The sequence below is a fragment of the Tepidibacter mesophilus genome, assembly GCF_002724055.1.
GTDB classification, from domain to species: domain Bacteria; phylum Bacillota; class Clostridia; order Peptostreptococcales; family Peptostreptococcaceae; genus Tepidibacter_A; species Tepidibacter_A mesophilus.
Window position 1 is genome coordinate 1 of record NZ_BDQY01000017.1, and the last position, 57,671, is coordinate 57,671.

Genomic DNA, 57,671 nt, shown 5'->3' on the forward strand with positions numbered 1-57,671 from the left:
TAAGATCCCAGGAAGACTACCTGGTTGATAGGTTCAAGGTGTAAGCTCAGTAATGAGTTCAGCTGATGGATACTAATAGATCGAGGACTTAACCTAATTTAAATCTGATCAATTTTGAGAGTATTAAAAATCAATACTCGATTTACAACAAAATAAAGATTATGTGGTTATTATAGCAAGGAGGATACACCTGTTCCCATTCCGAACACAGAAGTTAAGCTCCTTAGCGCCGATGGTACTTGGAGGGCAGCCTCCTGGGAGAGTAGGACGTAGCCACGTAATCTTTTTTTATTATATTTTTTGTGTTATAATAGTTCTTAAGTAGTATATCCATATAGGGGGTATAAAATATGATTTTAAAGAACTTGTTTTTTAAAGGAATAAGCTTTCAAGAATTTTTAGAATCTGCAGAAGATATATATAAGGAAAAAATAGAAAAAATAAAAGATGCTATAAATATGGATAAATCATTAATAAATAAGATAAAGAGTATCCAACAAAAGATATATATATTAGTATTTGCAGAAGATTGGTGTCCGGATTGTCAAATAAATTTACCAGGAGTAAGCTTTATCTGTGATTTGAATGCAAACATTAATTTAAGAATTGTATCAAGAGAAGGCAATGAAGAAGCTTTAAATAAGTATAAGTTCAATGGAAAACCTAAAATACCAACATTTATAATAATGGATGACGATTTTGAAGAACTTGGAGTTTTTATAGAACTTCCAACAATATTAAAAGAAATTATAAATAGAGGAAACGAAGCTGAGATATTAGTCTCAAAAAGAAAATATAAAAAAGGTGAATACACAAAAAATACAATAGATGATGTTTTAAAAATAATAGGTTTCTAAAAAGACCTATTATTTTTTTATAAAAATTTAATATGAGTCAGAGCATAACAGCTATACAAATTTTTTAAATACAAGAAAATTATATGATTTTTCAAACTAAGCATAACACTGCTGAAAGTAATACAGTATCAAGTATTTTGAGCAACGGAGCTCGTTAGAACTCGTTGCCGACATGAGCGATGCGGTAGCATGAAGTGAATTTTTTTATATATCATACATAATAAAAACTTTAAAACATAATATTTTATATATAACAAAATTATATTATTTATATAAAGCAAAATCTATTTAAATGATATAACTTAAAGATACTATGCATTATTTTGGAGTGATGGTGAAAAACTAAAAAAGGTAAAATTCGAAATATATAGAATATTAAAAAAGAAAAGGGGGATTTTTTTCTATGAAAATTTATGAAAGTGATAAAATAAGGAATATTGCTGTTTTAGGACATTCTGGATGTGGGAAGAGTAATTTAATAGAAGCTGTTTTATATACTAATAAACTAGTAAATAGGATAAGCAAGCCAAATGAAGAGGTAAATATGACATCTACGCTTAGTCTAGCTCCTGTTGAATGGAACGAGCACAAATATAACTTTTTAGACACTCCTGGATATTTTGATTTTTATGGAGAATCGTTATCCGCTATTAAAGCAGCAGCAGGATCTATTATAGTAGTAGATGGAACTTGCGATATTCAAGTTGGAACAGATAAAGCATTAGAGATAACAGATGAAAACAATACCCCAAAATTTATATTTATAAATAAAATTGATAGCCCAAAGGCTAACTATAATAGAGTATTAGAGCAATTAAGAGAAAGATATGGAAAGAAAATAGCTCCATTCCATTTACCTATGGGAAATAATGAGGAGTTTAAAGGATTTGTAAATGTAGTAGATATGTTTGCACGAGAATACAATGGAAAAGACTGTGTTACAGTTGATGTACCTGAAGATATGAAAGAAGAGATAAGTTCTATTAGAGAAATGCTTCTAGAATCAGTTGCTGAGACTGATGATGAGCTTCTTGACAAATATTTTTCACAAGAAGAATTCACACAAGCAGAAATTCATAAAGGATTAAGAGATGGGGTATTAAAAGGAGATATTATCCCTGTTTTGTGTGGTTCAACAAATAGGAATATAGGAATACATACTTTATTGGATATGATTTGGGATTATATGCCATCCCCTGTGGATATAGGGCTAAGTAGTGATAATAAAGAATTTTCAGGTATAGTTTTTAAAACATTAGTTGATCCATTTATAGGTAAAATATCATTACTAAAAGTATGTGAAGGCGAATTAACTCCAGATACTGAAGTTTATAATATAAATAAAGAAAATAAAGAAAAAATATATCATATATATTCATTTAAAAATAAAGATCAGATTGAACTTAAAAAAGCTGTTGCTGGAGATATTGTAGTATTAACTAAGCTTTCAAATGTTCAAACTGGAGACACTCTTTCTACAAGTTCTACCACAGATGCTTTTGAAAATATAGAGTTTCCAAAACCGCAAATATATTATGCAATAGATAGCTTAAATAAGGGAGACGAAGAAAAAATAAGTAATGGACTTCATAGACTATCAGAAGAAGATCTTTCGTTTAAATGGTTTAGAAATCATGAAACAAAGCAAACTTTAATAGGAGGGCAAGGAGAACTTCATATAAATTCTATAAAAGATAAATTGAAAGAGAAATTTGGAGTGGATGTTAAACTAGCCGACTTAAAAGTTGCATATAGGGAAACAATAAAAGGAAAATCAGATGTTCAAGGAAAGCATAAAAAGCAAAGTGGGGGTCATGGACAATATGGAGATGTTAAAATAAAATTTGAGCCATCTAAAGAAGATTTTGTATTTGAGGAAGCTATATTTGGGGGATCAGTTCCAAAACAATATATACCAGCAGTAGAAAAAGGACTCAAAGAGTGCCTTAATGAAGGTGCATTAGCAGGATTTCCTGTAATGAATATAAAAGCAACATTATATGATGGATCGTATCATGATGTTGATTCATCTGAGATGGCATTTAAAATAGCATCTTCGATTGCGTTCAAAAAAGGGATACAAGAGGCTCAACCTGTATTATTAGAACCTATAATGAATTTAAAAATAGTAGTCCCAGAAGAGTATATGGGAGATATAATGGGAGATATAAACAAAAGAAGAGGTAGAATACTTGGAATGGAGCCTTCTTCAAGAGGTAAACAAGTAATATATGCGCAGGCGCCACAAGCTGAGACTTTTAAATATGCTATAGATTTAAGATCTATGACTCAAGGAAGAGGTTATTTTGAAATGGAATTTGATAAGTATGATGAAGTCCCATCACAATTTGTAGATAAAATAATAGAACAAGCAAAAAATTATAGATAGTTTCAAACTTAGAGATTTAAGCAATGTTGTAAATAAATTAAATATCATATAAATGCTTAGTATATAAAAAAGATGACTTTCCAAGTCATCTTTTTTATATACTAAACTTTTCTGAATTAAGAATTCAGATTTTGGAAATAATAGATGTGAGGATTGATGTAGGAGGGGTTTTATGTTTGATAAATTTACTCAAAGAGCTAGGAAGTCATTAGATATAGCAGCAGTAGAAGCAAGTAATATGGGACACAATCTAGTTGGAAGTGAGCATATATTACTAGGTATTTTAAAAGATAGTGCGAGTATATCTGGACAAGTCCTTAACAAGTTTGGAGTTACTGAAGAATTAATAAAACAACGTATACCTTTATACATACAAATAGGAAATTTAAAAGTTAAAGTAATTGGATTTAGTCCAAGAACTAAGAAGATATTTGAACTCGCATTTATGAAGGCAAAGCTACTAGGACATAACTATGTTGGAACTGAGCATATTCTTTTGGGAATTATAAAAGAAGGGGATGGAATAGCCTGGAGAATATTATATGATTTAGGTATAAATATGAATGAGTTAAGTAAAGAAATATTAAAATCTTTAAAGGATATAAACATGACACATCAGAAAAATGAAAGATTCGAAAATAAAAACATACCAACACTAAATAAGTATGGAAAAGATCTCAATAAATCATATGAAGATGGAAAACTAGACCCTGTTATAGGCAGAGATATTGAGATACAAAGAGTTATACAGATACTAAGCAGAAGAACTAAGAACAACCCTGTACTTATAGGAGATCCAGGAGTTGGGAAAACAGCTATAATAGAAGGGCTAGCTGGTAAAATAGTATCAGGTGATGTACCCGAGATATTAAAAGATAAAAGAATAGTATCACTAGATTTGGTTGGAATGATAGCAGGTGCTAAATATAGAGGTGAATTTGAAGAAAGAATAAAGAATGTAATGCTTGAATTAAAAAATCATCAAAATATAATAATATTCATAGATGAATTACATACAATTGTTGGAGCTGGTAGTTCGGAAGGATCTATGGATGCATCTAATATTTTAAAACCTGAGCTTTCTAGAGGAGAAATACAGATAATAGGAGCAACTACTGTTGATGAGTATAGAAAATATATAGAAAAGGATTCTGCTCTTGAAAGAAGATTTCAACCGGTTATGGTTGATGAGCCATCTATTCAAGATTCTATAGATATAATAAAAGGCCTTAGAGATAGATACGAAGCTCACCATAATGTAAAAATAACTGATGAGGCTATAAATGCAGCAGTGAATTTATCTCATAGATATGTAAATGATAGATTTTTGCCGGATAAAGCGATTGACTTAATTGATGAAGCTAGTTCTAAGGTTAGACTTTCTAATTATGTTCCTCCTAAAGATATAAAGGATATGCAGAATAGATTAGAGATTTTAGCAAAAGAAAAAGAAGAATCTATAAGAAATCAAGATTTTGAAAATGCTGCAAATATAAGAGATGAAGAAAAAGAGATAAAAGAGAAGCTAGACAAGACTCAAAAAGCTTGGAAGAAAGATTCATCAAAATCATCTGATGTTGTTGACGAAGAAGATATAGCTGATATAGTATCTTCATGGACTAAAATACCTGTTAATAAGCTTATTCAGGAAGAAAGTAAAAAACTTTTAAACCTAGAAAATATAATAAGCAATAGAGTTATAGGACAAAAAGAAGCTATAAAAGCTATATCAAAAGCTATAAGAAGAGCTAGAGTGGGTCTTAAAGATCCTAAAAGACCAATAGGATCATTTATATTTTTGGGACCGACAGGGGTTGGAAAGACGGAACTTTCTAAAGCATTGGCTCATGTTATGTTCTCCAGTGAGGATAGTATAATAAGGATAGATATGTCTGAGTATATGGAAAAGCACGCTGTGTCAAAGCTTATAGGGTCTCCTCCTGGATATATAGGACATGAAGAAGGCGGTCAACTTACAGAAAAAGTTAGAAGGAATCCTTATAGTGTACTATTATTTGATGAAATAGAAAAGGCACATCCAGATGTGTTTAATATATTTCTTCAAATCTTAGATGATGGAAGATTAAGTGATTCTAAAGGTAGAATAGTTGATTTTAAGAATACTTTAATAATAATGACATCTAATGTAGGTGCTCATAATATATATAATCAAAAAACATTAGGATTTACAAAACATTTAGAGAATGAAGAAATTCAAAAAAGTGAATATGAAAAGATGAAAGAAAATGTTATGAAAGAACTTAGATTAAAGTTTAAACCAGAATTTTTAAATAGAATAGATGAGATAATAGTTTTTCATCCTTTAAATCAAGAACATATAGATGAAATAGTAAAACTAATGATTAAAAACTTACAAGAAAGATTGAAAAGCATGGACATAAATTTAGAACTTGAAGATTGTGCAATCAAGTTAATAGCAAAAGAAGGGTTTGATAAAGAATACGGAGCAAGACCTCTAAAAAGAGCTATACAAAAGCTTCTTGAAGATAATATTTCAGAGGAAATCTTAAAGGGAAATATAGATAAAGGAGATGATATAATAGTTAAAGCGAATAATAAAAAACTATTATTTGAAAAAAGAGCTTGAAATTCAAGCTCTTTTTTATATATAAGAAAATTATATAAATTACAATGTGGTTACAATATTCATTAAGTAAATAAATCAGCAATTAGTAATCTTTAAACATTCATTGGTAATAGATAGTATAAATCGAATTTTTGTTTCCCAAAATATATATTTTTTGGTATTCTATAATTAGAATTAATTCAAATTATTTGAATTTAATTAATTAGAATGTAAAGGTGATATTATGGCTAAAATTAAAAGCAAGTACGTTTGCCAATCATGCGGGTATGAAAGTTTAAAGTGGATTGGAAAATGTCCAGAATGTGATGATTGGAATACATTTGTAGAAGAAATAGAAGATAAAAAAAGCAAACATGATCTTTTTATAATAGAAAAAGAAGTTCAAAAGCCTGTATCTATAAATAAGCTTGAAATAAATGAACAAGAAAGATTTTCAACATGTATAAATGAATTGGATAGAGTATTAGGTGGAGGGGTAGTTAAAGGGTCGTTAATATTAGCTGGTGGAGATCCTGGAATAGGAAAGTCCACTCTTTTAATTCAAGTTGCAGAAAATGTAGCCAAGAGTAGAAAAAAAGTTTTATATATATCAGGAGAAGAATCTATATATCAGATAAAAATGAGAGCAAAAAGGTTAGATATAGGAAGCGAAAATTTATATATATTTGCAGAAAATAATCTGGATATAATAGAAAAACAAATAGATAATATAAAACCTGATATGATGATAGTAGACTCTATACAAACAGTATTTAGCCCTCAAATAACTTCTACGCCAGGAAGTGTAAGTCAAATAAAAGAAGGAACTTCTCGATTTATGAAAATATCTAAAAAAGTAGGTATATCAACTTTTCTAGTTGGACATGTAACAAAAGAAGGATCACTTGCTGGACCTAAAGTACTTGAGCATATGGTTGATACCGTACTTTACTTTGAAGGTGAAAGGTATAATACATATAGAATGATTAGAGCCGTTAAGAATAGATTTGGATCTACGAATGAACTAGGAGTATTTGAAATGAGAGATAAGGGACTTATAGAAGTTGAAAATCCTTCAAAAATACTTATATCTGAAAAACCAAAAGGAGTATCAGGCTCGGTAATAGTTGCAACTATAGAAGGTACAAGGCCTATGTTAGTAGAACTTCAAGCACTTGTTTGTCCAACTAGCTTTGGCATACCTAAAAGAGCTGCAACAGGAGCAGATTATAATAGAGTTTCTCTTCTTATGGCAGTTCTTGAAAAAAGAGCGGGAATGCAAATACAAAATCAAGATATTTATATAAATGTTGTCGGAGGAATAAGGCTTAATGAACCAGCCATTGATCTTGGTATAGTAATATCTATAGCGTCTAGTTTTAGAAATATAGAGATAAATGAAAAAACTGTTGCCATTGGAGAAGTAGGTTTAACAGGAGAAATAAGAGGTGTAAGTTTTATAGAAAAAAGAATATCAGAGTGTAAAAAATTAGGGTTTAATAGAGTGATAATCCCTAAAAGTAATATAAAAGGATTAGAAAGTATCAAAGATATTAAAATTATAGGTGTAGAAAATATAAGAGAGGCTTTAGATTTTGTATTAGGAGGGTAGATAAAAATGAAAGAAAGTTTTACAAAAGATATAGAACAATTAAATTGCTTGAAGATGATAGCACCAGGAACACCTCTTAGAGAAGGTCTTGAGAATGTTTTGAGAGCAAAAACTGGTGCATTGATTGTAATAGGAAATAGCGAAGAAATAATGAAAATAGTTGATGGTGGATTTAATATAAATTCTGATTTTTCACCTGCATATTTGTATGAACTTGCAAAAATGGATGGTGCAATAATAGTAAGTAGTGATGGAAAGAAGATACTTTATGCAAATACCCAATTAATACCAAATCCATTAATACCATCATCGGAGACTGGTATAAGGCATAGAACAGCAGAAAGAGTAGCAAGACAAACTGCTGAGATGGTTATATCAATATCTCAAAGAAGAAATATAATAACTTTGTACAGAGGGTATAGCAAATATGTTATACAAGAAACATCAAAAATATTAACTAAGGCAAATCAAGCTATTCAAACCCTTGAAAAATATAAATCTGTACTAGATCAAGCTATGATTAATTTAAGTGCTTTAGAATTTGAAGATTTGGTGACTCTTTATGATGTTGCAACTGTTGTTCAAAGAACTGAAATGGTTATGAGAATAGTTACAGAGATAGAACATTATATAATAGAGCTTGGAAATGAAGGAATCTTAGCTAGTATGCAGCTAGAAGAATTAATAGGAAATGTAAAAGAAGATGCAGAAATGGTATTTAAAGATTATAATATAATTGAAGACAGAGATTATTCACAGTTTAAAAAAGCTATTAGAAATTTTTCATCAGAGGACTTGCTTGAACTTAATAACATAGTAAGGCTTTTAGGTTATACTGCTAGTAATATAGATAATATAGAGTATACAGTTTATCCTAGAGGATGGAGAATTCTTAGAAAAATATATAGATTGCCTAACAGTGTAGTCGAAAATTTAACATACCATTTCGATAAATTCCAGACTATATTAAAAGCAACTATTGAAGAACTGGATGATGTAGACGGTATTGGAGAGATAAGAGCTAGATATATAAGAGATGGGTTAAGAAGAATACAAGAACAAGTATTACTTGATAGACATATATAAATAAATTTTAATATTTAGTATTTGAATATATATCTAATCATAATGTTTTATCCGAAAGCTAAAAAGTTCTAAAGCTTAAGCATTTAGATAAGAACTTAACAGCTTACATACCAGCTTTATGTTTAGGTTAAAAATTAATGGTTATGAAAATAGTGATGCTATGATAAATATTTTCATAACCATTTTTTGTCTTTAATTAAGAGACTACACTTGTAGCTATTTTTAATCAACAAAGTCACGAGAATTGTTGGTTTTATGATTTCGTGTGAATTTTGAGCAACAAAGCTCTTCCGGTATATGGGCTATGCAATAGCATAAAGCGAATTTTATTTTAAAGCAGATTGTATATTCCTAGAGTTTGAAGTTTATCATTTTCTTTTTTAAAAACATCTTTTAAACTTATATTTAGGCAATTACAAATAGCTTCTATATAGAAAAGATGGTTTCCTAATTCTTCTTCTATTTTTTCTTTACAATTATCGCATAAATCGCCTATTATATGGTTATCCATATAATTAGACAGCTCATTAAATGCTATATCTTTTGGAGGATTCTGTTTTTTACCAGCGATTTCAATACAACCACAGTTTGTTACAGATTTTATTATAGCTCTATTTGTTTTAGAGTTACTCTCCTCAAGTTTAGTTATTATATCTAAAATACTTTTATGCCTTATCAACGAATTACTTACTGAATTTTCAAATTTATTAAAATCAAATTCACTCATTTTAAAATCACCTCATAATAATTATAATAAGAAAACGATTGCAGGTCAATTGTATAAATTTTTTATAATAGGGAATAATAGAACATTTAATTGCAAAATATAATTGACATACCATAATTTAATGTGATAAAATAATTGTTTTGGTTTGACTAATTTAAGCGGTTGGTATATACTATAATAGATTATTATTATTGAAGGGAGAAATTTTATGTTTAATATAGGAGACAAGATAGTTTACCCTAATTATGGAGCAGGGATAATAAATTCGATAGAAGAAAAAGAGGTATTAGGAGAAACGAAGAAGTATTATATTTTAAATATGGTTATATCTGAAGTTGAGATAATGATACCTATTGACAATATTAATAAACTAGGAATAAGACATATTATAGATAATGACCAAGTAAACGAATTAATGGATATAATTAAAGATGAAAAAGGAGATATGGATCAGAAGTGGAATAAAAGATTTAGGGATAATATGGATAAAATAAAAACTGGAGATATATATGAAATAGCTGTTGTTGTTAGAGATTTAATGATACAGGATAAGCAAAAAGGATTGTCTACAGGAGAAAAGAAAATGTTAAATGATGCTAAAGATATGTTGATTAGTGAATTAACATTGGTTCTTGGTGATAAGGCTGAAAATGTAAAGGAATTAATAGAAAGTAGTATAAAATCAGATTAAAAAAATAAATATAGACGATACTTTAAATAGGAGGTGAAATAGTGATAAACAAAATTATAAAAGGGATTATGTCTTTAATAGGCATAACTATTGGGGTTGGAACTTATTTTTCTGTGGTTGAAGCTTTTCCAAATCTATTACCGGTATCTGAGATATATATAATTTTAGGGTCTATGGTATCTGGGATTATAATGGGGTTCATATTTTTCTTGATTTCGCCATGGCTTATAGAAGAGGGAAAGAATATAGCTAATTTTGTGGAAAAAGAATTATCAAAAGTACCACCAATAGAGATATTAATAGGCTCAATAGGTCTTATAATTGGATTATTCATAGCTTATCTGGTAAGTAATTTGTTGCTTCAAATACCTGTTCCTATACTTGGAACTGTTCTTTCCGTACTTGTATATATTCTAATGGGATATATAGGAATAAAAATATCTGTAAGATATAAAGATGATTTATTCAACATAACATCTATTATCAGGATACCTAATACTAAGGATAAATATGGAAATAAAAAAGAAATAAGAGATAAACCTAAAATATTAGATACTAGTGTAATAATAGATGGTAGAATAGCAGATATATCTAAGACTGGATTTATAGAAGGAAAAATAGTTATACCTGAATTTGTATTAAAAGAGCTTCAGCATATAGCTGATTCATCAGATGATTTAAAAAGAGTAAGAGGTAGAAGAGGACTTGATATATTAAATAAGATACAAAAAGAACTTGATATTGAGGTTGAGATAACAGACAAGGATTTTGAAGATGTTCCAGAAGTTGATATTAAACTTTTAAAATTAGCACAATTTATAGGTGGAAAAGTTGTCACTAATGACTTTAATTTAAATAAAGTAGCCCAATTTCAAGGTGTTGAAGTATTGAATATAAATGAACTTGCAAACGCTGTAAAGCCAGTTGTTATACCAGGGGAAGAAATGATAGTTCAAGTTATAAAAGAAGGAAAAGAATCGGGTCAAGGAGTAGCTTACCTAGATGATGGAACTATGATTGTAGTAGATGGAGGCAGAAAGTATATAGGAGACACTATAGATGTTTTAGTAACATCTGTTCTTCAAACTGCAGCAGGTAGAATGATATTTGGAAAACCAAAAACAGCAACAGAAAAATCATCATAAAAATTCGTCTATTCTCTAACGATCCCTAACGGGTTCCGTTCTCAAAATTCACATGCGTTCATGGCGCCAACAAGTCTCACGACTCTGTTGCTTAAGAATAGTTGCAAGTGCAGTTTTTTAATTAATATTATCCAAAAAACAAAAAATGTTATAATTTTTTAGTAATAAAAAAGGACTTTGCCAATAGCAGGGTCTTTTTTTATTATAAATAAAAATAGTTTACTTTTTTACTATTATAGTGTAATATTACACTATAAAGATAAAAAGAAACTCTACTGAGGTGGTTGTATGAACAAAGAAGAAGTAATTGATATAGTTTCTAGAAAGTTAAAGATTATAAGAACAGAGTATAATTTTTCTCAGGACAAGATGGCTGAAGTGATAGGAATATCAAAAAAGACATTAGTTCAAATAGAAAAGGAAAGAAATTCTTTATCATGGAGCACTTGTGTTGCTGTTTGTAGTATTTTTAATGAAAGTGAAATACTTAAAATGAGTTTTGGAGAAGAACCTGTAAAACTCGTACAAATAGTAGCACTTGGTAAAATGTATTTCCCTAAAAACAAAACGGGTGGAGGTAAAATATGGTGGAAAGATATAGAACACATTGAAGGCTTTAGAATACAGCAAAATATAGTTACATTTCATTATAGAATATTAGATGATAAAAACTATAGATTATATAGCTCGTTTGATAAGGACTATATATATGAAAAATTTAAGGGTTTAATAAATCATTAAAAATTCACTTTATGTTAACGCATAGCTCATGTAGCCAACGATCCTTAACGGTCTCCGTTGTTCAAAAGAGTTGCAAGTGTAGTTATTTTATAAATGTTATGCATAAGTTGAAAAACATATAATTTTCTATAGAATAAAAAAGGAGGTATATATATGGGAAAAAGAAAAATCAGTAAAAATAATCTTAATTTTCTAGAAGAAGAGTTAGAATTTATAAAAAAAGAAAACTTAATAACTTCAGAGCAAAAGGTTGAGATATTGGACAAATATGATATTGTAAGATTAAATTTTGTTAGAATAATACTAACAATAGGAGCTGTATTAATAGGACTTGGAATAATTAGCTTTATAGCTAGTAATTGGGAATATATAACTAAAACACAAAAAGTACTAATGATTATAGGCTTTTATATTGTATCCAACGTATTAAGCTATAAGTTTGAACATAAGTATCCAAAGACCAGCAAGAGTTTTTTATATATTGGAACTTTGATATATGGAGCTGGTATATTTTTGATAGGACAGATTTTCAACTATGGAGGACATTTTTCAAAAGCGTTTTTATTTTGGGGCGTAGGTGTAATACCTGTAGGTTCATTATTTAAAGATAAGCTTGTATTTATATTCTCTCATATATGTTTATTGATATATTTAGCGAATTCATATCATTTAGATTATTTATCGTATTCGACTATTTTAATAATACCTATTTTATATTATATAAATAAGAACTTAGGAAACAGTAAGGTAGGTACGTTTTTTAATAACTTAGTATCACTAAGCTCAGTACTATATTTTTTAAATAATTATAATGTAGATGAATTTTATATATCGGTCACGTTTTTAATAATAGGAGTATTTATGTATTATGCAAAAACAAGTTTTAATAGAGATATATTTAAAATACAAGGACTAATAGTATTTGGTATATCAGGATTAATTCTTACAGATCCATATTCATGGAAAGAAAGTTTTGAATTTATAAGAAGCGGAGTCATTATAAGTTTGATATTCTCTCTTTTATATGTACTATATCTTTTCCATGAGACTAACAAAGGAAATTTAATATCTCTTATATTTATATGTATTACTATAATTAGATATTATTTTGATACATTCTATGACTTTATGCCAAAGTCAATGTTCTTTATAACATCGGGAGTAATACTTTTATTATTTGGGCATTATTTTGAAAGAATGAGAAATAAAAGAGGGGGTGAATTCATTGAAGAATAATAAATATATAATATCGATGATTTTGCCTATAATTATATTAATAGGGATGACTATAACGCCTCTTATGACCTATTACAAAGGATATGAAATATTAATTAATACAAAGCCATATGATCCAACAGATGCTTTTAGAGGGGATTATATATATATGAATTATGATATAAATGATATAAGCTTAAGCCAAATACCAGATGGGTTAATAGATAAAGACAGTTACTATCAAGATAAACTCTCAAATAAAGATTTATATGTTGTTCTAAAGCAAGAAGATAAAATCTACAAAGTAGATTATTTAACCGATAAAAAACCAAAAAATAAAATATATTTAAAAGCCAAGTATAATAACACGATTACGGATTGGGAAGAGAATAAGAAAAATGAAAAAGAAAATATTATAGGCATTAGAGTTTCGTATAACTTAGACAAATATTTTATTGAAGAAAATACAGGAGCTGATTTTGAAAAGAAAGCTAGAGAAGGAAAGTTAAAAGCTAAAGTTAAGGTTTACAACGGTTATAGTTTATTAATAGATGTATTATAAACTATATAGTATAATCTATTTTAGAGGTGATTTAATGAATAGTGCGGTTATAGTTGCTGCTGGAACAGGCAAGAGAATGAAATCTAATATAAACAAGCAGTATATAAAATTAGGGGATAAAGAAGTAGTAGCTCATACTGTTGAAGTTTTTGATAAAAATGATAATATAGATGAAATAGTTGTAGTTGTACGAGAAGATGAGGAAGAGTTTTTCGTGGAACATGTACTTAATAAGTATAATTTCGACAAAAGTATAAAGATAGCGTATGGAGGAAATGAAAGACAAGACTCGGTTTATAATGGACTCAAAAAGGTAAGTAAAGAATGTAATATAGTATTAATACATGATGGAGCAAGGCCATTTGTGAGTAATTCTATTATAAACAATTCTATTGAAGAAGCGATAGATAATAAAGCGGTTGCAGTAGGGGTACCTGTTAAGGATACTATTAAGGTCTTGGATGATAATAATATAATAACTAGCACACCTAACAGGAAGTATGTATGGGCAGTTCAAACTCCTCAAAGCTTTGATTATGAACTTTTAATGAATTCATATGAGGAGGCATTTAAAAATGATTTCTATGGAACTGATGATGCTATGTTAATTGAAAATATGGGTCATAATGTAAAGATGATAATGGGATCGTATGAAAACATAAAGATGACAACAAGAGAAGATTTGAATTTTGGAGAGCAAATACTTAAAAGTAGAGAGTAGGAGGATTTTATGATAAGAGTTGGTATAGGATATGATGTGCATAAATTAGTGGAAGATAGAGATCTTATTATAGGTGGGGTTAAAATTCCTCATGATAAGGGTCTTTTAGGGCATTCTGATGCAGATGTACTTACGCATGCAATAATGGATAGTATACTTGGAGCCATGGCCCTTAAAGATATAGGTAAGCACTTTCCAGACACTGATCCTAAATACAAAGGAGCAGATAGCATTAAATTATTAGAATATGTGGGTCAACTTGTGAATAATAAAGGATATAAGGTTAATAATATAGACAGCACAATAATAGCGCAGTCTCCAAAAATGGCTCCTCATATAGACACTATGAGAGAAAAAATATCAAGAGCATTAAATATAGATATAGAATCAGTTAATATAAAAGCAACAACTGAGGAAGGGCTTGGATTTACAGGAACAAAGGAAGGTATATCTTCTCAAGCAATATGTTCTTTAATATTAGTTGACAAAAAATAAATTATAATATAGAATTAGTAATTAAAATTTATAATAATTTATAGACATAGAAGGAGAATAGTAGATAAATCTATCTTTACAGCGAAAAAGCCATTGGTGAGAGGCTTTTAAGAAAAGTTTATTGAACCAGCTCTGGAGTTTAAGAACGTTAAAAAGTTCTTACGGGAGGACCGTTAAATCCTATTGAGAGAGCAATATCTATTATTGCTAACTAGAGTGGTACCGCGGAAGATAAGTCTTTCGTCTCTAATATTTAGAGATGAAGGGCTTCTTTTATTTGTATAAAGCGAATTTTAAATTTGAAGGAGGAATAGAAATGAGTAAGAAAAATAAGCAATTTGTTGAAGAAATAACTCCGATGGAAGTCGACTTTCCACAATGGTATACAGATGTAATATTAAAGACGGACCTTGTTGATTATTCTCCTGTAAAAGGATTTATGGTAATAAAACCATATGGATATGGAATATGGGAAAATATTCAATCTTTTGCAGATAGAAGATTTAAAGAAACTGGACATAAAAACTGTTATTTTCCATTACTTATACCAGAAAGTCTATTAACAAAAGAAGCAGAACATGTTGAAGGATTTGCGCCAGAGGTTGCGTGGGTAACTCATGGAGGGCACAATGAGCTTGCTGAAAGACTTTGTGTTAGACCTACATCAGAGACTATAATATGTTCTATGTACTCTAAATGGTTAAAATCTTATAGAGATTTACCATACCTTTATAATCAATGGTGCTCTGTTGTAAGATGGGAAAAAACAACTAGACCTTTCTTAAGAACTTCAGAATTCTTATGGCAAGAAGGTCATACATTACATGAAACAGCTGAAGAAGCAAAAACTGAAACTCTTCAAATGCTTGATATATACAAAGAAGTAGCAGAGGATTTACTTGCTATGCCTGTTGTATGTGGACAAAAGAGCGAAAATGAAAAATTTGCAGGTGCAGATAGCACGTATACAATAGAAGCTTTAATGCATGATGGTAAAGCATTGCAATCAGGAACAAGTCATTTCTTAGGTCAGCACTTTACTAAGGCTTTTGAAATACAATACTCAGATAGAGATGGGAATCTTGCTAACCCATATCATACTTCATGGGGAATATCGACAAGACTTATAGGTGGACTTATAATGGTTCACGGAGATAATAGAGGTTTAGTACTTCCTCCAAGAGTTGCGCCAACACAAGTTGCAATAGTTCCAATAGCAGCACATAAAGGAAATGTTATGGAAGTTGTAGATTCAATATATGCTGATCTTAAAGGATCTATAAGAGTTGAAGTTGATGATAGACCTAATTATTCTCCAGGTTGGAAATTTAATGAGTGGGAAATGAAGGGTGTTCCTGTAAGATTGGAAATAGGGCCTAAAGATATAGAAAATAATCAAGTTACTATATTTAGAAGAGATACTCTTGAGAAAACTCAAATACAAATGGAAAACTTAAAAGAAACTATAGAAAATCTATTAGACGATATTCATGATGGATTATATAACAAAGCATTAAAGCTTAGAGAAGAAAAGACTTACGTAGCTAAAAACATGGATGAATTCAAGAAAATAATAGAAGAAACTCCAGGATTTATAAAAGCTATGTGGTGTGGAGATACAAAGTGTGAGCTTAAAGTAAAAGAAGAAACAGGAGCAACTATAAGATGTATTCCTTTTGAGCAAGAAAATCTAGGGGATACTTGTGTATGCTGTGGTAAAAAAGCACAAAAAATGGTTTACTTTGCAAAAGCTTATTAATTAAAAACGCATTATGCTAAACATAATGCGTTTTTTTAAATTTATATCCCATAGATTCCAACCAATTAAAGGCATCTTCAAATGCATTTACTCCACTGAAAAATGCATAGTTTAAATTCACTTGTTTACATAACTCATGCATTTGAGCAGTAACTATTGGGTCGTCGCAAACCATCGTACAATGCTTAAGACCATCGTTAGTTAAAATCTTTAAAAATTCTATCAACTCATTATAGATATTAGATACTTGATATTGGCTTAAGTTGCAAAATTTAGACCAAGGTTTATCATTACCAAGTATATTAAAAACTATATTTTTATAGTCATCTAAAAATCTATTTAAATCCTCACTTGTCCAAACACCAATATTTTTTTCATATACTATCCGTCTTCTTTTATCGACTAATATAGTATACATCCCCTTTGAGTCTATTATCTCCACATTAAAAACCCCTTTTCACATCAATATAGTGAACTTATACTACATATATTAAACATTTAAACATAAAAACCTGTTCTGGAAAAAAATATATAAAAAATAAGTTCATTTTTTTAAATACTATGTTAATATTTAAAAATTTTGATAATATTATATATAAATCAAAAGGAGGGATTAGATTGAAATTAAGCTCTACATATTTAAAGACATATAAAGATTGCTCTATTGAATTTAATAATGAAAGTTCTAAATTACTACATAGGTCAGGACTAATTAAATATGTCGATAGTGGAAGTTATTGTTATACACCTTTAGGGAATGTATTTTGGGGAAGTATAACAAAGTATATATTGGATAACTTTAAAGAGAATACATTAATAAAAGCAAATGGAAATAAAGAAGAAATATTAGATTCATATATGAACGAATTAAAGTCATATAAGAATCTACCTCTTAATATCGGCTATTTGACACTTAATAAAAATAGAAAATATAGATTCAAAGATGGTCTATTAAATCCTAAAAAAGAAAATATGATAAAGTTTATAAGTATAATAGGGGAAAAGGATATAGATACAACTATAAAGAATCAAATAAACAAAATAGATAAATTAATAGAAGAAGTAAATATAAAATTTATTAAACTGGAAAATGATGAAAATAAATATAAGTGCTTCTATAATACAACTTATCCACTAAGAGAAGTGTTTTTATGTGGGGAATGTGGATATGGTGATTTAAAAGAAAAAATAAAATCATCTTCAGATAAAGACTTATCCACACATGAACTTGAAGAAATGAATCTTATACATACTCCAAATATAAAAACTATAGATGAATTGGAGTTCTCTTTAGATATTTCATCCAAAAAACTTATAAAAACAATACTACTAAATATAAAGGGAAGTATTGTAGCTGTTTTATTAAGAGGAGATAGAAGTATAAATAAATCATTAGTAGCAAAACATTTTAATATAAAAGAAACAGATATAATTATGGCAAGTGAAGAGGAAGTCAAAGCTGCAACAAATGCTCAAGTTGGATTTGCAGGACCTATAGGAATAAAAGTTGATACAGTACTGTGTGATGAAGAAGTTATTCATATAAAAAATGCAGTTGTAGGAGCTAATAAAACAGATTATCACATTCAAAATGTAAATTATAGAAGAGATTTTGGTGTAGACTGTATAGGCAATTTTAAGTTAGCTAGTATAGAAGATAGATGTTTTAGATGTGGTGAAGAAATAAAGGATTTGAGCGGAATAAATTTTATAGATATAGATACAATAAAAACAGAGTTTAAATATCTAAACTCAGATTCAAAAGAAGAGAATTTATATATACTTGAAACTAAATTATACATAGATAGATTATTTTCAATCATTGTCGAAGAGAATAGAGATGAACTGGGTATAATATGGCCAGATAATGTAAGTTATTTTGATTATCATATTATAATAGGGAATATTAAAAAGGAAAAAGAATATAATACTGGTTTGGCTATATATGATAAATTGATAAATAAGGGATATAAGGTATTACTAGATGATAGAAAAGAGAGAATAGGATTTAAATTTAAGGACTGTGAATTGATAGGTATACCAAAAACCATAGTAATTGGCAAAGATATTGAAAATAGTAAGGTTGAGATAAGAAATAGAGCAACCAAAGAATCTCAAAATATAGACATAACTCAGCTTATATAATATAATCATATAGAAAATTTACATTAGGGAGGGTTTTTAATGAGTGTAAAAGTTAGATTTGCACCAAGTCCAACAGGATTTGTTCACATTGGTAGTTTAAGAACGGCTTTATATAATTACTTATTTGCAAAAAAAATGGGTGGAACATACCTTTTAAGAGTTGAAGATACAGATCAAAGCAGATTAGTTGAAGGTGCTATAGAGGGAATGTTAAACGCTATGGATTGGGCTGGAGTTAATCATACAGAAGGTGTAGTCCTTGATGAAAATGGAAAAATAACTGAAGTAGGAGAAAATGGACCATACATTCAATCTAAAAGACTTCATATATACAAAGAATATATAAAACAGCTTTTAGATAATGGACATGCATATTACTGTTTTTGTTCAAAAGAGAGAATAGACAAGGTTAGAGAAATACAAAAATCTGAAGGGAAAATCCCTAAATACGATGGTATTTGTAGAGGATTATCAAAAGAAGAAGTTGAAGCAAAAATTGCAGCTGGAGAAAAATATGTTATAAGACTTAAACTTCCAGCTAATAAAGAAATAAAGTTTAATGACATAGTAAGAGGAACTGTATCTATAAATACAGATGACTTAGATGATCAAGTATTGGTGAAATCAGATGGATTCCCTACATACCACTTTGCTGTTATAGTTGATGATCACTTAATGGGTATAACTCATGTTATAAGAGGAGAAGAGTGGTTACCATCAACTCCAAAGCATGTATATACGTATGAAGCATTTGGTTGGGAAGCTCCAACATTTGTTCATCTTCCAAATATATTAAATTCAGAAAGAAAAAAATTAAGTAAGAGACAAGGTGATGTTGCAGTTGAAGACTTTAGAAAAAAAGGATATTTACCAGAGGGTCTTGTAAACTATGTATCACTAGTTGGATGGTCGCCAGAAGACAACAATGAAATATTCAATATGCAAGAGCTTGAAGAAGCATTCTCATTAGAAAGAGTTTCAAAGAGTGGTGGAGTATTTGATACTGACAAGTTAAACTGGGTAAATGCACATTATATAAAGGCGGCAGACAATGCAGTTATAGCTGATCTTGCTATACCTTTCTTAATAGAAGCTGGATTCATAACAGAAGAAGAAGCTGAGGAAAAATACGATTGGATAAAGTCAATGGTAGGAGTAGTAAAGGAAAGCTTATCCTATATAAAAGAAATTACAACTAAGGTTGATATATTCTTTAAAGATGAATTAGAACTTGAAGATGATGAATGTAGAGAGTTTTTAAACTTAGAACATATACCTGCTTTAATAGATGCATTAGAAGAAAAAGTTACAGATGCTGATGAAATAAACGAAGAATTTATAAAAGTTATGTTCAAACAAATTCAAAAAGAACATGGGATTAAAGGTAAAAATTTATTTATGGGAACTAGAGTATTATTAACAGGGCAAATGCATGGGCCTGAAATGCCTTTAGTATTAACTTTACTTGGAAAAGAAAAAATACTTAATAGAATTAAATATATAAAAAAGGAAATAATATAATATAAAAAAATTCTATGTTATCTTAAGATAACATAGAATTTTTTTATATTGTAGTGCATTATAAACTTTTCGTTCTATGGATAACATGGATGGAAGAACTATACTTGTAACTATTTTGATTAAATGAATTTTATCATTTTGATATTGACAAATATTAATTATAAGTATATTATTTAATAAACTATTCCGACAAAAACAGTAGGAATTAAGGAGGGACTTTTATGATTTATAATAATATAGGTGAACTTATAGGAAATACTCCTCTTGTAAAGCTTAATAAATTAGTTGATGAGAACATGGCTGATATTTATATTAAGCTTGAATACTTTAATCCAGGAGGCTCTGTTAAGGATAGAATAGCACTTAATATGATAGAAGAGATGGAGAAAAGAGGACAATTAAAATCTGGATATACCATAGTTGAACCTACTAGTGGTAATACTGGAATAGGGATCGCCATGGTAGGGGCATACAAAGGATATAAAGTAAATTTAGTTATGCCAGAAACAATGAGTATAGAGAGAAGAAAAATATTAAAAGCATACGGGGCTGAAATTGTACTTACAGAGGGCTCAAAAGGAATGAAGGGTGCAATAGATAAAGCTAATGAACTTGTTAATAAAAATGATAATTATGTAATTCTTAGCCAATTTGACAATATGGATAACCCTGATATGCACAGAAAAACAACAGCTATTGAAATTATTAAAGATTTAGATTCAAATATAGACGCATTTGTATCAGGAGTTGGAACTGGTGGAACTATAACTGGCATTGGGGAGGTTTTAAAAGAAGAGATAGACAATATTAAAATCTACGCAATAGAGCCTAATGACTCTCCTGTTTTATCTGGTGGAAGCGCTGGACCCCATAAAATCCAAGGAATAGGAGCTGGATTTATACCTAAAGTCTTAAATACAGATATAATAGATGAAGTTATTACTGTTTCAACTGAAGAATCTTATAATATATCAAGAGAACTTGCTAAAAAAGAAGGGTTATTTCTAGGTATATCTTGTGGAGCCGCTGTATTTGGAGCTATTGAAGTAGCTAAGAAATTAGGAAAAGGAAAAAATGTGGTAGTAATTGCTCCTGACACTGGAGAAAGATATTTAAGTGTAGATAATTTATATTAGGAAGTATATATTAACCCCTTAGAAAAAAAATTTTAAAATGATGAAGGAATTTTTTGTAAAAAACATAATATTATAAATAGTGAACATTGTGTATAAGTCTGTGCATAATATGTGCATAGAATGTGTATTATATTAATAGATGTGTATAACTATTGTTTTTATAGGGGGTTATAGTGATGAGTAAAGAAATTGATGCAATTAAGTTAGAATTAAAATCTCTTTGTCAAGAATTTACGGACGTATTAAATAAAATGAAAGATCAAAATATAATATCTGAAGAAGAGTACAATGAATATTCATCTAAAAAGATAGAGTTTTTAGAAAATTAGTTCAAAAAAGCCTTGAATTTATAATTCGGGGCTTTTTATTTTTATATCAATATGGTATATTTATCATATTGATATATCAAATTGATAAATGGGAAGTATAATATAGTTAATAGAAATTATTTAAGGAGGATTAATATGAAAACCATAATTAGAGAAATAAATGTTATTAAAGAAAAGGATCCAGCAGCTAGGGGAACATTGGAGATTATACTTAATTATCCAGGTCTTCATGCTATTTTAATTCATAGATGCTCGCATTTTTTATATAATAAGAAATTTTTCGTTATAGCTAGAATGATATCTACTATAAGCAGATTCTTAACTGGAATAGAAATACATCCAGGGGCTAAAATAGGAAAAGGACTTTTTATAGATCATGGAATGGGTATAGTAATAGGAGAAACTGCAGAAGTAGGAGATAATGTCACTATTTTTCATGGATCAACTTTAGGAGGGACAGGAAAAGATACAGGAAAAAGGCATCCAACTATAGGTAATAATGTTATAATATCAGCAGGAGCAAAAATATTAGGACCTATAGAAATAGGAGACAATTCGAAAATTGGAGCTAATGCAGTTGTATTAAAAGAGGTTCCTAAAGACTGTACAGTTGTAGGAATACCAGGTAAAATAGTAAAGAGAAATGGGATTAGAGTAGATGAAAAATTATAAAGAGGTGGTAAAATGAAGTTATATAACACTTTAACTAGAAAAAAAGAAGAATTTATTCCTTTAGAAGAAGGTAAAGTAAAGATGTATGTATGTGGACCTACAGTATACAACTACTTTCATATAGGAAATGCAAGACCTTTTATAATATTTGACACTTTAAGAAGATATCTTGAATATAGAGGATATGATGTTACTTATGTACAAAACTTCACAGATGTCGATGATAAGATAATAAACAAGGCTAATGAAGAGAAGATAACTTCTCTTGAGGTAGCAGACAAATATATAAAAGAATATTTCACAGATGCAGATGGACTTGGAATAAAAAGAGCATCTGTTCATCCTAGAGTTACTGATAATATAGAGCAAATAATAGAATTTGTTAAAGATTTAGAGAAAAAAGGATATGCATATGCTGTAAATGGAGACGTATATTTTGATACTAAAAAATTTGATGGGTATGGAAAGCTGTCAAAGCAAAATATAGAAGATTTAGAAGCTGGAGCTAGAATAGAAGTTAATGATAATAAGAAAAGTCCAATGGATTTTGTTCTTTGGAAGAGCAAAAAAGAAGGTGAGCCCGGATGGAGCAGTCCGTGGGGAGAAGGAAGACCTGGTTGGCATATAGAATGCTCTGTAATGTCTAGCAGATATCTAGGAGATACTATAGATATTCATGCAGGAGGTCAAGATTTAACATTTCCTCATCATGAAAATGAAATAGCTCAAACTGAAGCTAGAACTGGCAAAAAATTCGCTAATTACTGGATTCACAATGGATATATAAATATAGATAATGAGAAAATGTCTAAGTCTAAAGGTAATTTCTTTACAGTTAGGGATATATCTGAAAAATATGATTTAGACGTAGTAAGATTCTTTTTATTAAGTGCGCACTATAAAAATCCAGTGAATTTTAGTGATGAGATGCTAAAACAAGCTGGTGCTGGACTTGAAAGACTATATAATACTAAAAGTAATCTAGAGTTTTTAAAAGACAAACTATATGGAAGCATTACTGACGAAGAGAAATCTCTTGTTAAAGAATTAGATACTTTTAGAACTAGATTTATAGAAAGTATGGATGATGATATAAATACAGCAGATGCTATAAGTGTAATATTTGAACTTGCTAGATTTATAAACTCGAATGTAGACGATAAAGCTTCTTTGGAATTCGCTAATGAATGCTATAATTTATTTAAAGAGCTAACAGGTGTTTTAAATATAGCTAATAAAGCAAATGATGATAACATAGATGAAGATATAGAAAATCTTATAGAGCAAAGAACACAAGCCAAGAAGGATAAGGAATATCAATTAGCGGATGATATAAGACAAAAGCTACTTGATATGGGAATAGCAATAGAAGATACAAGACAAGGTGTAAAATGGAGAAGAGTTTAATATGAAAAAAATACAAGCTAGAAATATGTCACCTATAGTACTCGCTTATATGGGGGATACAGTATATGAATCTTTCGTAAGAGAATATTTAATAAATAAAAATAATATATGTAAAGTGAATGAACTTCACAAAAATGCAGTTAAATTTGTAAAAGCAAGCTCCCAAGCTAAAGCAGTATTTTCTTTAGAAAAAGAGCTGAGTGATGATGAAAGTTATATCGTAAAGAGAGGTAGGAATCAAAAATCAAATAAGGTACCAAAAAATGCAGATACAACAGATTATAGATATGCTACTGGATTTGAAGCTTTGATTGGGTACCTACATTTAGTTAAAGAACAAGATAGAGTCAACTATATAATGAGTAAGGCTATAGAAATTATAGAAAATCAAATTTAATATAGAGTAAAAAAAGGATTGAAATATTAATATTTCAATCCTTTTTTTACTCTATATTAAATTTGATGATTTGAGAGTTTAGGATAAATTACAGAATAATTTTTCTATGTTATAAAAAAAGACTATTTTGGAATGTAAAAGGCGATCTTTAATAAAGTGATATGTATAAAAGGTTTTAATTTTTAATTGTTGAATTTTTTAATGACTATAAAAATGAAGCTTAGAATGAACACTCTGAAGAAAATTCGCAATATTCAAAATCAATTTTTCTATGGGAGGTGATGAATTTACAGAACTAAATCAAGAAAAAATATAGGGGGGTATTTATGTTTAAGTTTAAAAAGATTAAATCGGTATGTTTGTTAATTGTTATGATAATGTGTGTAACTTCTGTAGGGTATGCTAATCCTATAAGTGATAATATTTCTACAGAAAATATGTATAATCATTTACTAAAAATAGCAAATGAAGATAATGCTAGAGTGGCAGGTCTTGAAGGTGAATATAAAGCAGCAGATTATATTCACCAAGAACTTGAAAAATACGGGTTAAATGTAGAACGACAGAAATTTCCTATGACTGCTAGATTAGACAGTGCATCATGTGTAATTACTGAATCTAAAAAAGTATATTTAAATAGTACAAACTTTTCTTATTCTCCAGCTACTCCTCCAGAAGGTATTACAGCAGAAATTGTATTTGCAGGATTAGGAGCTAAATCTGATTTTAAAAATATTGATGTAAAGGGTAAAATTGCATTAATAAAAAGAGGTGCTTACTCTTTTTATGAAAAAACTCAAAATGCTGTAAATGCTGGAGCAATAGGAGTTATAATTTATAACAATGATATAGGAGTAATAAAGAGCGGAACTTTAGAAAAAACTACAAATATTCCTGCTATTGCGTTATCTGGTGAAGATGGTGATTCTTTAAAATCAAAACTAGATTCTAAAGAAGTAGTAAAAGCTACAATAAAAGCTGATAATGTAGAAAAAAATAGTTATTCTGAAAACATTATAGGTACTCTAAACTCTGATAATCCAAATGCTAAAACTATAGTTATTGGAGCTCATTATGATTGCGTTGATACTCCAGGAGCGAATGATAATGGTTCGGGAACAGTTTCGTTATTAGAAATTGCAAGAGTACTTTCTTCTGAACAATTAAATTATAATATTAAATTTATAGCGTTTGGTTCTGAAGAAATAGGATTAATAGGATCTGAAAAATATGTAAGAGATTTAAGCCAATCAGAACTAAATAATATACACTGCATGATTAATTTAGATATGGTTGGAGTAGGAGATACTCTAGGAATATTTACATCTAAAAGATATACAAATTCATTTATAGCAGATTTGACCGAACAATACGCTAGTAAACTAGGAATTAGATATAAGCGTGATGCTTCAACTAGAAGTGACCATGCTCCTTTTGAAGCTGTAGGAATTCCAGTTTCTTTCTTAATGTATGAACAAGATGAGAATTACCATACAGATAAAGATACTATAGAGAATATACAATTAGAAAACCTTAAAAACTCTTGTACAATTGTTACTCAAATGGTTTGTGATATATCAAATGTATCTCCAAAAAAAGTTAAAGATTTAAAAATGTTAAAAGTTAAAGATAATATTGAAATAAAATTAGATGCTAAAGAAAATAATTATGACAAATCTAAATTAGATGAATATGATTTTGAAAATCCAGAATTTATAAAGGAATAAAATTTTTAATAAAAGGTCCTTAACATATTGCGTTAAGGACTTTTTACTATTAAGTAGTCATTAGCAACATAAGTTAGTGCATAGTTAATAGACTAATTTTTAATTTTAATTTCCACTGTCAAACAGTATAATGATATAATATTTAAGATAATATTAAAAATTCAAAGGGGGATTTTTTGTGAAAGTAAAATTAATAGAGTATACACCGAATCCAGAAAAAGTAGTGTCTATGGCAGCTAAGCTTTGCTATTCATCTGTTGGAGTTGATGATATAGAAAAGGATTTAACTGATGAGAAGGTGGACAAGTTTTTAAATATGCTTATAAATATAGGACATGAATCTCCTATTGAGCATGTTAATTTTACTTTTGCCGTTGAAGGAATTTCTAGAAGCTGTTCACATCAAATTGTAAGACATCGTATAGCTTCTTTTTCTCAACAAAGTCAAAGGTATGTAACGTTAGGAAGTTTTGAGTACATAATACCACCAGAAATTGAAAGTATACCTCAGGCTAAAAAAATATTTATAGAGTCTATGGAAAAAGATCAAAAGGCATATGATGAACTTGTCGATATTTTATTTAATAAACATTTTAATAATTTTATTGAAGATGGAAAAACTGGAAAAGAAGCTAAATTATTAGCTCAAAAGAAATCGATAGAGGATGCAAGATATGTATTCCCTAATGCATGTGAGACGAAAATGGTATTTACTATGAATGCTAGAAGTTTATTTAATTTCTTCAAACATAGATGCTGCGAAAGAGCTCAATGGGAAATAAGAGAAATGGCTACATTGATGCTTAAGGAAGCAAGAAATGCTGCTCCTATTATATTCAAAAATATAGGACCAAATTGTGTGGCTGGAGCTTGTCCAGAAGGAAAGATGAGTTGTGGCAAAATAAATGACATAAGACAAAAATTTAAGCAGTTATAAGAGGTGAGTATATGATACAAATAGAAGGAAGAAATCCTGTGATAGAAGCTTTAAGAGGAGAAAGAAATATAGATAAAATAATGATAGCAAAAGGAACAACTGAAGGATCTATAAAGAAAATTATCGGAATGGCTAAGGATAAGGGAATAATAGTTCAGTATGTTGATAGGAAAAAAATAGATGAAATAAGTGAATCGCACTCTCATCAGGGAGTTATTGCCATGGGTAATGATTATAGATATTATGAATTAGAAGAAATACTTGAGATAGCAAAACAAAAAAATGAAGATCCATTTGTTATAATATTAGATGAAATAACGGATCCTCATAACCTAGGGTCTATAATGAGAACTGCTGATGCAGTTGGTGCTCATGGAGTTATAGTTCCAAAGAGAAGATCGGCATCTATAACACCTGTTGTTGCAAAAGCTTCCGCTGGAGCTGTAGAATATGTTCCTTTATGTAAAGTAACAAATCTAGTTAGTGCCATAAAAAAATTAAAAGAATATGGACTTTGGATAGCAGCTGCAGATATGAATGGTCAAAATTATTATAAGCAAAATTTAACAGGATCTTTAGGCATAGTTGTAGGAAGCGAGGGTTCAGGAATATCAAGGCTTATAAAAGAAAATTGTGACTTTACAGTAAAAATCCCTATGGTAGGAAATGTAACATCATTAAATGCATCTGTGGCAGCTTCTATAATGTTATATGAGGCATTTAAACAAAGAATAGAAACTAAAGAGGGATAAAGTGAAAGAATACCTAATTTTAGATGGATATAATATAATAAATGCTTGGAAAGAATTGAAAGAATTAGCTAATGAAAGCTTAGAAATAGCAAGACAAAAATTAGTAGAAATTATGGTTGAGCATGCATCTTACAATGGAATAAAGGTTATAATAGTATTTGACGCATATTTGGTAAAAGGTTCTAGGAATGTATTTAAAGAATATGAAAACTTAGAAACGGTGTACACTAAAGAAAATCAAACAGCGGACAGTTATATAGAAAAACTTATAACCCAGATGGACAAGCGTGATATTATTAAAGTTGCAACTAATGATTGGGCAGAACAGCAGATAGTATTAGGCAAAGGTGCAATAAGGATTTCAGCAAGAGAATTAAAATTAGAAGTTGATTTTGCTAAATCAAAAATATCAAAGAAAACTATTCAAAAGAAAATAAAAAAAAACACATTGGACTCTCTTATCGATGAAGAAACATTGTCGAAACTTGAGAAAATAAGGAGAAACCGTTGAAATAGCTTGACTCTAGTTCGAATCTTATCTATAATAATTGATGAAAGAATATTCGAAAAATTACTTATAAAGATAAAACAGTGGGTTCCTAGTTGGAGGGGAGTATAAATGTTAGTTGCAAAAGAAAAAAATGATTATTATCAACAAGAGATAGATCAGAGAAAAATAATAATTAAAGCCAGCAATGGCGATACATTAGCTCTAGAATATCTAATAAAAAAATATAAGAACTTCGTAAGAGCTAAAGCTAGATCATACTTTCTAATAGGTGCAGATAAAGAAGATATAATACAAGAGGGTATGATAGGTTTATATAAAGCTATAAGAGACTTTGATGAAGACAAAACATCATCATTCAAAGCTTTTGCAGAACTATGTATAACTAGACAAATAATAACAGCTATAAAAACAGCAACAAGACAAAAACACATACCTCTTAATTCGTACATATCTTTAAACAAACCTATATATGACGAGGAATCAGATAGGACTCTTTTGGATATAATTACAACAAGTGTAATAACAGACCCTGAACAATTAATAATAAGTAGAGAAGAGCTCAATAATATAGAAACTAAAATAAGTCAAATATTGAGTGGGTTAGAACTTGAAGTTTTGGAATTGTACTTAAGTGGTAAATCATATCAGGAAATAGCAGATAAACTACAAAGACACGTGAAATCAATAGACAACGCACTTCAAAGAGTTAAAAGAAAACTTGAAAAATATTTAGAGTCTAGAAATGATTAAAACGTATTGACTTTACTTTTTATGAGTAGTAAAATATTTAACGAAAGTCTAGAGTGCCCATGTGGCTCAGTAGGTAGAGCGTCGCCTTGGTAAGGCGGAGGTCGGCGGTTCAAGTCCGCTCATGGGCTCCAAAAATTTTGTTTTAAGCATGAAATGACAAATTCACTTCATAAATCTAAAGGAGGAATAAAAAATGGCAAAAGCTAAATTTGAAAGAAATAAGCCACACGTTAACATCGGAACAATAGGACACGTTGACCACGGTAAAACAACATTAACAGCAGCTATAACAAAAACATTATTCTCAAGATATGAATTAGGAGAAGCAGTAGATTTTGCAAATATAGATAAAGCTCCAGAAGAAAGAGAAAGAGGAATCACAATTTCAACAGCACACGTTGAATATGAGACTCCAAACAGACACTACGCACACGTTGACTGCCCAGGACATGCTGACTACGTTAAGAACATGATTACAGGAGCAGCTCAAATGGATGGAGCAATCTTAGTTTGTTCTGCAGCAGATGGTCCAATGCCTCAAACAAGAGAGCATATACTACTTTCAAGACAAGTTGGAGTACCATACATAGTAGTATTCTTAAACAAGTGTGATATGGTAGATGACGAAGAGTTATTAGAGCTTGTTGAAATGGAAGTAAGAGACTTATTAAATGAGTATGAATTCCCAGGAGATGACACTCCAATAGTAAAAGGATCAGCTCTTAAAGCATTAGAAGATCCATCAAGTGAGTGGGGAGACAAAATAGTAGAATTATTCGAAGAAATCGATGCATATATCCCAGAGCCAGAAAGAGATATAGACAAGACTTTCTTAATGCCAGTAGAGGACGTATTTTCAATCACAGGAAGAGGAACAGTTGCAACTGGTAGAGTAGAAAGAGGAATCTTAAAGGTTCAAGATGAAGTTGAAATAGTAGGACTTGCAGAAGAATCTAAAAAGATTGTTTGTACAGGAGTAGAAATGTTCAGAAAGCTTCTAGATCAAGCACAAGCTGGAGATAACATCGGAGCACTATTAAGAGGTGTTCAAAGAGATGATATACAAAGAGGGCAAGTATTAGCTAAGCCAGGATCAATAAAGCCTCATACTAAAGTAATGGCAGAGGTATATGTATTAAAGAAAGAAGAGGGAGGAAGACATACTCCGTTCTTTGATGGATATAGACCTCAATTCTACTTTAGAACAACAGATGTTACAGGATCAATAAAATTACCAGAAGGAACAGAAATGGTAATGCCTGGAGATAACATCACAATGGAAGTTGAATTAATTTCTCCAATAGCAATGGAAGAGGGATTAAGATTCGCTATCCGTGAGGGTGGAAGAACAGTAGGAGCAGGAGTAGTTGCCACTATAATAGAATAATTAAAAAAAGAGAAGGAAGTCTTCCTTCTCTTTTTTTTCTAGAGTGAGTATTAAGAAAATATAATAGTATATTTTTAAAAATAATTGACATAACCATAAAAATATGATACCTTTTATAAGGTAATACTTACAATACTAGCAATCTATGTGTAAAAATAATAGGTTGCTTTAAGATATGGACAGGACAAATTAGGAGGTGTGCCAAATGAGAGTTAAGGTAACTTTAGCATGTACTGAATGCAAACAAAGAAATTACAATACAACTAAAAACAAGAAAAACAATCCAGACAGAATAGAATTAAAAAAATATTGTAGATTCTGTAAAACACATACTACTCACAAAGAAACAAAATAGTTTATAAAGGATGTGACGTGGGAATGTCGGCCCAAACTAATATAAATTCGAATAAAGAAAATACTAAAAGTATAGGTATATTCTTGAAAGAAACTAAAGGGGAACTTAAAAAAGTTCATTGGCCAAACAAAAAAGAGCTAACTAAATATACTGGAGTAGTTCTAATGACATGTCTTTTAATGACTGTATTAGTGTGGGCGGTTGATTCTGGTATAGGATTTTTGTTAAAGCTTATGCTAAATAGATAATTCCGCAAAGGAGGTCAGTGTCATCTAATATTTAGGTAGATGGCAGTTAAGATAATATGTCAGAATTAGAACAAGCTAGATGGTATGTTGTTCATACCTACTCAGGTCACGAAAACAAAGTAAAAGCTACTATTGAAAAAGCTGTTAAAACTAGAGGTATGGAAGATTTCATACTAGATTTAGCTGTACCTACTGAAGAGATAGTAGAAACTAAGAATGGCAAGACAAAATCTAGACAAAGAAAAATATTCCCAGGATACGTTTTGATTAAAATGATTATTACTGATGAATCTTGGTATATAGTTAGAAACACTAAAGGAGTAACTGGATTCGTAGGCCCGGGATCTAAACCGGTTCCTTTATCAGAAGAAGAAGTTAAAACTATGGGTGTTGAAAAATCAACTCTAGAAATAGATTTAGAAGTTGGAGAAGCTATAACGGTTAAGTATGGACCGTTTGAAGGATTCATGGGAAATATTGAAGAAATAAATCTAGAAAAAGAAGTTGTGAAAGTATTAATATCGATGTTTGGTAGAGAAACTCCAGTTGAACTGGAATTCAATCAAATAGAAAAAATATAATCTAAAGAACAAACCTATCAAGGAGGTGTACTAAAATGGCTAAAAAAGTTATAGGACAAATAAAATTACAAATACCTGCAGGAAAAGCTACTCCAGCTCCACCAGTAGGACCAGCATTAGGACAACATGGTGTTAATATAATGGGATTCTGTAAAGAATTTAATGCTAAAACTGCAGATAAGGCTGGACTTATAATACCGGTTGTTATAACGGTTTATCAAGATAGATCTTTTACATTTATAACAAAAACTCCACCAGCTGCAGTATTACTTAAGAAAGCTGTTGGTTTAGAGTCAGCATCTGGAGAACCTAACAAGACAAAGGTTGCTACTATATCTAAAGATAAAGTAAGAGAAATAGCTGAAATGAAAATGCCTGATTTAAATGCTGCTACAGTTGAAGCTGCTATGAGCATGATAGCTGGAACTGCTAGAAGTATGGGTATTGTTGTAGAAGACTAATAATAACTTAAAAAAGTGGGAGGTAAAAATTACCGATATAAACCACAAGGAGGTAAATGAAATGGCTAAAAAAGGAAAAAACTACTTAGAAGCTTCTAAGTTAGTTGATAAAAACAAATTATATGATGCTTCTGAAGCATTATCATTAACAGTTGAAGCTGCTAAAGCTAAATTCGACGAGACAGTTGAAGCTCACATTAAATTAGGTGTAGATTCAAGACATGCAGACCAACAAGTAAGGGGTGCTGTAGTTCTTCCACACGGAACTGGTAAAACTAAGAAAGTTTTAGTATTTGCTAAAGGAGAAAAAGCTAAAGAAGCAGAAGCGGCAGGAGCAGATTTTGTTGGAGCTGAAGATTTATTAGCTAAAATCCAAGGTGAAAACTGGTTTGATTTTGATGTAGTTGTTGCAACTCCTGACATGATGGGTGTTGTAGGAAGATTAGGTAGAGTACTTGGACCAAAAGGTTTAATGCCAAATCCTAAGTCTGGAACAGTTACATTTGATGTTGCTAAGGCAATAGATGAAATAAAAGCAGGTAAGGTTGAATATAGATTAGATAAAACTAATATAATTCACGTTACAGTTGGTAAAGTTTCATTTGGAAAAGAAAAATTAGTAGAAAATTTCGCAGCTTTAATGGAAGCTATTATAAAAGCTAAGCCATCTGCTGCTAAAGGACAATACTTAAGATCTATTACAGTAGCATCTACTATGGGTCCTGGAGTTAAAATAAATCCAGTTAGAGTTGCAGAATAATAAAAAACTCTTGACATAGAGAATTAAATGTTTTATACTTAAAAAGTTGAAAAAATAAATGTTTTACCGTAGACAGTAGGTGCTTTATAGCTTAATTTTACCTACCGAGGTTTTCTATAAATTTATTAATTTAGAGAATGAAGCCTTTGTATGTCTACATACAAAGGCTTTTATAATGCGCGGTGAAATATATAAAATAGACGAAGGAGGTGGAGACCTAGATGTCTAAAATAGTAGAATTAAAAGGACAAGTTGTTTCAGAAATAGCTGAAAAATTAGAAAAGTCTTCGTCAACTGTAATTGTTGATTATAGAGGATTAACAGTGGAAGAAGTTACAGAACTTAGAAAGAAGTTCAGAGAAGCTGACGTAGAATACAAAGTTTACAAGAACACTCTTGTTAGAAGAGCGGCTAAGCAAGTTGGAATTAGCGAGTTAAATGATGAGTCGTTAGTTGGACCAAATGCAATAGCTTTTGGATATGAAGACCCAGTTGCTCCAGCTAGAGTTATAAGTGAATTTATGAAAAATCATCCAAAACTAGAACTTAAAATGGGAATAGTTGAAGGTGAATTCTATGGAAAAGAACAAATTGAAGAATTCTCTAAGATTCCTTCAAGAGAAGTTCTTATTGCAAAATTACTTGGCAGCTTAAAAGCTCCAGTTTCAAATTTTGCATACTTAGTAGATGCTTTAATCAAGAAGCAAGAGGGACAAGAAGCTTAATAAATTAACATTTAATAAAATATCGGAGGTGCTTAAAAATGACTATAGAGCAAATTTTAGAAGCTATAGAAAATATGAAAGTTTTAGAATTAAATGAATTAGTTAAAGCTGCAGAAGAAAAGTTTGGAGTATCTGCTTCTGCACCAGTAATGATGGCTGGAGCTGCTGGTGGAGCTGCTGCAGAAGAAAAAACTGAATTCGACGTAGTATTAGTTGATGCAGGATCTTCAAAAGTAGGAGTTATAAAGGCTGTTAGAGAAATAACTGGACTTGGATTAAAAGAAGCTAAAGCTGTAGTAGACGGAGCTCCAAAAGCTGTTAAAGAAGGAGCTTCAAAAGAAGAAGCTGAGCAAATCAAAGAAAAATTAGAAGCTGCGGGAGCTAAAGTAGAAGTAAAATAATTTACTTTAGGAAAAAGGGTGCCTATTGGGCACCTTTTTTTATGCGTTTTAAAAAAAATTAAAATAGACTTATAAAACATTTATAATTAAACTGAAAATGGATACAATAGAAAACAATGGAATAAATATAAATATTAAAAATTAACATTTAATTTGATTGACATTTTTAACAAAAATATGTTGACCTATTGACAAAAATATGATAACATTATTGAATGCATTGGAATGGAAAAAAAATTGTTTTTAAGTTTTATTTTTATTATGAGAGGTGAAAATGGAATGCCACATCCTGTCACAATAGGTAGAAGAACGAGAATGAGCTTTTCTAAAATTAATGAAGTTGCAAAACTTCCCAACCTTATAGAAATTCAGCTAGATTCCTATGATTGGTTTTTAGAAGAAGGACTGAAAGAAGTTTTTGAAGATATTTCACCTATAGAAGATTACACAGGTAATCTTATCTTAGAGTTTGTAGATTATTCCCTAGATGAAAAACCTAAATACGAAGTAGAAGAATGTAAAGAAAGAGACGTTACCTATTCAGCACCCTTAAAAGTCAAAGTTAGACTTATAAACAAGGAAACTGGAGAAGTTAAGGAACAAGAAGTTTTCATGGGAGACTTCCCATTGATGACTGAAAAAGGTACATTCATAATAAATGGAGCAGAAAGAGTAATAGTAAGTCAGCTTGTTAGATCTCCTGGAGTATATTTCAGTCAAGAGAGAGATAAATCAGGAAAAAGACTGATTTCATCTACGGTTATACCTAATAGAGGAGCATGGTTAGAGTATGAAACTGATTCTAATGACATAGTATCTGTTAGAGTTGACAGAACACGAAAACAACCTGTAACTGTACTATTAAGAGCTTTAGGTTTTGGAACTGATACGGAAATAATAGAACTTTTAGGTGAAGACGAAAGATTATATGCAACACTTGAGAAAGACAATACTAAAACTGTAGAAGAAGGTCTTATTGAAATATACAAAAAACTAAGACCGGGTGAACCACCTACGGTTGAGAGTGCTTCTTCTTTATTAAATTCGTTATTCTTTGATGCTAAAAGATATGATTTGGCTAAAGTAGGAAGATATAAGTTTAATAAAAAACTAGCTTTAGCGTATAGAATAATAAACAAAATAGCATCACATGATATAGTTAACACAGAAACTGGAGAAGTTTTTGTAAAAGAAGGAGAAAAAATATCTATAGAAAAAGCGAAAGCTATACAAAATTCAGGAATAAATGTAGTTAAGGTTTATTCTGAAGAAGATAAAGAAGTTAAAGTTATAGGAAATAACTTTGTAGATATAAAAGAGCACATATCATTTGATATAAGTGACTTGAAAGTAAAGGAAAAAGTTCACTACCCTACACTAAAAGAAATATTAGATACATACAGTAGTGAAGAAGAGATAAAAGATGCTATAAAGGATAGTATAAGAAAATTAGTACCTAAGCATATAATCTTAGACGATATTATTGCTTCTATAAACTATCAATTTAATTTATTCCACCAAATAGGTAATATCGATGATATAGACCATTTAGGGAATAGAAGAGTAAGATCTGTTGGGGAATTGCTTCAAAATCAATTCAGAATAGGTCTTTCTAGAATGGAAAGAGTAATTAAAGAAAGAATGACAATACAAGATATAGAAGTTGCAACTCCTCAAGCCTTAATTAATATAAGACCGGTTGCAGCAGCTATAAAAGAATTCTTCGGAAGTTCTCAGTTATCTCAGTTTATGGATCAAACAAATCCGTTATCGGAGCTTACACATAAGAGAAGGTTATCGGCACTTGGACCTGGTGGTCTTTCAAGAGAAAGAGCTGGCTTTGAGGTTCGTGACGTTCATCACTCTCATTATGGAAGAATGTGTCCTATAGAAACTCCAGAAGGTCCAAATATCGGACTTATCAACTCGCTTGGTACGTATGCTAAAATAAATGAATATGGGTTTATTGAAGCGAGTTACAGAAAAGTTGATAAACAAACTGGAGTAGTAACAGAGGAAATACATTATTTAACTGCAGATGAAGAAGATATATATATAAGAGCACAAGCTAATGAACCGCTTGATGCTGAAGGAAGATTTGTTAACAAAAGAGTTACATCAAGAACTACTAATGGTACAGTACAAGTTGTACCTCAGAATTTAGTTGATTATATGGATATATCTCCAAAACAAGTAGTTTCTGTCGCGACAGCTATGATTCCTTTTCTTGAAAATGATGATGCAAACCGTGCACTTATGGGATCGAACATGCAACGTCAGGCGGTACCTTTAGTTAGAAGAGAATCTCCTATTATAGGAACTGGAATAGAGTATAGAGCAGCTAAAGACTCTGGAGCAGTTGTTGTAGCTAAAAATTCTGGAGTTGTTGATAAATTAAGTGCGGATGAAATAGTTATAAAAAGAGAAGATGGAAATAAAGATAGATACAATATGCTTAAGTTTAAACGTTCAAACCAAGGAACATGCATAAATCAAACTCCTATAGTAAATAAGGGAGATAATATTGAAAAAGGTGATGTTATAGCGGATGGGCCATCTACAGATATGGGAGAAATCGCATTAGGTAGAAACTGTCTTATAGCATTCATGACTTGGGAAGGTTATAACTATGAGGATGCAATCCTTATAAATGAAAGATTAGTAAAAGAAGATAGATTATCTACTATTCATATAGAAGAATACGAAGCTGAAGCAAGAGATACAAAGCTTGGGCCGGAAGAAATAACAAGAGATATACCTAATGTTGGAGAAGATGCTATTAAAAACTTAGATGATAGAGGAATAATTAGAATAGGAGCAGAGGTAGAGTCTGGAGATATATTAGTTGGTAAGGTAACTCCTAAAGGAGAAACTGAACTTACTGCTGAAGAAAGACTTCTTAGAGCTATATTCGGAGAAAAAGCTAGAGAAGTTAGAGACACTTCTTTAAAGGTTCCTCACGGTGAATCGGGAATAATAGTAGATGTTAAGGTATTTACAAGAGAGAATGGGGATGAATTACCTCCAGGAGTAAATGAGCTTGTAAGATGTTATATAGCTAAGAAGAGAAAGATAAACGTAGGGGATAAGATGGCTGGACGTCATGGAAATAAAGGGGTTATATCTAGAATTTTACCTGAAGAAGATATGCCTTTTATGGAAGATGGTACACCAGTAGAGATAGTTTTAAATCCACTAGGGGTTCCGTCTCGTATGAACATCGGACAGGTTCTAGAAATTCACTTAGGTCTTGCAGCCAAAGCATTAGGATGGCATGTTGCTACATCTGTATTTGATGGAGCTAAAGAGGAAGATATAAGAGAAGCTTTAAAAGATGCTAATTATCCTGAAGATGGAAAACTTAGATTATGTGATGGAAGAACTGGAGAAGCATTTGATAATAGAGTAACGGTTGGATACATGTACATGCTTAAACTACATCACTTGGTTGATGATAAGTTACATGCTAGAAGTACTGGTCCTTACTCGTTAGTTACACAACAGCCTCTAGGTGGTAAAGCACAATTTGGAGGACAAAGATTTGGAGAGATGGAAGTTTGGGCTCTTGAAGCTTATGGAGCAGCTCATACGTTACAAGAAATACTAACTGTAAAATCAGATGATGTAATAGGACGTGTAAGAACATACGAAGCTATTGTTAAGGGCGAAAATATTCCTGAACCAGGAATTCCAGAATCATTTAAAGTTTTAATAAAGGAACTTCAAAGTTTATGCCTTGATGTAAAGGTATTAACAGAAGAAGATCAAGAAATAGAAGTAAAAGAGTCTGTAGATGAAGACGAAATCAATGAAAATTTCGAATGTATTGTTTCTAGTGAACAAGACACAGAAGAACCAGAAACTGCAGAAGAAGCTGATGAGGATTTTGAAATAGATTTTGATGAATCCTTATTAGAAGATGATTTAGATGAAGAATTTGATTTTTAATTAAATATAATAAAAGATGCTTAATGCTAGTTTTAATAAACTAGCATTAAGGTACTATGAAAATGATAAAGTTAATTACTTTAAATCTCAAAAAAAGAAGGGAGAGAACTCCTTGTTTGAATTAAATAATTTTGAGTCAATAAAAATAGCTTTAGCATCTCCTGAGAAAATAAGACAATGGTCAAAGGGAGAAGTAAAAAAGCCGGAAACTATAAATTATCGTACTTTGAAGCCAGAAAAAGATGGATTATTTTGTGAGAGAATATTTGGTCCAACTAAAGACTGGGAATGTCATTGTGGAAAATACAGAAGAGTTAGATACAAAGGTGTAGTATGTGATAGATGTGGAGTTGAAGTAACAAAATCTAAGGTTAGACGTGAAAGAATGGCTCATATAGAGCTTGCAGCTCCGGTATCTCACATATGGTACTTTAAAGGAATTCCAAGTAGAATGGGATTATTACTTGATATGTCGCCAAGATCACTTGAAAAAGTTTTATATTTCGCATCTTATATAGTTATAGATGCAGGTGAAACTGGCCTTACAGAAAAACAGCTTTTAACAGAAAAAGAATATAGAGACGCTCAAGATAAGTATGGAAATACATTCAAAGCAGGAATGGGAGCGGAAGCTGTAAAAGAGCTTTTAGTTAAAATCGACCTAGAGTCCTTATCAAAAGAGTTAAAATCAAAATTAAAAGATAGTACAGGACAAAAAAGAGTTAGAACTATAAGAAGAATGGAAGTTGTAGAGGCTTTCAAAAAATCTGATAATAAACCAGAGTGGATGATACTTGATGTGATTCCTGTAATACCTCCTGATTTAAGACCTATGGTTCAACTAGATGGAGGAAGATTTGCAACTTCAGATTTAAATGACTTATACAGAAGAGTTATAAATAGAAACAACAGACTAAAGAGATTATTAGAATTAGGAGCGCCTGATATAATCGTTAGAAATGAAAAAAGAATGCTTCAAGAAGCAGTAGATGCTCTTATTGATAACGGTAGAAGAGGTAGACCAGTAACTGGACCTGGAAACAGACCATTAAAATCTTTATCTGATATGTTAAAAGGAAAACAAGGACGTTTCCGTCAAAACCTTCTTGGTAAGCGTGTTGACTATTCAGGACGTTCTGTTATTGTAGTAGGACCAGAACTTAAATTTTATCAATGTGGTCTTCCAAAAAAAATGGCTTTAGAATTATTTAAACCCTTTGTAATGAATGCGCTTGTATCACAAGGCCATGCTCATAATATAAAGAGTGCAAAGAGAATGGTTGAAAAAGTAAAATCAGAGGTATGGGATGTTTTAGAAGAAGTAATAAAAGGACATCCAGTGTTACTAAATCGTGCTCCTACTCTTCATAGACTGGGAATACAAGCTTTTGAACCAACTTTAGTAGAAGGTAAGGCTATAAAATTACATCCTTTAGTTTGTTCGGCTTATAATGCCGATTTTGATGGAGACCAAATGGCAGTTCACGTACCTTTATCTGTTGAAGCGCAAGCTGAAGCTAGATTTTTAATGCTATCTCCTAACAATATATTAGCTCCTAAGGATGGTGCCCCTATAACTACTCCAACTCAGGATATGGTACTTGGAAGTTACTATTTAACTATAGAGATTGATGGAGAAAAAGGAGAAGGAAGCATATTTAAAGATTATAATGAAATGCTTCTTGCATACCAAACTGGAGCAGTTGGACTTCATGCGAAGGTTAAAGTAAGAAAAAAATTAATAGAAGAAGATAAATCTGTATTAGTAGAAAGTACTGTTGGTAGATTTATATTCAATGAGAATATACCTCAGGATTTAGGCTTTGTAGATAGAAGCAAAGAAAAACACTCATTAGAAGTAGACTTCTTAGTTGACAAAAAACAACTAGGAAAGATTATAGATAAATGTTTTAGAAAGCATGGAAATACTATTACGGCTATAATGCTTGATGATGTGAAAAATTTAGGATTTAAGTTCTCGACAAGAGGAGCTATAAGTATTTCGGTTGCAGATATGATAATACCTGATGAAAAACCACAGTTAATATCAGCAGCTGAAGAGATGGTAGAAAAGTATGAAAGAGCGTATAGAAGAGGTCTTATATCGAATGAAGAAAGAGAAGAAAAAGTTATAGAAACTTGGACTAATACTACTGAAGAAGTTACAGATGCTCTTATGAAAAGCTTGGGCCGTTTGAACAACGTATTTATAATGGCACACTCAGGAGCCAGAGGTAGTAAGAACCAAATAAGACAGCTTGGAGGAATGCGTGGTCTTATGGCTAATGCATCTGGTAAAACTGTAGAAATACCAGTTAAAGCCAACTTCCGTGAAGGGCTTACTGTACTTGAGTACTTTACATCTTCGCACGGTGCAAGAAAAGGACTGGCGGATACAGCGCTTCGTACAGCCGATTCAGGATATCTAACTAGAAGACTTGTTGACGTCAGTCAAGATGTTATCGTTAGAGAAGTTGATTGTGGAACACAAGAAGGTGTTTTAGTAGCAGCATTTAAAGATGGAAATGAAGTAATAGAAGAATTATACGATAGAATAGTTGGAAGATATACCCTTGAACAAATAGTAGATCCTAAAACTAATGAAATATTAGTAGAAGCTGATTCTAGAATAGATGAAGATGATGCTAGTAAAATAATAGATGCAGGGCTTGAAAAAGTAAAAATAAGATCTGTACTTAATTGTAAAACTTCGCATGGAGTTTGTTCTAAGTGTTATGGACGAAATCTTGCTACTGGTAAAGAGGTTAATATAGGTGAGGCAGTAGGTATAATAGCTGCTCAATCTATAGGTGAGCCTGGTACACAGCTTACAATGCGTACTTTCCATACAGGAGGAGTTGCAGGAGGAGATATCACACAAGGTCTTCCGAGGGTAGAAGAGCTATTTGAAGCTAGAAAACCTAAGGGACTTGCAATAATAACAGAAGTTTCAGGGACTGTTCAACTTGATGAAACAGGAAAGAAAAAAGAAGTTACTATAATAGATGAGTTTGGCGAATCAAAAATATATTCAATACCTTATGGATCAAGAATTAAAGTTAAGCAAGGACAATTCTTAGAAGCTGGAGATCCTATAACTGAAGGATCTATAAATCCACATGATATACTAAGAGTAAAAGGTGTTCTTGGAGTTCAGGATTATATAGTTAAAGAGGTTCAAAGGGTATATAGAATGCAGGGTGTTGATATCAATGATAAGCACGTTGAAGTTATCGTTAGACAAATGTTATCTAAGGTTAAAATAGATGATCCTGGAGATACTGATTTACTTCCAGGAGGACTTGTAGATATACTTGAATTTAATTCTGAAAATGAAAAAACAGTGACAAATGAATTAAGACCAGCAGTTTCAAAGAGGGTTTTATTAGGAATAACTAAAGCGTCTCTTGCTACAGAATCATTCCTATCAGCTGCTTCATTCCAAGAAACAACAAGAGTATTAACTGAAGCTGCTATAAAAGGAAAAGAAGATAATTTAATAGGTCTTAAAGAAAATGTAATTATAGGTAAATTGATACCTGCAGGAACAGGTATGAAAAGATATAAAAATATAGCTATTGAAAAAGTAGAAGAATAAAATAAAAATTAATTGATATGCTATATAATATAATTAAATTTTAATAAAACTAAAACATTACAATTCTTTTCTCTATCTACAGGATAAAGAAAAGAATTGTAAGTTATAGGATAAAATTACAACAACGTTTTTCAAAGATATATTGACACTAAACAGTATATAATGTTAAAATGTTAAAGTGTGCAAATTTAAGAAAGTGGACTTTTGAATATTTATCAGATTACACTTTAATCTTTTGAGTATTTAATAAGGAGGAAACTTTAATGGATTTACAAAGCTTGAGAAATGAAAAAAAAGTAATAGGCACCAAACAAGCAAGTAGAGCCTTAAAAGAAAATAAGGCAAAACTAGTTTTTATAGCACAAGACGCAGAAAAGCATGTTACAAAACGTGTGGAAGAATTATCGAAACAAAATAACGTAGAAATAATCTACGTTGATTTCATGGAGGAATTAGGCAGAATTTGCAATATACAAGTAGGAGCTGCCATAGTTGCTGTTTTGAAATAGTTGGCCGTCAACTAAAATATTGGAAGGAGGTGCGAACGATGCCAACAATAAGTCAGTTAGTTCGTAAAGGAAGAAAAGCAATAGAGAAGAAATCTACTGCTCCAGCTTTACAAAAAGGATTTAATTCATTAAACAAAAAATCTACAAATACTAGTTCGCCACAAAAAAGAGGAGTGTGTACTTCTGTTAAGACTGTAACTCCTAAAAAGCCTAACTCAGCTTTAAGAAAGATTGCCAGAGTTAGATTAACTAATGGAATAGAAGTTACTGCTTATATCCCAGGAGAAGGACACAACTTACAAGAGCATAGTGTTGTTCTTATAAGAGGTGGAAGAGTTAAAGACTTACCAGGAGTTAGATACCACATACTAAGAGGTACTTTAGATACTGCTGGGGTTGAAAACAGAGGTCAATCAAGATCTAAGTATGGTACAAAGAGACCTAAGGTTAAGAAATAATTTTAAAAAGATAATTTGAAAAATCGTTCGGTGCTTTAAATATATATAAATATTTACGGCATCACGGCAAATAATAAATTTGTCGAGTACCGATGATCTAAAAAAGATTAAGGAGGGAAGCACAATGCCAAGAAAAGGTAATGTTCCAAAGAGAGAAATCTTACCGGATCCGATATACGGAAGTAAGGTTGTTACTAAATTAATAAATAATTTAATGTTAGATGGTAAAAAAGGTAAGTCACAAAATATTGTGTACGGAGCTTTTGAACTTATAAAAGAAAGAACTGGAGAAGAGGCATTAGAAGTTTTTGAAAAAGCTATGAATAATATAATGCCAGTGCTTGAAGTTAAAGCTAGACGTGTTGGAGGAGCTAACTACCAAGTACCGATTGAAGTAAGACCAGAAAGAAGACAAACTTTAGGCCTTAGATGGTTAGTTAAGTATACTAGAGCTCGTGGAGAAAAGGGTGCTGTAGAAAAATTAGCTAAAGAAATAATGGATGCTGCTAACAACACAGGTGCATCAGTTAAAAAGAAAGAAGATACTCATAAGATGGCAGAGGCTAATAAAGCATTTGCTCATTATAGATGGTAAAATATATAAAAACTGATAATGTTAATATCAGAAAGGAGGATACCTGTGGCTAGACAATTTTCTTTAGAAAACACTAGAAATATAGGTATAATGGCTCATATAGATGCAGGAAAAACTACTACTACTGAGAGAATCCTGTTCTATACTGGTGTTACTCGTAAAATAGGAGAGACTCATGAAGGGGCTTCTCAAATGGACTGGATGGAGCAGGAAAAGGAAAGAGGTATAACAATAACTTCTGCTGCTACAACTTGTCAATGGAATGGAAATAGAATAAATATAATAGACACTCCTGGACACGTAGACTTCACTGTTGAGGTTGAAAGATCTCTTAGAGTTCTTGATGGATCAGTTGCAGTTTTCTGTGCAAAGGGTGGGGTTGAACCTCAATCAGAAAATGTATGGAGACAAGCTGATACTTATGGAGTTCCAAGAATTGCATTTGTAAACAAAATGGATAGAACAGGTGCTGATTTCTTCAACGTTGTAGAAATGATGAAGGATAGATTAGGAGCTAATGCAGTTGCAGCTCAATTACCAATAGGTAACGAAGATCAGTTCACGGGAATTGTTGATCTTGTTGAAATGAATGCAAGAATATACAAAGATGACCTGGGTCAAGACATGGAAACGGTAGAAATACCTGAAGATCTAAAAGACCAGGCTCAAGAATATAGAGAAACATTAGTTGAAACTGTTGCTGAAACAGATGAAGAATTAATGATGAGATATTTAGAAGGCGAAGAAATATCTAATGAAGAATTAAAGTCTGCTTTAAGAAAAGCTGTTATTGCTTGTGAGATAAACCCAGTATTCTGTGGTACTGCTTACAAGAACAAAGGAGTACAGTTATTATTAGATGCAGTTATAGATTACATGCCATCTCCTGTTGAAGTGCCAGCTATAACTGGTATGACACCAGATGGAGATGAAGAGTCTAGACCATCTTCTGATGAAGAACCTTTTGCAGCATTAGCATTTAAGATAATGGCTGATCCATTTATCGGAAAACTTGCTTTCTTTAGAGTATATTCTGGAGTATTACAATCTGGTTCTTATATAATCAACTCAACTAAGAACAAGAAAGAAAGAATTGGGCGTATATTACAAATGCATGCTAACTCAAGAGAAGAAATCTCTGAAGTTCATGCAGGTGATATAGCTGCAGCGGTTGGACTTAAAGATACTACTACTGGAGATACTTTATGTGATCCAAACCATCCAATTGTTCTTGAATCAATGGAATTCCCAGAGCCTGTTATTTCTGTTGCTATAGAGCCTCAATCTAAAGCAGCTCAAGAAAAAATGGGTATAGCTCTTCAAAGACTTGCTGAAGAGGATCCAACATTTAGAGTTCGTACTGATGAAGAAACAGGACAAACTATAATATCTGGTATGGGTGAGCTTCACCTTGAGATTATAGTTGATAGATTGTTAAGAGAATTTAAAGTAGAAGCTAACGTTGGAGCTCCACAAGTTGCATACAGAGAAACTATTACTCAAGAAGTTGATATTGATAATAAGTACTCTAAGCAATCTGGTGGTAGAGGACAGTATGGTCACGTTAAGATTAGAGTTAGACCTTCTGAGCCAGGTGTAGGCTACAAGTTTATTAACAAGGTAGTTGGGGGATCAATCCCTAAAGAATACATTGGACCAATTGATACTGGTATCCAAGGAGCTATGGAAGCAGGTATTGTAGCAGGGTATCCTGTTGTTGACGTTGAAGTTGAATTATATGATGGTTCTTACCATGATGTCGATTCATCTGAAATGGCGTTTAAGGTTGCAGCTTCTATGGCATTCAAAGAAGCTATGAGAAAAGCAAGCTCAATTCTTCTTGAGCCATACTTCAAAGTAGAAGTAGTAACTCCAGAAGATTACATGGGAGATGTAATGGGTGACTTAAACTCTAGACGTGGTAGAATAGAAGGAATGGAAGCTAGATCAGGTGCACAAGTAATAAATGCATATGTTCCTCTTTCAGAAATGTTTGGATATTCAACGATTTTAAGATCAATGTCTCAAGGTCGTGCGACATATACAATGATATTCGATCACTACGAGCAAGTTCCAGCATCTGTTGCTAAAAAAATAGCAGAAGGAAAATAATATAAAAAAATGGTAGGGATATAAATATCCCTACCTTAATATAAGGAGGAATAAAAAATGGCAAAAGCTAAATTTGAAAGAAATAAGCCACACGTTAACATCGGAACAATAGGACACGTTGACCACGGTAAAACAACATTAACAGCAGCTATAACAAAAACATTATTCTCAAGATATGAATTAGGAGAAGCAGTAGATTTTGCAAATATAGATAAAGCTCCAGAAGAAAGAGAAAGAGGAATCACAATTTCAACAGCACACGTTGAATATGAGACTCCAAATAGACACTACGCACACGTTGACTGCCCAGGACATGCTGACTACGTTAAGAACATGATTACAGGAGCAGCTCAAATGGATGGAGCAATCTTAGTTTGTTCTGCAGCAGATGGTCCAATGCCTCAAACAAGAGAGCATATACTACTTTCAAGACAAGTTGGAGTACCATACATAGTAGTATTCTTAAACAAGTGTGATATGGTAGATGACGAAGAGTTATTAGAGCTTGTTGAAATGGAAGTAAGAGACTTATTAAATGAGTATGAATTCCCAGGAGATGACACTCCAATAGTAAAAGGATCAGCTCTTAAAGCATTAGAAGATCCATCAAGTGAGTGGGGAGACAAAATAGTAGAATTATTCGAAGAAATCGATGCATATATCCCAGAGCCAGAAAGAGATATAGACAAGACTTTCTTAATGCCAGTAGAGGACGTATTCTCAATCACAGGAAGAGGAACAGTTGCAACTGGTAGAGTAGAAAGAGGAATCTTAAAGGTTCAAGATGAAGTTGAAATAGTAGGACTTGCAGAAGAATCTAAAAAGATTGTTTGTACAGGAGTAGAAATGTTCAGAAAGCTTCTAGATCAAGCACAAGCTGGAGATAACATCGGAGCACTATTAAGAGGTGTTCAAAGAGATGATATACAAAGAGGACAAGTATTAGCTAAGCCAGGATCAATAAAGCCTCATACTAAAGTAATGGCAGAGGTATATGTATTAAAGAAAGAAGAGGGAGGAAGACATACACCGTTCTTCGATGGATATAGACCTCAATTCTACTTTAGAACAACAGATGTTACAGGATCAATAAAATTACCAGAAGGAACAGAAATGGTAATGCCTGGAGATAACATCACAATGGAAGTTGAATTAATTTCTCCAATAGCAATGGAAGAGGGATTAAGATTCGCTATCCGTGAGGGTGGAAGAACAGTAGGAGCAGGAGTAGTTGCTTCTATAATGGAATAATTAAAATAAAGAGAAGGTATATGCCTTCTCTTTTTTTATAAAAAAAACTTTACAATCTAATATCTTTATTATAAAATAAAAACTGTTGAAAACGGATTATAGTTATAAATGTAATTAAAATAAATTAAAAACATATTTTTTAAAAAAACCCTTGAAAAAAATGTGTTTTTAATATAAAATATAATAGTGTGTTTGAGAAATGCGATGAAGTAAAAGGTTGCTGACCACCAGGTAATTTTTACAGAGTATGTCTGTATCTCAGAATCGGGCGACCTGATCCTACGCTGTGTTTTGAAAAAAACAACACACCCGGAACAGTGTAAAGGGATCAAGTCGTACGTGCAAATTAAACGTGCGATAAAGGAGGGAAAATTAAATGGCTAAGAATGAGAAAATAAGAATTAGATTAAAATCATATGATCACAAGATACTGGATTTATCAGCAGAAAAAATAGTTGAAACTGCTAAGAAGACAGGAGCTAAGGTTTCAGGACCAGTACCGCTACCTACTGAAAAACAAATAATAACTATATTAAGAGCAGTTCATAAATACAAGGATTCTAGAGAACAATTTGAAATGAGAACTCACAAGAGACTTGTAGATATAACAAATCCAACACCAAAAACTGTAGATTCTTTAATGAAGTTAGATTTACCAGCAGGTGTTGATATTGAAATCAAATTATAATAAATTTGATACTAAGATATGGATATAGATATACCTTATCTTAGAATGATTACGAATACGTAATCCGCTGTAAGATTATAGGAGGTGTCAATGATGAATGGATTATTAGGTAAAAAAATTGGGATGACTCAAATATTTACTGAAGAAGGTAATGTTATTCCTGTTACTGTTATTGAAGCAGGACCAATGGTAGTTACTCAAATAAAGAATGTAGAAAATGATGGATACAGTGCAGTTCAAGTTGGTTTTGGAGAGGCTAAAGAGAAATCTTTAAACAAACCTCAAAAAGGACAGTTTGAAAAAGCAGGAGTATCATTCAGAAAGCATTTAAAAGAATTTAGAGTTGAGAACTCAAGTGAGTATACAGTAGGACAAGAAATAGCTGCTGATATATTTACAACAGGAGAAAAAGTAGATGTTACTGGAATAAGTAAAGGTAAGGGATTCCAAGGGGTTATAAAGAGACATGGTCAAAGTAGAGGTCCTGAATCTCACGGTTCAAGATACCACAGAAGACCAGGTTCAATGGGAGCTTGTGCTACACCTGGTAGAGTGTTCAAGGGTAAAAAATTAGCTGGACACATGGGAGTAGATAAAGTTACTATTCAAAACCTAGAAGTTGTAAGAGTAGATGCTGAAAAGAACTTAATATTAGTTAAAGGTGCTATACCTGGAGCTAAGCGTTCGTTAATTACTATAAAAAAAGCAGTAAAGTCAAGCAAGTAATTTAATCTTGTAAGAAAGGAGGAAGCAAAATGCCAAAAGTAGATATATTAAACATTAACGGTGAAAAGGTTGATGAATTAGTATTATCAGATAACGTATTCGGTGCTGAAGTTAATGAACACGTTTTATATGAAGTAGTAAAGAATCAATTAGCCAATAAAAGACAAGGTACTCAATCTGCTAAAACTAGATCTGAAGTAAGAGGTGGAGGAAGAAAGCCTTGGAGACAAAAAGGAACTGGTAGAGCAAGACAAGGTAGTACAAGATCACCTCAATGGGTAGGTGGAGGAATTGTATTCGCACCAAAGCCTAGAGATTATAGATATACTTTACCTAAGAAGGTAAGAAGATTAGCTATGAAGTGTGCTTTATCATCTAAAGTTCAAAATAAAGAAATAATAGTTTTAGATGCATTAAATATGGAAGCTCCAAAGACTAAAGAATTCGCTAAAATACTTAACAATTTAAAAGTAGAAAAGAAAGCTTTAGTAGTTTTAGGAGAAAACAATAAAAATGTAATAAAGTCAGCTTCAAACATAGAAGGAGTTACAACTGCTCTTGTTAACACTATAAATGTATATGATATATTAAAACATGATGCATTTATCATAACTAAAGATGCTGTTGAAAAAGTGGAGGAGGTGTACGCGTAATGACTAATCCACATGATATAATTGTAAAACCTGTTATAAGTGAACAAAGTATGGCGGATATGGCTTCTAAAAAATACACTTTTGTAGTTTCTAAAAGAGCTAACAAAACTGAGATAAAGAAAGCTGTTGAAACTGTATTTGGTGTTTCAGTCGATAAAGTAAACACTTTAAACTATAGCGGAAAAGAAAAAAGAATGGGAAAACATGTAGGTAGAACTGCAAGCTTTAAGAAGGCTGTTATTACTTTAACAGCTGATAGTAAAGAAATAGAGTTCTTCGAAGGCGTGTAGGAATCAAGCAAGAAGGAGGGAAATAAGATGGCTATTAAAAAGTTTAAACCAACTTCTCCTGGATTAAGACAAATGACGGTTTTAGTTTCTGATGAAATAACTAAACATGAACCGGAGAAATCATTACTTGTTTCTTTAAAGAAACATTCAGGAAGAAATGCTCATGGTAAAATAACTGTTCGTCATAAAGGTGGCGGAGCTAAGAAAAAATATAGAATAATAGATTTTAAGAGAAATAAAGATGGTGTTCCTGCGAAAGTTACTGCAGTTGAATACGATCCAAATAGAACTGCTAACATAGCATTATTAGCTTATGCTGATGGAGAAAAAAGATATATATTAGCACCTAATGGAATTAAGGTTGGAGAAACTTTAATGTCAGGTGAAAATGCAGATATCAAAGTGGGAAATGCTTTAGTATTAAAAGATATCCCAGTAGGTACTTTAGTGCACAATATCGAATTAAAAGTTGGAAAAGGTGGACAAATAGTAAGATCTGCTGGAGCTTCAGCTCAGTTAATGGCTAAAGAAGGAAAGCATGCTCTTTTAAGATTACCATCTGGAGAAATGAGATATGTTAATATCAACTGTAGAGCTACAATAGGACAAGTTGGAAACTTAGAACACTTCAACGTAACTATAGGTAAAGCAGGAAGAAAGAGACATATGGGAATTAGACCAACAGTAAGAGGATCTGTAATGAACCCTTGCGACCATCCACACGGAGGAGGAGAAGGTAGAGCGCCAATAGGTAGACCATCACCGGTTACACCTTGGGGTAAACCAGCTCTTGGATACAAAACTCGTAAGAAAAACAAAGCTTCTGATAAATTAATAGTATCAAGAAGAAAGAAATAATACACATTAATAAGTAATGGGAAGGAGGAAAGCAAATGGGAAGATCAACTAAAAAAGGACCTTTTGTTCACCCGCGTCTTCTTAAGAAGATAGAAGCTATGAATGCTGCAAATGAAAAGAAAGTTATAAAGACTTGGTCAAGAGCATCAACTATATTTCCTCAAATGGTAGAACATACTATAGCTGTACATGATGGTAGAAAACACGTGCCAGTTTATGTAACAGAAGATATGGTTGGACATAAATTAGGAGAATTTGCTCCTACAAGAACTTTTAAAGGACATAAAGACGACGAAAAGTCTTCTAAGAGAAAATAGTCCGTTTACAATGGAAGGAGGTAATCGCTGTGGAAGCTAGAGCAACTGCTAAATATATACGTATAGCACCAAGAAAAGCAGGTCAAGTAGCTGATATTGTTAGAGGAAAGAATGTAAATGAAGCCTTAGCAATATTAAAGTATACGCCAAGAGGTGCCGCACCAGTAATAGCTAAAGTTGTGAAATCTGCAATGGCTAACGCTGAAAATAATTACAATATGGACGTAGATAAGTTATATGTTGCGGAAGTATTTGCAAACCAAGGCCCTACAATGAAGAGATTCATGCCAAGAGCTATGGGAAGAGCTACAACTATTAGAAAAAGAACAAGTCATATAGAGGTAGTACTGAAAGAAAGATAAATTTATCTATAGAAGGAGGGAAATCAATGGGTCAAAAGGTTAACCCACACGGCTTTAGAGTCGGAGTGATAAAGGACTGGGATTCTAGATGGTTTGCTGATAAAAAAGAGTTCGGTGCTTTTATATTAGAAGATCATACTATACGTAAATTCTTAAAGAATAAATTAAATACATCTGGAGTTTCTAAAATAGAAATCGAAAGAGCTGCTAATAAAATTAGACTACATTTATCTGTTGCTAAACCAGGAATGGTAATAGGTAGAGGTGGATCTGGAATAGAAGCTTTAAAAGCCGAATTAGAAAAAATGACTAAGAAAAATGTTTATATAAACATTGTAGAAGTTAAGCATCCAGAAAAAGAAGCTCAATTAATAGCAGAAAATATAGCTTTAGCTATTGAAAGAAGAGTATCTTTCAGAAGAGCTATGAAGCAAGCTATACAAAGAGCTATGAGAGCAGGAGTTAAAGGTATAAAGGTTTCTGCATCTGGTAGACTTGGTGGAGCTGAAATGGCTAGAACTGAAGGATACAGTGAAGGAAATGTACCTCTTCAAACTTTAAGAGCTGATATAGCTTATGGATTTGCTGAATCAAACACAACTTATGGTAAAATAGGAATCAAAGTTTGGGTTTGTAACGGAGAAGTTCTTCCATCAAAAAATGGTTTTGCGCCAAGAGTGATAGAAGAGAGAAAAGATAAGAAAAGAAGAGATAACAGAGATAACAGAAACAACAAATCTCAAAGATATCCAAAGAAAGAGGCTTAATAAGTAGATATTAAGGAAGGAGGAAATGCTCATGTTAATGCCTAAAAGAGTAAAGCGTCGTAGAGTTCACAGAGGTAAAATGTCTGGTCAAGCTCATAAAGGTAATAAGGTTACTTATGGAGAGTTTGGATTAGTAGCATTAGAGCCAGCATGGATAACTTCTAATCAAATAGAAGCTGCCAGAATAGCGATGACAAGATATATAAAAAGAGGGGGAAAAGTTTGGATAAAGATATTCCCTCATAAGCCAGTAACTAGAAAGCCAGCAGAAACTCGTATGGGAGCCGGAAAAGGATCACCAGAGTACTGGGTAGCTGTAGTTAAACCTGGTAGAGTAATGTTTGAACTTGCAGGAGTTCCAGAAGAAAAAGCTAGAGAAGCTATGAGACTTGCTATGCATAAGCTTCCTGTTAAATGTAAATTTGTTATGCGTGAAGAAACTGAAGTAAAGGGTGGTGAAGCGGATGAAAGCTAAAGAGTTAAGAGATATGACTAGCTCAGAGTTAAATCAAAAGATAAATGAATTTAAAAGTGAATTATTTAGCTTAAGATTCCAATTAGCTACAGGACAGCTTGAAAATACATCTAGAGTTAAGTTCGTTAAAAAAGATATAGCTAGAGTAAAGACCATCCTTATAGAAAGAGAACTAGAAGAATCTAGAGCTTAGTAGCTTAAAAGAAGGGAGGCTCTCAATATGGAAAGAGGAAGTAGAAAAGTTAGAATAGGCCGTGTTGTAAGTGATAAAATGGACAAAACTATAGTTGTTGCTGTAGAGGAATTTGTTCGTCATCCATTATACGGAAAAGCTGTAAAAAGAACTAAGAAATTCAAAGCTCATGATGAGCAAAATGTATGCAATATTGGAGATAGAGTAAAAATAATGGAAACTAGACCTTTATCTAAAGATAAGAGATTTAGATTAGTTGAAGTTATAGAGCAAGCTAAATAATACAGGCGAAAAGGAGGGATTATGAATGATACAACAGGAGACACGTTTAAAAGTTGCTGATAATTCAGGTGGTAAAGAACTATTATGTATACGTGTTTTAGGCGGAAGTGGAAGAAAGTATGCAAACGTTGGAGATGTAATAGTTGCTACTGTTAAAAGTGCAACACCTGGTGGAGTTGTTAAAAAAGGTAAAGTTGTTAAAGCTGTAGTAGTAAGAACTAAACAAGGTCTAAGACGTAAAGACGGTAGTTATATAACATTTGATGAAAATGCTGCTGTTATAATAAAAGACGATAAAACTCCTATGGGAACTCGTATCTTCGGGCCTGTTGCAAGAGAGTTAAGAGATAAGGATTTTATGAAGATAGTTTCTCTTGCTCCAGAGGTACTATAATTAAGGAGGTGCAATAGAAGATGATGCGCGTAAAAAAAGATGATACTGTTGTTGTTATATCGGGAAAAGATAAAGGCAAAAAAGGTAAAGTCCTACAAGTTTTCACTAAACAAGAAAAAGTGATAGTTGAAGGCGTAAACATGGCTACAAAACATCAAAAACCTAACGCTAAAGTGCAACAAGGTGGAATTGTACATCAAGAAGCACCTATACATGTTTCAAATGTTATGCTGTTTGATGCTAAAGAAGGTAAAGGTGTAAGAGTAGGATTTAAAGTATTAGAAGATGGAACAAAAGTAAGAGTGTCTAGAAAGAGCGGAGAAGAAATATAATATCTTGAAAGGAGGGACCAAAAGTGGCTTCAAGATTAAAAGAAAAGTACACTAAAGAAGTTGCTCCAGCATTAATGGAGAAATTCGCATATAAAAATGTTATGGAGATACCTAAACTTGAAAAAGTTATAATAAACATGGGTATTGGTGATGCAAAAGAAAATGCAAAATCACTAGAAGCAGCAATTGTAGAATTAGAAAAGATAAGTGGGCAAAAACCTGTTACTACTAAAGCCAAGAAATCTGTTGCAAACTTTAAATTAAGAGAAGGAATGCCAGTTGGTGCTAAAGTAACATTAAGAGGAGATAAAATGCATCACTTTGTTGATAAGTTATTCAACATTTCTTTACCAAGAGTTAGAGACTTTAGAGGAGTTAATCCTAATTCATTTGATGGAAGAGGAAACTATGCGCTTGGAATTAAAGAGCAATTAATTTATCCAGAAATAGAATATGATAAAGTTGATAAAGTAAGAGGTATGGATATAATATTTGTTACTAGTGCTAAGAATGATGAGCAAGCACGTGAATTATTAAAATTATTAGGAATGCCATATTCTAAGTAATCAAAGGAGGGATTCCAATGGCTAGAAAAGCTATGGTTGTGAAACAACAAAGAAAACAAAAGTATAAAACTAGAGAATATACTAGATGTAGTATATGTGGTAGACCACATGCTGTTTTAAGAAAATTCGGCATATGTCGTATATGCTTTAGAGAACTAGCTTACAAAGGAGAAATACCTGGAGTTAGAAAAGCAAGCTGGTAATATATGAAAGGAGGTCAAAACTATGACAATGACAGATCCAATAGCGGATATGCTAACACGTATAAGAAATGCTAATACAGTTAAACATGAAACTGTTGACATACCTGCTTCAAATATTAAAAAAGAAATAGCTAGAATTCTGTTAGAAGAAGGATTTATAAAAGGCTATGATGTAATAGAAGATGGTAAACAAGGAATAATTAGAGCTCAATTAAAGTACGGAAAAAACAACGAGAGAGTTATAACTGGAATAAAGAGAATTTCAAAGCCAGGAATGAGAGTTTATGCAGCTAAGCATGAAACACCAAGAGTTTTGAATGGGCTTGGAATTTCAATAATATCTACTTCAAAAGGGATAATAACAGATAAACAATCTAGAAAAGAAGGCGTTGGCGGAGAAGTAATTTGCTACGTTTGGTAATATAAAGAAGGCTGCAAGGAGGTGTAGATATGTCAAGAATAGGTATTAAGCCAATTGAAATAGCAGAAGGCGTAAACGTTATAATAGGAGAAGAGAACGTTATAACAGTTAAAGGCCCTAAAGGAGAACTTACAAAAAAGTTTGTAGAAGATTTAAAAATAACTAAAGAAGAGAACTCTATAGTAGTTGAAAGACCTACGAATAATAAAAGACATAGATCTTTACACGGATTAACTAGAACACTTATAGCTAATATGGTTGAGGGTGTTACTAAAGGATATGAAAAGAAATTAGAGTTAGTTGGTGTAGGTTATAGAGCTCAAAAGCAAGGTACTAAGTTAGTTATGAGTTTAGGATTTTCTCATCCAGTAGAAATGGAAGATCCAGAAGGAATAATGACTGAAACACCTAATCAAACTGAGATACTAGTTAAAGGTATAGATAAGCAATTAGTAGGTAACTATGCTGCTAAGATAAGAGCTTGGAGAAAGCCAGAGCCATATAAAGGCAAAGGAGTTAAGTACGCTGGTGAAGTTATAAGACGTAAAGAAGGAAAAACAGGTAAGTAAAAAATTTAGAATAGAAAGGAGTGAATATGGGTGTTCAAAAAAGTAGATAAAAATAAGAACAGACTCCAAAGACACAAAAGAGTTCGTAAGAAAATTCATGGAAGCTCTGAAACACCAAGAGTAAATATATTTAGAAGTAATTCTAATATATACGCTCAAATAATAGATGATGTTAACGCATGTACTTTAATTGCCGCTTCTTCTCTTGAGGCAGAGGTTAAAAATGCTGTTGGAAACACTGGAAATAAAGAAGCTGCTAAGCTTGTAGGTAAACTATTAGCTAAAAAAGCTTTAGAAAAAGGAATTAAAGAAGTTGTATTTGATCGTGGTGGATATATCTATCATGGTAGAGTACAAGAATTAGCAGAGGGAGCTAGAGAAGGCGGCCTTGAGTTTTAATAAAAGGAGGGAAATACATGCTTCGTAAACCTATAGATTCAAGACAACTTGACTTAAAAGAAAAAGTTGTTCAAATAAGACGTGTTACTAAAGTTGTTAAGGGTGGTAGAAACTTCAGATTTGCTGCTTTAGTAATAGTTGGAGATGAAAACGGATACGTAGGATTAGGTACTGGTAAAGCTATGGAAGTACCTGATGCTATTAAAAAAGCAATAGATGATGCAAAGAAAAACTTAATTAATGTACCTATGGTTGGAACTACAATTCCTCACCAAGTAAAAGGACATTTTGGCGCAGGTAATATATTAATAATGCCAGCACAAGAAGGTACAGGTGTTATCGCTGGAGGACCTGTTCGTGCGGTTCTTGAGCTTGCAGGATTAAAAGATGTTAGAGCTAAATCTTTAGGATCTAACAATGCTAGAAATATGGTAAATGCTACTATAGAAGGACTTAAGTCTCTAAGAACTGCTGAAGATATAGCAAAACTTAGAGGTAAAAAAGTTGAAGACCTTCTAGGATAAGGAGGTATTTAAATGGCTAATTTAAAAATAACATTAGTAAAAGGATTAATAGGAACTAATCCTAAGCAAAGAAAAACAGTTGAGGCTCTTGGTCTTAAAAAAAGACATCAAGTAGTTGAGCAGCCAGATAATCCTCAAACAAGAGGAATGATCAAAATAGTAGAACACTTAGTAGAAGTTAAGTAATATATAACATAGAAAGAAGGAGGTGTAATCATGAAATTACATGAGTTAAGACCTGCTGAAGGCGCTGTTAAAAACAGAAAGAGACTAGGAAGAGGAACTGCAACTGGTCAAGGTAAAACTTCTGGACGTGGTCAAAAAGGACAAAACTCTCGTTCAGGTGGAGGAGTAAGACCAGGATTTGAAGGAGGGCAAATGCCTATATATAGAAGACTTCCAAAGAGAGGTTTCACTAATATATTCAAGAAAGCGTACTCACTAGTGAATGTAGAAAGATTAAATATATTTGAAAACGGTGCTGAGATAACTCCAGAAATCCTTAAAGAAAAAGGAATAATCAGAAAGATTGAAAAAGATGGAGTTAAGATATTAGGTGAAGGTACATTAGAGGTAAACGTAACAGTTAAATCTCAAAAATTCACTAAATCAGCTATTGAAAAAATAGAAGCAGCTGGAGGAAAGGTAGAGGTGATCTAAAGTGCTATCTACCTTGAAAAATGCTTGGAAAATTCCTGATTTAAGAAAAAGAATTCTATATACATTAATGATGATTATTGTATTTAGAATCGGATCTTCAATACCTGTACCTGGCGTAGATATAGATTATATTAAGAAGGTAGTTGACCAAGCGGGTCTTCTTTCCTTCTATGATTTAGTAGCAGGAGGAGCTTTTAGACAATTTACTATATTTGCTTTAAGTATAACTCCTTATATAACGGCATCAATAATAGTGCAGTTATTAACTATAGCTATACCAAGTCTGGAAGAACTGAGTAAATCAGGTGAAGAAGGAAGAAAAAAGATGGTTCAATACACAAGATATGGAACCATTATTTTAGCGTTAATTCAAGCTACAGGAATAAGTGTAGGTTTGTTTAGAGGAGCATTAATATCTAAGGATATATTTTCTATAATAACAGTAGTTCTTACTCTAACTGCAGGAACATCATTCTTAATGTGGTTAGGTGAAAAAATTACTGAAAAAGGTATAGGTAATGGAATATCTCTTATAATATTTATAGGTATTATATCAAGAGTTCCAGGTTCCTTTATTCAGACGTATAAATTATTCTCAGAAAACCAAATAAACATTATACAACTGATTATATTTGCAGCTGTAGCTATAGCTATAATCGTAGGAGTAATAGCTATACAACAAGGATCAAGAAAGATACCTGTACAGTACGCTAAAAGAGTAGTAGGAAGAAAAATGTATGGTGGACAAAGCACACATATACCAATGAAGGTGAATCAAGCAGGTGTTATTCCAGTTATATTTGCAGTTTCACTTTTGGCATTTCCTCAGACACTATCATTATTCTTAAAGGGAGAGTTTCAGGCATTTATAACTAAATGGTTATCGCCAAATGGAACTCCAGGAGTTTGGATATATATAGGTTTAGAAGCACTATTAATAATCTTCTTTACTTATTTTTATACAGCCGTTACATTCAATGTAGAAGAAATTGCTAATAATATGAAAAACTACGGAGGTTTTATTCCTGGAATAAGACCTGGAAAGCCTACGGAGGAGTATCTAAACAAAGTACTTACAAGACTTACATTAGCAGGAGCTGTATTTTTAGCTGCGATAGCAGTACTTCCAACTTTGATACTGCAATTAGGTAGTATCCCGTTTAGGTTTGGTGGAACTTCGTTACTAATAGTAGTAGGAGTTGCACTAGAAACGATGAAGCAAATAGAAGCACAAATGTTGATGAGACATTATCAAGGCTTCTTAAAATAGGAATTGGGGGTAAAAAATCCCCTGTCCTAAATTTAGTATCGGAGATGATTGAAATGAAACTTATACTACTTGGACCTCCAGGAGCTGGTAAAGGAACTCAAGCGTCTGGAATCGTAAAAAAATATAATGTACCTCATATATCAACTGGAGATATTTTTAGAAAAAATATAAAAGAGGGAACTCAGCTGGGCTTAAAGGCTAAAGAATACATGGATAAAGGACTTTTAGTTCCAGATGAATTAGTTGTAGAAATAGTTAAGGATAGACTTTTAGAAGATGATTGTAAAAGTGGATTTTTATTAGATGGATTTCCAAGAACTGTAGTTCAAGCACAAGCATTAGACAAAGTATTAACTGAATCTAATATGAACTTAGATAAAGTTATAAATATACAGGTTGACAAAACTGTATTAGTAGATAGAGCTGTAGGTAGACGTATTTGTAAAAATTGCGGAGCTACTT

Annotated in this window: 65 protein-coding genes, 1 tRNA gene, 2 rRNA genes and 2 other annotated features (1 of these 70 running past the window's edge); of the genes, 66 read left to right on the top strand and 2 right to left on the bottom strand. The window is 31.7% G+C overall.

Annotation, left to right across the window (positions count from 1 at the left end; translation table 11 throughout):
* The 7 genes from Tmeso_RS10770 to disA all read left to right on the top strand — a co-directional run.
* Positions 1-96 (top strand): 23S ribosomal RNA (locus Tmeso_RS10770); the annotation flags it as partial.
* Between the two features lie 66 nt (positions 97-162).
* Positions 163-279 (top strand): 5S ribosomal RNA (gene rrf / locus Tmeso_RS10775).
* Between the two features lie 71 nt (positions 280-350).
* Entirely contained in the window at positions 351-857 is a 507-nt protein-coding gene (locus Tmeso_RS10780) for a thioredoxin family protein (protein WP_099191050.1), read from the top strand.
* A 403-nt stretch (positions 858-1,260) separates the two neighbouring features.
* Positions 1,261-3,246: an elongation factor G gene (locus Tmeso_RS10785; RefSeq protein ID WP_099191052.1), complete on the top strand. Its 1,986-nt coding sequence runs from the start codon at positions 1,261-1,263 to the stop codon at positions 3,244-3,246.
* Between the two features lie 172 nt (positions 3,247-3,418).
* The gene (locus Tmeso_RS10790) at positions 3,419-5,854 is read left to right on the top strand and encodes an ATP-dependent Clp protease ATP-binding subunit (RefSeq protein WP_099191054.1); all 2,436 of its coding nucleotides are present in this window, start codon (positions 3,419-3,421) and stop codon (positions 5,852-5,854) included.
* Between the two features lie 223 nt (positions 5,855-6,077).
* Positions 6,078-7,445 carry a DNA repair protein RadA gene (radA, locus tag Tmeso_RS10795; protein ID WP_099191056.1) on the top strand — a complete coding sequence of 456 codons (1,368 nt, stop codon included), beginning with the start codon at positions 6,078-6,080 and terminating at the stop codon, positions 7,443-7,445.
* A 6-nt stretch (positions 7,446-7,451) separates the two neighbouring features.
* The gene (gene disA / locus Tmeso_RS10800) at positions 7,452-8,531 is read left to right on the top strand and encodes a DNA integrity scanning diadenylate cyclase DisA (RefSeq protein ID WP_099191058.1); all 1,080 of its coding nucleotides are present in this window, start codon (positions 7,452-7,454) and stop codon (positions 8,529-8,531) included.
* 331 nt (positions 8,532-8,862) lie between these two features.
* Here the strand turns inward: disA and Tmeso_RS10805 are convergent, their stop codons facing one another.
* Positions 8,863-9,258 carry a nucleoside triphosphate pyrophosphohydrolase family protein gene (locus Tmeso_RS10805; RefSeq protein WP_099191059.1) on the bottom strand — a complete coding sequence of 132 codons (396 nt, stop codon included), beginning with the start codon at positions 9,256-9,258 and terminating at the stop codon, positions 8,863-8,865.
* A 208-nt stretch (positions 9,259-9,466) separates the two neighbouring features.
* Between Tmeso_RS10805 and Tmeso_RS10810 the strand changes: the two genes are divergently transcribed.
* The 8 genes from Tmeso_RS10810 to proS all read left to right on the top strand — a co-directional run bounded on the left by Tmeso_RS10810 (position 9,467) and on the right by proS (position 16,587).
* Complete coding sequence (locus Tmeso_RS10810) at positions 9,467-9,949, top strand: CarD family transcriptional regulator (protein ID WP_099191061.1); 483 nt, start codon at positions 9,467-9,469, stop codon at positions 9,947-9,949.
* A 41-nt stretch (positions 9,950-9,990) separates the two neighbouring features.
* The gene (locus tag Tmeso_RS10815; RefSeq protein WP_099191063.1) at positions 9,991-11,094 is read left to right on the top strand and encodes a PIN/TRAM domain-containing protein; all 1,104 of its coding nucleotides are present in this window, start codon (positions 9,991-9,993) and stop codon (positions 11,092-11,094) included.
* A gap of 288 nt (positions 11,095-11,382) precedes the next feature.
* Positions 11,383-11,835 (top strand): helix-turn-helix transcriptional regulator, encoded by a 453-nt coding sequence (locus tag Tmeso_RS10820; RefSeq protein ID WP_099191065.1) that lies wholly within the window; start codon positions 11,383-11,385, stop codon positions 11,833-11,835.
* A 153-nt stretch (positions 11,836-11,988) separates the two neighbouring features.
* On the top strand, positions 11,989-13,071 hold the full coding sequence (locus Tmeso_RS10825; protein WP_099191067.1) for a DUF2157 domain-containing protein: 1,083 nt from the start codon (positions 11,989-11,991) through the stop codon (positions 13,069-13,071).
* A complete protein-coding gene (locus tag Tmeso_RS10830; protein WP_099191069.1) occupies positions 13,061-13,612 on the top strand; it encodes a GDYXXLXY domain-containing protein in 552 nt (183 codons plus the stop codon). The genes Tmeso_RS10825 and Tmeso_RS10830 overlap by 11 nt, the downstream gene beginning before the upstream one ends.
* A gap of 34 nt (positions 13,613-13,646) precedes the next feature.
* Complete coding sequence (ispD, locus tag Tmeso_RS10835; RefSeq protein WP_099191071.1) at positions 13,647-14,333, top strand: 2-C-methyl-D-erythritol 4-phosphate cytidylyltransferase; 687 nt, start codon at positions 13,647-13,649, stop codon at positions 14,331-14,333.
* A 12-nt stretch (positions 14,334-14,345) separates the two neighbouring features.
* On the top strand, positions 14,346-14,828 hold the full coding sequence (ispF, locus tag Tmeso_RS10840) for a 2-C-methyl-D-erythritol 2,4-cyclodiphosphate synthase (RefSeq protein ID WP_099191204.1): 483 nt from the start codon (positions 14,346-14,348) through the stop codon (positions 14,826-14,828).
* A 38-nt stretch (positions 14,829-14,866) separates the two neighbouring features.
* Positions 14,867-15,079: a binding site (T-box leader), on the top strand.
* Positions 15,080-15,144: 65 nt separating this feature from the next.
* Positions 15,145-16,587 (top strand): proline--tRNA ligase, encoded by a 1,443-nt coding sequence (proS, locus tag Tmeso_RS10845; RefSeq protein WP_099191073.1) that lies wholly within the window; start codon positions 15,145-15,147, stop codon positions 16,585-16,587.
* 16 nt (positions 16,588-16,603) lie between these two features.
* On the opposite strand, the gene Tmeso_RS10850 is transcribed toward proS, so the two are convergent.
* Positions 16,604-17,029, bottom strand: coding sequence for a hypothetical protein (locus Tmeso_RS10850; protein ID WP_099191075.1), 426 nt, complete (start codon positions 17,027-17,029; stop codon positions 16,604-16,606).
* A 176-nt stretch (positions 17,030-17,205) separates the two neighbouring features.
* Between Tmeso_RS10850 and Tmeso_RS10855 the strand changes: the two genes are divergently transcribed.
* From Tmeso_RS10855 to Tmeso_RS11105, 51 genes are all read left to right on the top strand, one after another.
* Positions 17,206-18,732 carry a proline--tRNA ligase gene (locus Tmeso_RS10855; protein ID WP_187296327.1) on the top strand — a complete coding sequence of 509 codons (1,527 nt, stop codon included), beginning with the start codon at positions 17,206-17,208 and terminating at the stop codon, positions 18,730-18,732.
* A gap of 39 nt (positions 18,733-18,771) precedes the next feature.
* Positions 18,772-20,253 (top strand): glutamate--tRNA ligase, encoded by a 1,482-nt coding sequence (gene gltX / locus Tmeso_RS10860; protein WP_099191079.1) that lies wholly within the window; start codon positions 18,772-18,774, stop codon positions 20,251-20,253.
* A 221-nt stretch (positions 20,254-20,474) separates the two neighbouring features.
* Positions 20,475-21,389 (top strand): cysteine synthase A, encoded by a 915-nt coding sequence (gene cysK / locus Tmeso_RS10865; RefSeq protein ID WP_099191081.1) that lies wholly within the window; start codon positions 20,475-20,477, stop codon positions 21,387-21,389.
* A gap of 176 nt (positions 21,390-21,565) precedes the next feature.
* The gene (locus tag Tmeso_RS16465; RefSeq protein WP_099191083.1) at positions 21,566-21,718 is read left to right on the top strand and encodes a hypothetical protein; all 153 of its coding nucleotides are present in this window, start codon (positions 21,566-21,568) and stop codon (positions 21,716-21,718) included.
* Positions 21,719-21,853: 135 nt separating this feature from the next.
* Positions 21,854-22,390: a serine O-acetyltransferase EpsC gene (gene epsC / locus Tmeso_RS10875; protein ID WP_099191085.1), complete on the top strand. Its 537-nt coding sequence runs from the start codon at positions 21,854-21,856 to the stop codon at positions 22,388-22,390.
* A 12-nt stretch (positions 22,391-22,402) separates the two neighbouring features.
* Complete coding sequence (gene cysS / locus Tmeso_RS10880; RefSeq protein WP_099191087.1) at positions 22,403-23,797, top strand: cysteine--tRNA ligase; 1,395 nt, start codon at positions 22,403-22,405, stop codon at positions 23,795-23,797.
* 1 nt (position 23,798) lies between these two features.
* Positions 23,799-24,194, top strand: a complete 396-nt coding sequence (locus tag Tmeso_RS10885; protein ID WP_099191089.1) for a Mini-ribonuclease 3 — start codon at positions 23,799-23,801, stop codon at positions 24,192-24,194.
* 326 nt (positions 24,195-24,520) lie between these two features.
* Positions 24,521-25,921, top strand: a complete 1,401-nt coding sequence (locus tag Tmeso_RS10890; RefSeq protein WP_099191091.1) for a M28 family metallopeptidase — start codon at positions 24,521-24,523, stop codon at positions 25,919-25,921.
* A 178-nt stretch (positions 25,922-26,099) separates the two neighbouring features.
* Positions 26,100-26,858, top strand: a complete 759-nt coding sequence (gene thyX, locus Tmeso_RS10895; protein WP_099191093.1) for an FAD-dependent thymidylate synthase — start codon at positions 26,100-26,102, stop codon at positions 26,856-26,858.
* Positions 26,859-26,869: 11 nt separating this feature from the next.
* The gene (gene rlmB / locus Tmeso_RS10900) at positions 26,870-27,610 is read left to right on the top strand and encodes a 23S rRNA (guanosine(2251)-2'-O)-methyltransferase RlmB (RefSeq protein ID WP_099191095.1); all 741 of its coding nucleotides are present in this window, start codon (positions 26,870-26,872) and stop codon (positions 27,608-27,610) included.
* Between the two features lies 1 nt (position 27,611).
* Complete coding sequence (locus Tmeso_RS10905; protein ID WP_099191097.1) at positions 27,612-28,121, top strand: NYN domain-containing protein; 510 nt, start codon at positions 27,612-27,614, stop codon at positions 28,119-28,121.
* A gap of 108 nt (positions 28,122-28,229) precedes the next feature.
* Positions 28,230-28,871, top strand: a complete 642-nt coding sequence (gene sigH, locus Tmeso_RS10910; protein ID WP_099191099.1) for an RNA polymerase sporulation sigma factor SigH — start codon at positions 28,230-28,232, stop codon at positions 28,869-28,871.
* A gap of 55 nt (positions 28,872-28,926) precedes the next feature.
* Positions 28,927-29,002: transfer RNA gene (locus tag Tmeso_RS10915), tRNA-Thr, on the top strand.
* A gap of 62 nt (positions 29,003-29,064) precedes the next feature.
* On the top strand, positions 29,065-30,258 hold the full coding sequence (gene tuf, locus Tmeso_RS10920) for an elongation factor Tu (protein ID WP_099191101.1): 1,194 nt from the start codon (positions 29,065-29,067) through the stop codon (positions 30,256-30,258).
* Between the two features lie 205 nt (positions 30,259-30,463).
* Positions 30,464-30,613 carry a 50S ribosomal protein L33 gene (gene rpmG / locus Tmeso_RS10925; RefSeq protein ID WP_099191103.1) on the top strand — a complete coding sequence of 50 codons (150 nt, stop codon included), beginning with the start codon at positions 30,464-30,466 and terminating at the stop codon, positions 30,611-30,613.
* 23 nt (positions 30,614-30,636) lie between these two features.
* A complete protein-coding gene (secE, locus tag Tmeso_RS10930) occupies positions 30,637-30,861 on the top strand; it encodes a preprotein translocase subunit SecE (protein ID WP_099191105.1) in 225 nt (74 codons plus the stop codon).
* A gap of 56 nt (positions 30,862-30,917) precedes the next feature.
* Positions 30,918-31,442, top strand: coding sequence for a transcription termination/antitermination protein NusG (gene nusG / locus Tmeso_RS10935; RefSeq protein ID WP_099191107.1), 525 nt, complete (start codon positions 30,918-30,920; stop codon positions 31,440-31,442).
* Between the two features lie 35 nt (positions 31,443-31,477).
* Entirely contained in the window at positions 31,478-31,903 is a 426-nt protein-coding gene (gene rplK, locus Tmeso_RS10940; protein WP_099191109.1) for a 50S ribosomal protein L11, read from the top strand.
* Positions 31,904-31,964: 61 nt separating this feature from the next.
* Positions 31,965-32,663 (top strand): 50S ribosomal protein L1, encoded by a 699-nt coding sequence (gene rplA, locus Tmeso_RS10945; RefSeq protein WP_099191111.1) that lies wholly within the window; start codon positions 31,965-31,967, stop codon positions 32,661-32,663.
* 48 nt (positions 32,664-32,711) lie between these two features.
* Positions 32,712-32,846: a sequence feature (ribosomal protein L10 leader region), on the top strand.
* Positions 32,847-32,884: 38 nt separating this feature from the next.
* The gene (gene rplJ / locus Tmeso_RS10950) at positions 32,885-33,388 is read left to right on the top strand and encodes a 50S ribosomal protein L10 (RefSeq protein ID WP_099191113.1); all 504 of its coding nucleotides are present in this window, start codon (positions 32,885-32,887) and stop codon (positions 33,386-33,388) included.
* A gap of 38 nt (positions 33,389-33,426) precedes the next feature.
* A complete protein-coding gene (gene rplL / locus Tmeso_RS10955) occupies positions 33,427-33,789 on the top strand; it encodes a 50S ribosomal protein L7/L12 (RefSeq protein ID WP_099191115.1) in 363 nt (120 codons plus the stop codon).
* Positions 33,790-34,068: 279 nt separating this feature from the next.
* Positions 34,069-37,737, top strand: coding sequence for a DNA-directed RNA polymerase subunit beta (gene rpoB, locus Tmeso_RS10960; RefSeq protein ID WP_099191117.1), 3,669 nt, complete (start codon positions 34,069-34,071; stop codon positions 37,735-37,737).
* A 112-nt stretch (positions 37,738-37,849) separates the two neighbouring features.
* Positions 37,850-41,335, top strand: coding sequence for a DNA-directed RNA polymerase subunit beta' (rpoC, locus tag Tmeso_RS10965; RefSeq protein ID WP_099191119.1), 3,486 nt, complete (start codon positions 37,850-37,852; stop codon positions 41,333-41,335).
* A gap of 263 nt (positions 41,336-41,598) precedes the next feature.
* On the top strand, positions 41,599-41,844 hold the full coding sequence (locus Tmeso_RS10970) for a ribosomal L7Ae/L30e/S12e/Gadd45 family protein (RefSeq protein ID WP_099191121.1): 246 nt from the start codon (positions 41,599-41,601) through the stop codon (positions 41,842-41,844).
* A 38-nt stretch (positions 41,845-41,882) separates the two neighbouring features.
* Entirely contained in the window at positions 41,883-42,302 is a 420-nt protein-coding gene (gene rpsL / locus Tmeso_RS10975) for a 30S ribosomal protein S12 (protein ID WP_099191123.1), read from the top strand.
* A gap of 124 nt (positions 42,303-42,426) precedes the next feature.
* A complete protein-coding gene (gene rpsG, locus Tmeso_RS10980; protein ID WP_099191125.1) occupies positions 42,427-42,897 on the top strand; it encodes a 30S ribosomal protein S7 in 471 nt (156 codons plus the stop codon).
* 45 nt (positions 42,898-42,942) lie between these two features.
* On the top strand, positions 42,943-45,009 hold the full coding sequence (fusA, locus tag Tmeso_RS10985; RefSeq protein ID WP_099191127.1) for an elongation factor G: 2,067 nt from the start codon (positions 42,943-42,945) through the stop codon (positions 45,007-45,009).
* Positions 45,010-45,066: 57 nt separating this feature from the next.
* Entirely contained in the window at positions 45,067-46,260 is a 1,194-nt protein-coding gene (tuf, locus tag Tmeso_RS10990; protein ID WP_099191129.1) for an elongation factor Tu, read from the top strand.
* A gap of 376 nt (positions 46,261-46,636) precedes the next feature.
* Positions 46,637-46,948, top strand: coding sequence for a 30S ribosomal protein S10 (rpsJ, locus tag Tmeso_RS10995; protein WP_099191131.1), 312 nt, complete (start codon positions 46,637-46,639; stop codon positions 46,946-46,948).
* Between the two features lie 93 nt (positions 46,949-47,041).
* Positions 47,042-47,674 (top strand): 50S ribosomal protein L3, encoded by a 633-nt coding sequence (rplC, locus tag Tmeso_RS11000; RefSeq protein ID WP_099191133.1) that lies wholly within the window; start codon positions 47,042-47,044, stop codon positions 47,672-47,674.
* A gap of 29 nt (positions 47,675-47,703) precedes the next feature.
* Complete coding sequence (gene rplD / locus Tmeso_RS11005; RefSeq protein WP_099191135.1) at positions 47,704-48,327, top strand: 50S ribosomal protein L4; 624 nt, start codon at positions 47,704-47,706, stop codon at positions 48,325-48,327.
* Positions 48,327-48,617: a 50S ribosomal protein L23 gene (gene rplW, locus Tmeso_RS11010; RefSeq protein WP_099191137.1), complete on the top strand. Its 291-nt coding sequence runs from the start codon at positions 48,327-48,329 to the stop codon at positions 48,615-48,617. Before rplD ends, rplW begins: the two co-directional genes overlap by 1 nt.
* Before the next feature lie 27 nt (positions 48,618-48,644).
* The gene (gene rplB / locus Tmeso_RS11015; RefSeq protein ID WP_099191139.1) at positions 48,645-49,475 is read left to right on the top strand and encodes a 50S ribosomal protein L2; all 831 of its coding nucleotides are present in this window, start codon (positions 48,645-48,647) and stop codon (positions 49,473-49,475) included.
* A 35-nt stretch (positions 49,476-49,510) separates the two neighbouring features.
* On the top strand, positions 49,511-49,792 hold the full coding sequence (gene rpsS / locus Tmeso_RS11020; RefSeq protein WP_099191141.1) for a 30S ribosomal protein S19: 282 nt from the start codon (positions 49,511-49,513) through the stop codon (positions 49,790-49,792).
* A 29-nt stretch (positions 49,793-49,821) separates the two neighbouring features.
* Positions 49,822-50,154, top strand: coding sequence for a 50S ribosomal protein L22 (gene rplV / locus Tmeso_RS11025; RefSeq protein ID WP_099191143.1), 333 nt, complete (start codon positions 49,822-49,824; stop codon positions 50,152-50,154).
* 26 nt (positions 50,155-50,180) lie between these two features.
* A complete protein-coding gene (gene rpsC, locus Tmeso_RS11030) occupies positions 50,181-50,921 on the top strand; it encodes a 30S ribosomal protein S3 (RefSeq protein ID WP_099191145.1) in 741 nt (246 codons plus the stop codon).
* 31 nt (positions 50,922-50,952) lie between these two features.
* Positions 50,953-51,396 carry a 50S ribosomal protein L16 gene (gene rplP, locus Tmeso_RS11035; protein WP_099191147.1) on the top strand — a complete coding sequence of 148 codons (444 nt, stop codon included), beginning with the start codon at positions 50,953-50,955 and terminating at the stop codon, positions 51,394-51,396.
* Positions 51,386-51,589 (top strand): 50S ribosomal protein L29, encoded by a 204-nt coding sequence (gene rpmC / locus Tmeso_RS11040; protein ID WP_099191149.1) that lies wholly within the window; start codon positions 51,386-51,388, stop codon positions 51,587-51,589. Before rplP ends, rpmC begins: the two co-directional genes overlap by 11 nt.
* 27 nt (positions 51,590-51,616) lie before the next feature.
* A complete protein-coding gene (rpsQ, locus tag Tmeso_RS11045; RefSeq protein ID WP_099191151.1) occupies positions 51,617-51,871 on the top strand; it encodes a 30S ribosomal protein S17 in 255 nt (84 codons plus the stop codon).
* 25 nt (positions 51,872-51,896) lie between these two features.
* Positions 51,897-52,265, top strand: coding sequence for a 50S ribosomal protein L14 (gene rplN, locus Tmeso_RS11050; protein ID WP_099191153.1), 369 nt, complete (start codon positions 51,897-51,899; stop codon positions 52,263-52,265).
* A 23-nt stretch (positions 52,266-52,288) separates the two neighbouring features.
* Complete coding sequence (gene rplX / locus Tmeso_RS11055; protein ID WP_099191206.1) at positions 52,289-52,597, top strand: 50S ribosomal protein L24; 309 nt, start codon at positions 52,289-52,291, stop codon at positions 52,595-52,597.
* Between the two features lie 23 nt (positions 52,598-52,620).
* Entirely contained in the window at positions 52,621-53,163 is a 543-nt protein-coding gene (rplE, locus tag Tmeso_RS11060) for a 50S ribosomal protein L5 (protein WP_099191155.1), read from the top strand.
* Positions 53,164-53,180: 17 nt separating this feature from the next.
* Positions 53,181-53,366, top strand: a complete 186-nt coding sequence (locus Tmeso_RS11065; RefSeq protein WP_099191157.1) for a type Z 30S ribosomal protein S14 — start codon at positions 53,181-53,183, stop codon at positions 53,364-53,366.
* Positions 53,367-53,388: 22 nt separating this feature from the next.
* Positions 53,389-53,787 carry a 30S ribosomal protein S8 gene (gene rpsH / locus Tmeso_RS11070; protein ID WP_099191159.1) on the top strand — a complete coding sequence of 133 codons (399 nt, stop codon included), beginning with the start codon at positions 53,389-53,391 and terminating at the stop codon, positions 53,785-53,787.
* Between the two features lie 29 nt (positions 53,788-53,816).
* Positions 53,817-54,356, top strand: coding sequence for a 50S ribosomal protein L6 (rplF, locus tag Tmeso_RS11075; RefSeq protein ID WP_099191160.1), 540 nt, complete (start codon positions 53,817-53,819; stop codon positions 54,354-54,356).
* 30 nt (positions 54,357-54,386) lie between these two features.
* Entirely contained in the window at positions 54,387-54,755 is a 369-nt protein-coding gene (gene rplR, locus Tmeso_RS11080) for a 50S ribosomal protein L18 (RefSeq protein ID WP_099191162.1), read from the top strand.
* Positions 54,756-54,772: 17 nt separating this feature from the next.
* Positions 54,773-55,279, top strand: coding sequence for a 30S ribosomal protein S5 (rpsE, locus tag Tmeso_RS11085; protein ID WP_099191164.1), 507 nt, complete (start codon positions 54,773-54,775; stop codon positions 55,277-55,279).
* A 12-nt stretch (positions 55,280-55,291) separates the two neighbouring features.
* A complete protein-coding gene (gene rpmD / locus Tmeso_RS11090; RefSeq protein ID WP_099191166.1) occupies positions 55,292-55,465 on the top strand; it encodes a 50S ribosomal protein L30 in 174 nt (57 codons plus the stop codon).
* A 30-nt stretch (positions 55,466-55,495) separates the two neighbouring features.
* The gene (gene rplO / locus Tmeso_RS11095) at positions 55,496-55,939 is read left to right on the top strand and encodes a 50S ribosomal protein L15 (RefSeq protein WP_099191168.1); all 444 of its coding nucleotides are present in this window, start codon (positions 55,496-55,498) and stop codon (positions 55,937-55,939) included.
* Position 55,940: 1 nt separating this feature from the next.
* The gene (gene secY / locus Tmeso_RS11100; RefSeq protein ID WP_099191170.1) at positions 55,941-57,209 is read left to right on the top strand and encodes a preprotein translocase subunit SecY; all 1,269 of its coding nucleotides are present in this window, start codon (positions 55,941-55,943) and stop codon (positions 57,207-57,209) included.
* A gap of 53 nt (positions 57,210-57,262) precedes the next feature.
* Positions 57,263-57,671: the 5' portion of an adenylate kinase gene (locus Tmeso_RS11105; RefSeq protein WP_099191172.1), read on the top strand. The gene runs 242 nt beyond the window's last position; 409 of the gene's 651 nt are visible here — the first part of the coding sequence; its start codon is at positions 57,263-57,265; its stop codon lies off the right edge, out of view.

Coding starts and splice junctions, on each gene's coding strand:
- Tmeso_RS10780 (WP_099191050.1), top strand. CDS start 351: ATGATTTTAAAGAACTTGTTTTTTAAAGGAATAAGCTTTCAAGAATTT.
- Tmeso_RS10785 (WP_099191052.1), top strand. CDS start 1,261: ATGAAAATTTATGAAAGTGATAAAATAAGGAATATTGCTGTTTTAGGA.
- Tmeso_RS10790 (WP_099191054.1), top strand. CDS start 3,419: ATGTTTGATAAATTTACTCAAAGAGCTAGGAAGTCATTAGATATAGCA.
- radA (WP_099191056.1), top strand. CDS start 6,078: ATGGCTAAAATTAAAAGCAAGTACGTTTGCCAATCATGCGGGTATGAA.
- disA (WP_099191058.1), top strand. CDS start 7,452: ATGAAAGAAAGTTTTACAAAAGATATAGAACAATTAAATTGCTTGAAG.
- Tmeso_RS10805 (WP_099191059.1), bottom strand. CDS start 9,258: ATGAGTGAATTTGATTTTAATAAATTTGAAAATTCAGTAAGTAATTCG.
- Tmeso_RS10810 (WP_099191061.1), top strand. CDS start 9,467: ATGTTTAATATAGGAGACAAGATAGTTTACCCTAATTATGGAGCAGGG.
- Tmeso_RS10820 (WP_099191065.1), top strand. CDS start 11,383: ATGAACAAAGAAGAAGTAATTGATATAGTTTCTAGAAAGTTAAAGATT.
- Tmeso_RS10825 (WP_099191067.1), top strand. CDS start 11,989: ATGGGAAAAAGAAAAATCAGTAAAAATAATCTTAATTTTCTAGAAGAA.
- ispD (WP_099191071.1), top strand. CDS start 13,647: ATGAATAGTGCGGTTATAGTTGCTGCTGGAACAGGCAAGAGAATGAAA.
- proS (WP_099191073.1), top strand. CDS start 15,145: ATGAGTAAGAAAAATAAGCAATTTGTTGAAGAAATAACTCCGATGGAA.
- gltX (WP_099191079.1), top strand. CDS start 18,772: ATGAGTGTAAAAGTTAGATTTGCACCAAGTCCAACAGGATTTGTTCAC.
- cysK (WP_099191081.1), top strand. CDS start 20,475: ATGATTTATAATAATATAGGTGAACTTATAGGAAATACTCCTCTTGTA.
- Tmeso_RS16465 (WP_099191083.1), top strand. CDS start 21,566: ATGAGTAAAGAAATTGATGCAATTAAGTTAGAATTAAAATCTCTTTGT.
- epsC (WP_099191085.1), top strand. CDS start 21,854: ATGAAAACCATAATTAGAGAAATAAATGTTATTAAAGAAAAGGATCCA.
- cysS (WP_099191087.1), top strand. CDS start 22,403: ATGAAGTTATATAACACTTTAACTAGAAAAAAAGAAGAATTTATTCCT.
- Tmeso_RS10885 (WP_099191089.1), top strand. CDS start 23,799: ATGAAAAAAATACAAGCTAGAAATATGTCACCTATAGTACTCGCTTAT.
- Tmeso_RS10890 (WP_099191091.1), top strand. CDS start 24,521: ATGTTTAAGTTTAAAAAGATTAAATCGGTATGTTTGTTAATTGTTATG.
- rlmB (WP_099191095.1), top strand. CDS start 26,870: ATGATACAAATAGAAGGAAGAAATCCTGTGATAGAAGCTTTAAGAGGA.
- sigH (WP_099191099.1), top strand. CDS start 28,230: ATGTTAGTTGCAAAAGAAAAAAATGATTATTATCAACAAGAGATAGAT.
- tuf (WP_099191101.1), top strand. CDS start 29,065: ATGGCAAAAGCTAAATTTGAAAGAAATAAGCCACACGTTAACATCGGA.
- rpmG (WP_099191103.1), top strand. CDS start 30,464: ATGAGAGTTAAGGTAACTTTAGCATGTACTGAATGCAAACAAAGAAAT.
- secE (WP_099191105.1), top strand. CDS start 30,637: ATGTCGGCCCAAACTAATATAAATTCGAATAAAGAAAATACTAAAAGT.
- nusG (WP_099191107.1), top strand. CDS start 30,918: ATGTCAGAATTAGAACAAGCTAGATGGTATGTTGTTCATACCTACTCA.
- rplK (WP_099191109.1), top strand. CDS start 31,478: ATGGCTAAAAAAGTTATAGGACAAATAAAATTACAAATACCTGCAGGA.
- rplA (WP_099191111.1), top strand. CDS start 31,965: ATGGCTAAAAAAGGAAAAAACTACTTAGAAGCTTCTAAGTTAGTTGAT.
- rplJ (WP_099191113.1), top strand. CDS start 32,885: ATGTCTAAAATAGTAGAATTAAAAGGACAAGTTGTTTCAGAAATAGCT.
- rplL (WP_099191115.1), top strand. CDS start 33,427: ATGACTATAGAGCAAATTTTAGAAGCTATAGAAAATATGAAAGTTTTA.
- rpoB (WP_099191117.1), top strand. CDS start 34,069: ATGCCACATCCTGTCACAATAGGTAGAAGAACGAGAATGAGCTTTTCT.
- Tmeso_RS10970 (WP_099191121.1), top strand. CDS start 41,599: ATGGATTTACAAAGCTTGAGAAATGAAAAAAAAGTAATAGGCACCAAA.
- rpsL (WP_099191123.1), top strand. CDS start 41,883: ATGCCAACAATAAGTCAGTTAGTTCGTAAAGGAAGAAAAGCAATAGAG.
- rpsG (WP_099191125.1), top strand. CDS start 42,427: ATGCCAAGAAAAGGTAATGTTCCAAAGAGAGAAATCTTACCGGATCCG.
- tuf (WP_099191129.1), top strand. CDS start 45,067: ATGGCAAAAGCTAAATTTGAAAGAAATAAGCCACACGTTAACATCGGA.
- rpsJ (WP_099191131.1), top strand. CDS start 46,637: ATGGCTAAGAATGAGAAAATAAGAATTAGATTAAAATCATATGATCAC.
- rplC (WP_099191133.1), top strand. CDS start 47,042: ATGAATGGATTATTAGGTAAAAAAATTGGGATGACTCAAATATTTACT.
- rplD (WP_099191135.1), top strand. CDS start 47,704: ATGCCAAAAGTAGATATATTAAACATTAACGGTGAAAAGGTTGATGAA.
- rplW (WP_099191137.1), top strand. CDS start 48,327: ATGACTAATCCACATGATATAATTGTAAAACCTGTTATAAGTGAACAA.
- rplB (WP_099191139.1), top strand. CDS start 48,645: ATGGCTATTAAAAAGTTTAAACCAACTTCTCCTGGATTAAGACAAATG.
- rpsS (WP_099191141.1), top strand. CDS start 49,511: ATGGGAAGATCAACTAAAAAAGGACCTTTTGTTCACCCGCGTCTTCTT.
- rpsC (WP_099191145.1), top strand. CDS start 50,181: ATGGGTCAAAAGGTTAACCCACACGGCTTTAGAGTCGGAGTGATAAAG.
- rplP (WP_099191147.1), top strand. CDS start 50,953: ATGTTAATGCCTAAAAGAGTAAAGCGTCGTAGAGTTCACAGAGGTAAA.
- rpmC (WP_099191149.1), top strand. CDS start 51,386: ATGAAAGCTAAAGAGTTAAGAGATATGACTAGCTCAGAGTTAAATCAA.
- rpsQ (WP_099191151.1), top strand. CDS start 51,617: ATGGAAAGAGGAAGTAGAAAAGTTAGAATAGGCCGTGTTGTAAGTGAT.
- rplN (WP_099191153.1), top strand. CDS start 51,897: ATGATACAACAGGAGACACGTTTAAAAGTTGCTGATAATTCAGGTGGT.
- rplX (WP_099191206.1), top strand. CDS start 52,289: ATGCGCGTAAAAAAAGATGATACTGTTGTTGTTATATCGGGAAAAGAT.
- Tmeso_RS11065 (WP_099191157.1), top strand. CDS start 53,181: ATGGCTAGAAAAGCTATGGTTGTGAAACAACAAAGAAAACAAAAGTAT.
- rpsH (WP_099191159.1), top strand. CDS start 53,389: ATGACAATGACAGATCCAATAGCGGATATGCTAACACGTATAAGAAAT.
- rplF (WP_099191160.1), top strand. CDS start 53,817: ATGTCAAGAATAGGTATTAAGCCAATTGAAATAGCAGAAGGCGTAAAC.
- rpsE (WP_099191164.1), top strand. CDS start 54,773: ATGCTTCGTAAACCTATAGATTCAAGACAACTTGACTTAAAAGAAAAA.
- rpmD (WP_099191166.1), top strand. CDS start 55,292: ATGGCTAATTTAAAAATAACATTAGTAAAAGGATTAATAGGAACTAAT.
- rplO (WP_099191168.1), top strand. CDS start 55,496: ATGAAATTACATGAGTTAAGACCTGCTGAAGGCGCTGTTAAAAACAGA.